General features: G+C 50.4%; 47 protein-coding genes and 1 pseudogene. 24 read left to right on the top strand and 24 right to left on the bottom strand.

Annotation, left to right across the window (positions count from 1 at the left end):
• Positions 1-11 precede the first annotated feature (11 nt).
• The gene (gene ribA, locus GF617_RS12060) at positions 12-602 is read right to left on the bottom strand and encodes a GTP cyclohydrolase II (protein ID WP_181619641.1); all 591 of its coding nucleotides are present in this window, start codon (positions 600-602) and stop codon (positions 12-14) included.
• A 196-nt stretch (positions 603-798) separates the two neighbouring features.
• Between ribA and pgpB the strand changes: the two genes are divergently transcribed.
• The 5 genes from pgpB to yciH all read left to right on the top strand — a co-directional run bounded on the left by pgpB (position 799) and on the right by yciH (position 4,448).
• The gene (gene pgpB, locus GF617_RS12065; RefSeq protein ID WP_203451739.1) at positions 799-1,566 is read left to right on the top strand and encodes a phosphatidylglycerophosphatase B; all 768 of its coding nucleotides are present in this window, start codon (positions 799-801) and stop codon (positions 1,564-1,566) included.
• A gap of 148 nt (positions 1,567-1,714) precedes the next feature.
• Positions 1,715-2,023, top strand: a complete 309-nt coding sequence (locus GF617_RS12070) for a LapA family protein (RefSeq protein ID WP_181619639.1) — start codon at positions 1,715-1,717, stop codon at positions 2,021-2,023.
• A 6-nt stretch (positions 2,024-2,029) separates the two neighbouring features.
• The gene (lapB, locus tag GF617_RS12075) at positions 2,030-3,199 is read left to right on the top strand and encodes a lipopolysaccharide assembly protein LapB (RefSeq protein ID WP_181619638.1); all 1,170 of its coding nucleotides are present in this window, start codon (positions 2,030-2,032) and stop codon (positions 3,197-3,199) included.
• Between the two features lie 185 nt (positions 3,200-3,384).
• Positions 3,385-4,122, top strand: a complete 738-nt coding sequence (gene pyrF, locus GF617_RS12080) for an orotidine-5'-phosphate decarboxylase (RefSeq protein ID WP_203451740.1) — start codon at positions 3,385-3,387, stop codon at positions 4,120-4,122.
• The gene (gene yciH / locus GF617_RS12085; RefSeq protein ID WP_181619636.1) at positions 4,122-4,448 is read left to right on the top strand and encodes a stress response translation initiation inhibitor YciH; all 327 of its coding nucleotides are present in this window, start codon (positions 4,122-4,124) and stop codon (positions 4,446-4,448) included. The genes pyrF and yciH overlap by 1 nt, the downstream gene beginning before the upstream one ends.
• A gap of 105 nt (positions 4,449-4,553) precedes the next feature.
• Here the strand turns inward: yciH and osmB are convergent, their stop codons facing one another.
• From osmB to GF617_RS12100, 3 genes are all read right to left on the bottom strand, one after another.
• Complete coding sequence (osmB, locus tag GF617_RS12090) at positions 4,554-4,772, bottom strand: osmotically-inducible lipoprotein OsmB (protein ID WP_181619635.1); 219 nt, start codon at positions 4,770-4,772, stop codon at positions 4,554-4,556.
• A gap of 255 nt (positions 4,773-5,027) precedes the next feature.
• Positions 5,028-5,780, bottom strand: a complete 753-nt coding sequence (locus tag GF617_RS12095) for a DNA-binding transcriptional regulator YciT (protein ID WP_181619634.1) — start codon at positions 5,778-5,780, stop codon at positions 5,028-5,030.
• A 44-nt stretch (positions 5,781-5,824) separates the two neighbouring features.
• On the bottom strand, positions 5,825-6,013 hold the full coding sequence (locus GF617_RS12100; protein ID WP_203451741.1) for a hypothetical protein: 189 nt from the start codon (positions 6,011-6,013) through the stop codon (positions 5,825-5,827).
• A 193-nt stretch (positions 6,014-6,206) separates the two neighbouring features.
• On the opposite strand from GF617_RS12100, the gene GF617_RS12105 reads away from it, so the two are divergent.
• Entirely contained in the window at positions 6,207-7,076 is an 870-nt protein-coding gene (locus tag GF617_RS12105) for a crotonase/enoyl-CoA hydratase family protein (RefSeq protein WP_203451742.1), read from the top strand.
• On the opposite strand, the gene pdeR is transcribed toward GF617_RS12105, so the two are convergent.
• The 10 genes from pdeR to pspF all read right to left on the bottom strand — a co-directional run bounded on the left by pdeR (position 7,073) and on the right by pspF (position 19,833).
• Positions 7,073-9,064 (bottom strand): cyclic di-GMP phosphodiesterase, encoded by a 1,992-nt coding sequence (pdeR, locus tag GF617_RS12110; RefSeq protein ID WP_203451743.1) that lies wholly within the window; start codon positions 9,062-9,064, stop codon positions 7,073-7,075. The two genes, GF617_RS12105 and pdeR, sit on opposite strands and share 4 nt — an antisense overlap.
• Positions 9,065-9,389: 325 nt before the next feature.
• Complete coding sequence (locus GF617_RS12115) at positions 9,390-11,324, bottom strand: exoribonuclease II (protein WP_181619630.1); 1,935 nt, start codon at positions 11,322-11,324, stop codon at positions 9,390-9,392.
• 88 nt (positions 11,325-11,412) lie between these two features.
• Entirely contained in the window at positions 11,413-12,420 is a 1,008-nt protein-coding gene (locus GF617_RS12120; protein ID WP_203451744.1) for a CMD domain-containing protein, read from the bottom strand.
• Between the two features lie 154 nt (positions 12,421-12,574).
• Positions 12,575-13,363, bottom strand: a complete 789-nt coding sequence (gene fabI, locus GF617_RS12125; protein ID WP_181619628.1) for an enoyl-ACP reductase FabI — start codon at positions 13,361-13,363, stop codon at positions 12,575-12,577.
• A 124-nt stretch (positions 13,364-13,487) separates the two neighbouring features.
• A complete protein-coding gene (gene sapF, locus GF617_RS12130) occupies positions 13,488-14,294 on the bottom strand; it encodes a putrescine export ABC transporter ATP-binding protein SapF (RefSeq protein ID WP_181619627.1) in 807 nt (268 codons plus the stop codon).
• A gap of 1 nt (position 14,295) precedes the next feature.
• Positions 14,296-15,288: a putrescine export ABC transporter ATP-binding protein SapD gene (gene sapD, locus GF617_RS12135; RefSeq protein WP_181619626.1), complete on the bottom strand. Its 993-nt coding sequence runs from the start codon at positions 15,286-15,288 to the stop codon at positions 14,296-14,298.
• Complete coding sequence (gene sapC, locus GF617_RS12140) at positions 15,288-16,178, bottom strand: putrescine export ABC transporter permease SapC (RefSeq protein WP_181619625.1); 891 nt, start codon at positions 16,176-16,178, stop codon at positions 15,288-15,290. Before sapC ends, sapD begins: the two co-directional genes overlap by 1 nt.
• A complete protein-coding gene (sapB, locus tag GF617_RS12145; protein ID WP_181619624.1) occupies positions 16,165-17,130 on the bottom strand; it encodes a putrescine export ABC transporter permease SapB in 966 nt (321 codons plus the stop codon). The genes sapC and sapB overlap by 14 nt, the downstream gene beginning before the upstream one ends.
• Entirely contained in the window at positions 17,127-18,767 is a 1,641-nt protein-coding gene (sapA, locus tag GF617_RS12150; RefSeq protein ID WP_181619623.1) for an ABC transporter substrate-binding protein SapA, read from the bottom strand. The genes sapB and sapA overlap by 4 nt, the downstream gene beginning before the upstream one ends.
• Before the next feature lie 88 nt (positions 18,768-18,855).
• Entirely contained in the window at positions 18,856-19,833 is a 978-nt protein-coding gene (gene pspF / locus GF617_RS12155; protein ID WP_181619622.1) for a phage shock protein operon transcriptional activator, read from the bottom strand.
• A gap of 166 nt (positions 19,834-19,999) precedes the next feature.
• Here pspF and pspA point away from each other — a divergent pair, with 166 nt between their 5' ends.
• The 10 genes from pspA (at position 20,000) to tyrR (ending at position 28,185) form a co-directional block, all read left to right on the top strand.
• Positions 20,000-20,668, top strand: coding sequence for a phage shock protein PspA (gene pspA / locus GF617_RS12160; protein WP_203451745.1), 669 nt, complete (start codon positions 20,000-20,002; stop codon positions 20,666-20,668).
• 54 nt (positions 20,669-20,722) lie between these two features.
• Entirely contained in the window at positions 20,723-20,947 is a 225-nt protein-coding gene (gene pspB / locus GF617_RS12165) for an envelope stress response membrane protein PspB (protein ID WP_181619620.1), read from the top strand.
• A complete protein-coding gene (pspC, locus tag GF617_RS12170; protein WP_181619619.1) occupies positions 20,947-21,306 on the top strand; it encodes an envelope stress response membrane protein PspC in 360 nt (119 codons plus the stop codon). The genes pspB and pspC overlap by 1 nt, the downstream gene beginning before the upstream one ends.
• A gap of 12 nt (positions 21,307-21,318) precedes the next feature.
• On the top strand, positions 21,319-21,537 hold the full coding sequence (gene pspD / locus GF617_RS12175; RefSeq protein ID WP_181619618.1) for a phage shock protein PspD: 219 nt from the start codon (positions 21,319-21,321) through the stop codon (positions 21,535-21,537).
• A gap of 115 nt (positions 21,538-21,652) precedes the next feature.
• Positions 21,653-23,050, top strand: a complete 1,398-nt coding sequence (locus GF617_RS12180) for a YcjX family protein (protein WP_203451746.1) — start codon at positions 21,653-21,655, stop codon at positions 23,048-23,050.
• Positions 23,047-24,096 carry a YcjF family protein gene (locus tag GF617_RS12185; protein WP_203451747.1) on the top strand — a complete coding sequence of 350 codons (1,050 nt, stop codon included), beginning with the start codon at positions 23,047-23,049 and terminating at the stop codon, positions 24,094-24,096. The genes GF617_RS12180 and GF617_RS12185 overlap by 4 nt, the downstream gene beginning before the upstream one ends.
• A 144-nt stretch (positions 24,097-24,240) precedes the next feature.
• Positions 24,241-24,942, top strand: coding sequence for a transcriptional regulator (locus GF617_RS12190; protein ID WP_203451748.1), 702 nt, complete (start codon positions 24,241-24,243; stop codon positions 24,940-24,942).
• 25 nt (positions 24,943-24,967) lie between these two features.
• Positions 24,968-25,888 (top strand): pyridoxal-phosphate dependent enzyme, encoded by a 921-nt coding sequence (locus tag GF617_RS12195; RefSeq protein WP_203451749.1) that lies wholly within the window; start codon positions 24,968-24,970, stop codon positions 25,886-25,888.
• The gene (locus GF617_RS12200; protein WP_203451750.1) at positions 25,885-26,547 is read left to right on the top strand and encodes an alanyl-tRNA editing protein; all 663 of its coding nucleotides are present in this window, start codon (positions 25,885-25,887) and stop codon (positions 26,545-26,547) included. Before GF617_RS12195 ends, GF617_RS12200 begins: the two co-directional genes overlap by 4 nt.
• 96 nt (positions 26,548-26,643) lie before the next feature.
• On the top strand, positions 26,644-28,185 hold the full coding sequence (gene tyrR, locus GF617_RS12205; protein ID WP_181619612.1) for a transcriptional regulator TyrR: 1,542 nt from the start codon (positions 26,644-26,646) through the stop codon (positions 28,183-28,185).
• Between the two features lie 38 nt (positions 28,186-28,223).
• On the opposite strand, the gene GF617_RS12210 is transcribed toward tyrR, so the two are convergent.
• Together GF617_RS12210 and tpx are read right to left on the bottom strand one after the other, a co-directional pair.
• Positions 28,224-29,432 carry an aldose 1-epimerase family protein gene (locus GF617_RS12210; protein ID WP_181619611.1) on the bottom strand — a complete coding sequence of 403 codons (1,209 nt, stop codon included), beginning with the start codon at positions 29,430-29,432 and terminating at the stop codon, positions 28,224-28,226.
• Positions 29,433-29,768: 336 nt separating this feature from the next.
• Positions 29,769-30,275, bottom strand: a complete 507-nt coding sequence (tpx, locus tag GF617_RS12215) for a thiol peroxidase (RefSeq protein ID WP_181619610.1) — start codon at positions 30,273-30,275, stop codon at positions 29,769-29,771.
• A gap of 104 nt (positions 30,276-30,379) precedes the next feature.
• Between tpx and ycjG the strand changes: the two genes are divergently transcribed.
• The gene (gene ycjG / locus GF617_RS12220; protein ID WP_181619609.1) at positions 30,380-31,345 is read left to right on the top strand and encodes an L-Ala-D/L-Glu epimerase; all 966 of its coding nucleotides are present in this window, start codon (positions 30,380-30,382) and stop codon (positions 31,343-31,345) included.
• Here the strand turns inward: ycjG and mpaA are convergent.
• The gene (gene mpaA, locus GF617_RS12225) at positions 31,336-32,049 is read right to left on the bottom strand and encodes a murein tripeptide amidase MpaA (protein WP_181619608.1); all 714 of its coding nucleotides are present in this window, start codon (positions 32,047-32,049) and stop codon (positions 31,336-31,338) included. The two genes, ycjG and mpaA, sit on opposite strands and share 10 nt — an antisense overlap.
• A 183-nt stretch (positions 32,050-32,232) precedes the next feature.
• On the opposite strand from mpaA, the gene GF617_RS12230 reads away from it, so the two are divergent.
• Positions 32,233-33,849, top strand: coding sequence for an ABC transporter substrate-binding protein (locus GF617_RS12230; RefSeq protein ID WP_203451751.1), 1,617 nt, complete (start codon positions 32,233-32,235; stop codon positions 33,847-33,849).
• A 202-nt stretch (positions 33,850-34,051) separates the two neighbouring features.
• On the opposite strand, the gene GF617_RS12235 is transcribed toward GF617_RS12230, so the two are convergent.
• From GF617_RS12235 to GF617_RS12245, 3 genes are all read right to left on the bottom strand, one after another.
• Positions 34,052-34,192, bottom strand: coding sequence for an Ecr family regulatory small membrane protein (locus tag GF617_RS12235; RefSeq protein WP_181619543.1), 141 nt, complete (start codon positions 34,190-34,192; stop codon positions 34,052-34,054).
• Between the two features lie 75 nt (positions 34,193-34,267).
• Positions 34,268-35,500: a sensor domain-containing diguanylate cyclase gene (locus tag GF617_RS12240; protein ID WP_203451752.1), complete on the bottom strand. Its 1,233-nt coding sequence runs from the start codon at positions 35,498-35,500 to the stop codon at positions 34,268-34,270.
• 92 nt (positions 35,501-35,592) lie between these two features.
• Positions 35,593-37,722, bottom strand: coding sequence for a bifunctional diguanylate cyclase/phosphodiesterase (locus tag GF617_RS12245; RefSeq protein WP_203451753.1), 2,130 nt, complete (start codon positions 37,720-37,722; stop codon positions 35,593-35,595).
• A gap of 458 nt (positions 37,723-38,180) precedes the next feature.
• Between GF617_RS12245 and GF617_RS12250 the strand changes: the two genes are divergently transcribed.
• Entirely contained in the window at positions 38,181-39,335 is a 1,155-nt protein-coding gene (locus GF617_RS12250; RefSeq protein ID WP_181619540.1) for a methyl-accepting chemotaxis protein, read from the top strand.
• A 37-nt stretch (positions 39,336-39,372) separates the two neighbouring features.
• Here the strand turns inward: GF617_RS12250 and GF617_RS12255 are convergent, their stop codons facing one another.
• Positions 39,373-40,509 (bottom strand): GGDEF domain-containing protein, encoded by a 1,137-nt coding sequence (locus GF617_RS12255; RefSeq protein WP_203451754.1) that lies wholly within the window; start codon positions 40,507-40,509, stop codon positions 39,373-39,375.
• Positions 40,510-40,705: 196 nt separating this feature from the next.
• On the opposite strand from GF617_RS12255, the gene zntB reads away from it, so the two are divergent.
• From zntB to dbpA, 3 genes and pseudogenes are all read left to right on the top strand, one after another.
• Entirely contained in the window at positions 40,706-41,689 is a 984-nt protein-coding gene (gene zntB, locus GF617_RS12260; RefSeq protein WP_203451755.1) for a zinc transporter ZntB, read from the top strand.
• A gap of 326 nt (positions 41,690-42,015) precedes the next feature.
• Positions 42,016-42,144 (top strand): annotated as a pseudogene (locus GF617_RS27405) (hypothetical protein); the annotation flags it as partial.
• 30 nt (positions 42,145-42,174) lie between these two features.
• Positions 42,175-43,548, top strand: coding sequence for an ATP-dependent RNA helicase DbpA (gene dbpA, locus GF617_RS12265; protein WP_181619537.1), 1,374 nt, complete (start codon positions 42,175-42,177; stop codon positions 43,546-43,548).
• Positions 43,549-43,592: 44 nt separating this feature from the next.
• Here the strand turns inward: dbpA and ttcA are convergent, their stop codons facing one another.
• Positions 43,593-44,528, bottom strand: a complete 936-nt coding sequence (gene ttcA, locus GF617_RS12270) for a tRNA 2-thiocytidine(32) synthetase TtcA (protein WP_181619536.1) — start codon at positions 44,526-44,528, stop codon at positions 43,593-43,595.
• A 260-nt stretch (positions 44,529-44,788) separates the two neighbouring features.
• Here ttcA and GF617_RS12275 point away from each other — a divergent pair, with 260 nt between their 5' ends.
• Positions 44,789-45,028, top strand: coding sequence for a transcription factor (locus GF617_RS12275; protein ID WP_203451756.1), 240 nt, complete (start codon positions 44,789-44,791; stop codon positions 45,026-45,028).
• Between the two features lie 62 nt (positions 45,029-45,090).
• Complete coding sequence (locus GF617_RS12280; protein WP_181619535.1) at positions 45,091-45,360, top strand: hypothetical protein; 270 nt, start codon at positions 45,091-45,093, stop codon at positions 45,358-45,360.
• Between the two features lie 189 nt (positions 45,361-45,549).
• Here the strand turns inward: GF617_RS12280 and GF617_RS12285 are convergent, their stop codons facing one another.
• Together GF617_RS12285 and ompC are read right to left on the bottom strand one after the other, a co-directional pair.
• A complete protein-coding gene (locus GF617_RS12285) occupies positions 45,550-45,762 on the bottom strand; it encodes a KTSC domain-containing protein (RefSeq protein ID WP_181619534.1) in 213 nt (70 codons plus the stop codon).
• A 200-nt stretch (positions 45,763-45,962) separates the two neighbouring features.
• Positions 45,963-47,078, bottom strand: a complete 1,116-nt coding sequence (gene ompC / locus GF617_RS12290; protein WP_203451757.1) for a porin OmpC — start codon at positions 47,076-47,078, stop codon at positions 45,963-45,965.
• Positions 47,079-47,287: the final 209 nt, after the last annotated feature.

Consider the following 47,287-nt stretch of genomic DNA (forward strand, 5'->3'; position numbering starts at 1 on the left):
ATAACATACCATTACTCGTTGAGCAGATGGCCCATTTTCGCGGCTTTCGTGTCGAGGTAGTGCGCATTTTTAGGGTTACGCCCCACAATCAGGGGGACGCGTTCGACGATATTGATCCCGGCTTCCGTCAGGATCTCCACTTTACGCGGGTTGTTCGTCAGCAGACGTACTTCATCGACACCCAGCAGCTTGAACATGTCCGCGCACAGAGTGAAGTCACGTTCATCCGCAGCAAAACCGAGTTGATGGTTCGCTTCGACCGTATCGTAGCCCTGGTCCTGGAGTGCATAAGCGCGAATTTTATTCAGCAGGCCAATGTTACGGCCTTCCTGTCGGTGATAGAGCAGTACACCACGGCCTTCTTCCGCAATATGGGAAAGCGCCGCTTCCAACTGAAAACCGCAATCACAACGGAGGCTGAACAGGGCGTCTCCGGTCAGGCACTCAGAATGGACGCGAGACAGTACGGATGTTTGCCCGGTGATATCGCCAAACACTAAGGCGACATGATCCTGCCCGGTTGCCAGTTCTTCAAATCCCACCATCAGGAAATCGCCCCATGGGGTTGGCAGTTTGGCTTCTGCCACACGTTTAAGCTGCATGTGATTCTCCAGATTATGCTGACACGTTCCGTGTCTTTCGCCTGTTTGGCTTTCTGTATTTGTTCATTTTGCCACAAGCTCAGCACGTTCGCCTAATCACCGCCATGCTATATGAACGTTAAACGCACAATCCGACATTTTCCTGCGTCAGGGAAAATCAGTTATGATTGCGATGCTTAGCAAACAAGGAAAAAACATGCTTTCAATTGCCCTTCGTACGGCAGCAGGCGCTGCTTTGTTGCTCATTATGCCTTTGGTCGCGTGGCTCTCTGGCTGGCTTTGGCAACCAGGGCAGAATGCCACATGGCTGAAAATGCTGTACTGGATTACAGAAACGGTCACTCAACCCTGGGGGATTATTACGCATGTTCTTTTGTGCGCCTGGTTCTTATGGTGCTTGCGTTTTCGTTTACGTCCCGCATTAATGCTTTTTGCGATCCTCGGCGGTGCTATCCTGGTCGGCCAGGGGATTAAATCCTGGGTGAAAGATCATGTACAAGAACCCCGACCATTCGTCGTATGGCTGGAAAAAACGCATCATATTTCAGTAGATGAGTTCTACAATTTAAAGCGTAAAGACCGTGGCGCTCTGGTGAAAGAGCAACTTGCGGAACAACACGATATTCCAAAATTTCTACGTAAACACTGGCAAAAAGAGACCGGATTCGCGTTTCCGTCAGGTCACACCATGTTTGCGGCAAGCTGGGCGTTACTGGGGGTAGGGTTGCTTTGGCCGCGTCGTCGCGCCGTAACGATTACAGTACTGCTAGTCTGGGCAACCGGTGTGATGGGAAGCCGTATGTTGTTGGGCATGCACTGGCCACGTGATTTAGTCGTGGCTACGTTGATCTCCTGGGTGCTGGTAACAGTTGCCACCTGGATTGCACAAAGGATCTGCGGGCCACTCACGCCGCCATCAGAAGAGCAGAAAGAAATCGCGGAAAGAGAACAACACGGTGTGTGACGGTTGAATTTCGATGTTTCGCCCATAAATCCATAGCTGGCGTGCTACTTTTTCCGTTTCGCGTCCGTCGCTAAAATGGTAGTTTATAAGGCTGATTGCGGTGAGTTGAACAGACTTTATTCGCTTAATCCACATAACGGGAAGTAATGTGAAATATTTACTCATTTTCTTACTGGTGTTGGCGATTTTTGTCATTTCTGTCACATTGGGTGCGCAAAACGATCAGCAGGTGACGTTTAATTATTTGCTGGCACAAGGCGAGTATCGGGTTTCAAGCCTGCTTGCGGTCTTGTTCGCGGCGGGTTTTGTCATCGGCTGGCTGGTTTGTGGGTTATTCTGGCTTAAAGTTCGTGTTTCGCTTGCGCGTGCCGATCGTAAAATTAAACGACTTGAACATCAAATTGCGCCCGCGACTGACATCCCGGAGAGTTCTGGTGTGCCGGTAGTCAAGGAATAATCGAATATGCTGGAGTTGTTGTTTCTGCTTTTGCCTGTAGCCGCAGCCTATGGCTGGTATATGGGCCGCAGAAGTGCGCAACAAACAAAACAGGATGAAGCCAACCGACTTTCCCGTGACTACGTTGCGGGGGTTAACTTCCTCCTGAGCAACCAACAGGACAAAGCGGTAGACCTGTTCCTCGACATGCTTAAAGAGGACACCGGAACCGTTGAAGCGCATCTCACCCTGGGAAACCTGTTCCGCTCGCGCGGTGAGGTTGACCGTGCCATCCGCATCCACCAGACCCTCATGGAAAGCGCGTCGTTGACGTACGATCAACGTTTGCTGGCCGTTCAGCAACTTGGGCGAGACTACATGGCGGCAGGGTTGTACGACCGTGCCGAAGACATGTTTGCGCAACTGGTTGATGAAACGGATTTTCGTATCAGTGCTCTGCAACAATTGCTGCAGATCTATCAGGCAACCAGTGACTGGCAGAAAGCTATTGATACAGCAGAACGTCTGGTGAAGCTCGGGAAAGACAAGCAACGCGTCGAGATTGCGCATTTCTATTGTGAGCTGGCTCTGCAACAAATGGGCAGCGATGATATGGACAAGGCCATGACATTGCTGAAAAAAGGTGCTGCTGCAGACCGTAATAGCGCTCGCGTCTCCATTATGATGGGGCGAGTGTTTATGGCAAAAGGCGAGTTTTCCAAAGCGGTAGAGAGCCTGCTGCGGGTTATCGATCAGGATAAAGAACTCGTCAGCGAAACGCTTGAAATGCTGCAAACCTGTTATCAGCAGCTTGATAAACAGGATGAATGGGTCGCCTTCTTGCGCCGTTGTGTAGAGGAAAATACCGGAGCAACCGCCGAGCTCATGCTGTCTGACATTGTTGAACAGCATGAGGGGAGTGATACCGCGCAGGTCTATATTACGCGGCAGCTACAGCGTCATCCGACGATGCGAGTGTTCCACAAGTTGATGGACTACCATCTGAACGATGCAGAAGAAGGGCGCGCCAAAGAGAGCCTGATGGTGCTGCGCGACATGGTAGGTGAACAGGTACGCAGTAAACCGCGCTACCGCTGCCAGAAATGTGGTTTTACCGCCTATACGCTGTACTGGCACTGTCCTTCGTGCCGTGCATGGTCCACAATCAAGCCGATTCGCGGCCTTGATGGCCAGTGATTTTTTAAAACACAGTATTTTAGTTACAACATACTAATAAAGATCATGAATTCAGTCAGCACTGTGCGGCAAGCAGCCTCGCAGGAAAGGAAATCGATTCTGTCAATTTTGAACGCTGGCAGGTAGAATGCTCGCCGTTTATCTGTTCCGCGCCGCTGAGCGCCCATAGACGAAAAGGGCTGGTCATGACGTTTGTTGCTTCCTCCACTTCCCGCGTAGTTACCGATTCACCGGTTGTTGTCGCACTCGATTATAATAACCGCGACAACGCACTTGCCTTTGTCGATGGTATCGATCCGCAAGACTGCCGCCTTAAAGTCGGCAAAGAGATGTTCACGCTGTTTGGACCTCAAATAGTGCGTGACCTGCAACAGCGCGGTTTTGAGATTTTTCTCGATCTGAAATTCCACGATATCCCGAATACCACTGCCCATGCAGTTGCGGCTGCGGCTGAGTTAGGGGTGTGGATGGTGAATGTTCATGCCTCTGGCGGGGCGCGCATGATGACTGCGGCGCGCGAAGCGCTTGTACCATTTGGCAAAGATGCGCCTTTACTCATTGCGGTGACCGTATTAACCAGTATGGATGAGAGCGATCTGCGCGATCTTGGTGTGACATCATCACCGGCAGACCATGCGGAGCGTCTTGCTCGTCTCACTCAAAATTGTGGTCTCGACGGGGTCGTCTGTTCTGCTCAGGAGGCGGTACGCTTCAAAACCAGTCTGGGGCAGACGTTCAAGCTTGTTACGCCGGGTATTCGCCCGGCGGGAAGTGACGTTGGCGACCAGCGACGTATCATGACGCCGGAGCAGGCGATGATTGCTGGTGTTGACTACATGGTCATCGGGCGTCCGGTTACACAATCTGCGAACCCAACCCAGACCCTTAAAGCCATTAACGCATCACTGAAAAAGGGGGCGTAATGAGTGACTCTACTAGTCGCCTGGTCTACTCCACTGACCTCGGACGCATAGATGAGCCTAAAGCGGCGGCTGAACGTCCAAAAGGCGATGGCATAGTTCGCATTCAGCGTCAGACCAGCGGTCGAAAGGGTAAAGGCGTTTGCCTCGTGACGGGTCTTGATCTGGATGATGCCGAATTGTCAAAACTCGCGGCTGAGCTGAAAAAGAAATGCGGCTGCGGAGGCGCAGTGAAAGATGGCATTATCGAAATTCAGGGCGATAAACGCGACGTAATTAAATCGTTACTTGAAGCCAAAGGAATGAAAGTCAAACTGGCCGGTGGATAAAATAAATGAGCCACGGTGAATGCCGTGGCTCTTTTCTTTGGCGCGTAAGTCAGACCTGGAATATACTCATCATTATCGTTATATCGGCGGAGGCCGTGATACTTATTATTTACCTACCTGGTGACCAATAATACCACCAACGGCAGCACCACCTAATGTACCGAGCGTACTGCCATCCGTTAACACTGCGCCACCGAGAGCACCAGCACCTGCACCTATTGCGGTGTTACGGTCACGCTTAGACCAGTGAGAACATGCACTCAAAGACATTGCCAAAGTGACGGCCAGAACAGTAGCGGCTAATTTTTTGCTGGTTAAAGACATAATACTTTCTCCTGAATTAACGATTCACGGAAAGAGATAGGTTTAAGTATAGACAAAACGAATACTTAAATTCCGTTTCCCGTGAAAGCTGGTTGCGCAGGTGTTACGTAATCACGCAGGTGATAGTCACTTCCTGTTATATCGCTAACATTAATTTTACGAGTTTAGGGCGAGTTAAACAGGTAAAAACTCTTAAAGGAAGGCTCGGAATTCTCTCAGAGAAGGGACGCCCGGGAGCCGGGCGTAGAGAGTGAGTTAGGTGGGATTTTTAACAATATCGACTAAGAGCCCAGCGTGTTGCAGCGCTTCGCGATGCTCCGCGCTCAAGCGTTCATCAGTAATTACCCGACTGAAGCGGGATATTGGTCCCATCATGTAAGGATGTACCACGCCAAACTTTGAACTGTCGGTGAGGATAATGGCTTCGCACTCTTTTTCCAGCACCGCATTCACCACATCTGAACGCATCATATCCCGGCCTGTGAATCCGGTATCTGCCTGCCAGCCATCGATGCCTATAAATGCCTTACTGAAATGCACCTGCTGAACATACTGGCGGGTCAGAGGGCCAACCATACTCTCGCTTTTCTTCTGATAAATTCCCCCGAGCAAAATCACTTCACAGCGAGTTTCTTTAAGCAGATGCGCGATATAGCTACTGACAGTAATGATAGTAATATCTTTTTGTTCAGCGAGTGTGCGAGCCAGCAGGGCGTTGCTGCTGCCATTCTCGATAAATACCGTCTCACCGTTATTCACTAAAGACGCGGCAAATTCAGCAAGTTCCCGTTTCAGTGAATAGTTGTTCATCATCCGTGTTTCAACGTCTTCGCTGTCAAGCGGTACAGCGTAACCATGTGCACGCCGCAGGTAACTCTGCTTTTCCAGAAGATTAAGATCCTGACGGATAGTCACTTCAGACACGCCCGTCGTTTTAGCAAGATCGACCACGCTCACACGTCCCTGATCGATAACCATTTGCAGAATAATTTGTTGTCGGGAATTCATAGCATCCATTTAAAAAAAGCTAAACGAGATCGGAAACGTCGTGCTCACACTTCCCAGGGGGCTTTAGGTTGAGCGCTATCGGGCGTGCTGCTATCTGCGCCGTTATTCTGGGCCAATAACTCGGATTTCAAAATCTCAAGATTACGAATCGCAGAGTGGTAATCGCCAGCAACCAGTATATCTAGCACGGTATCAATACGTTGTGCCACGGTTAGTGCATCAATAGAAGACATAATCTCACTCCTGGAGCGAAAAGTTAATATTTTCAATGATGCAGAAAATGGTCTCAAAAGAGAAGGGAAAAAATACACTTACGAAATCACATAAATGAAAGTGATAAATTTATCTACCCTCATGCAGTGATCTATATGTGTGGATTAGTCTAATTCTGCGCGCAAGGCGCTTTTTTATATGAGGAATTAGACTATGACAGTTATCAACCAAGCTACCTGCACATTGTTTACCGATACTGAACGTTTCACTCAACTCGCGGGTTACTACGAGGAGGAGCGCCGAACTGTCTGGATGATGTTACGGGCCCAGCCAAGGCCTTGCTTTAACCACGCATTGATTGAAGAGATCATGAACTTATCCTGGCTGGTACGACAATCGGGTTTTGCTGTTGATTTTTGGGTAACCGGTTCGCTTGTGCCCGATATGTACAATGCGGGAGGGGATTTGCAGTTCTTCGTAGAGTGCATTCAAAACGGCCGGAGGGAAGCACTACGCGCTTATGCGAGGGCCTGCGTTGACTGCGTACATGCCGCATCGCGGGGGTTTGATACCGGTGCTATTTCATTAGCCATGGTTGAAGGGAGTGCGCTAGGTGGCGGGTTTGAAGCTGCACTGGCGCATCATTTTGTTCTTGCTCAACGAGATTCCCGCCTGGGATTCCCGGAAATTGCTTTTAACTTGTTTCCTGGAATGGGGGGGTACTCACTTGTGGCTCGCAGGTCAGGGATGAAGATGGCTGAGGAGCTTATCTACAAAGGGGAGTCACACACGGCGGAATGGTATGAGCAACATGGTCTGGTGGATGTGTTGTTCGAGCCGGGGCAAAGCTATGTCGCGGTACGTACCTTCATAGACACTCTGCAACCGAAGATGAACGGCGTAAGGGCAATGCTTCGCGCTCGTACGCGGGTTTTGCAACTTCCTCGCAGTGAGTTGATGGATATCACGGAGGATTGGGTTGATGCGGCGTTTTGCTTAGAGCCAAAAGATATCGCCTATATGGAGCGCCTGGTCATGCTACAAAATCGCCACCAGGCTGCGGGACTGCGCAAAGCCAGCTAGCGCATTTTTCGTGATTGATAGCGCTTTAACCATCGCTCGAATGCGGCTGCGGGCATCGGTTTAGCAAAGAGAAATCCCTGCCGCTCGTTGACGCCATTCTTTGTCAGAAAGGCGTCTTCTTTTGCACTCTCGACACCTTCTGCAATGACCTGCAAATTCAGTGCCTGTGCGACGGCCACAATAGCGCGAACTAAAGATTGCGATATCGACTGCTTATGAATATCCCGGACAAATGACTGGTCTAGTTTAATGGCATCGATCGGGAAGCGGGCTAACTGGGATAGCGAAGAATAACCTGTGCCAAAATCATCCAGATGGATTTGAGCGCCTAACTGGCTAAACTGCTGTATCACCGAGAGCGCCAGCTCTTCGTTTTCTATCAGGCAACTTTCAGTCAGCTCAACATCGACAGGGCAATATTCAAAATTCAAATCCTTCAATGCCTGTTTTAAATCGCTAAAAATGGTCTGATCCGCTAACTGACGTGCTGAAACGTTAACCGCCACACGCAAGTTAATCCCCTTGTCACGCCATTTCGCGACCTGGCGAACCACATCAAGCATAACCCATCGCCCAAGTGGGACAATCAACCCTGACTCCTCGGCATAGGAAATAAACTCAAGCGGAGGAATCAAGCCACGCTCAGGTGACTGCCAACGGACCAACGCCTCTATACTTCTTACTTCACCCCGCCATGTCATTTTGGGCTGGTAGTGAATCAGGAGTTGATCGTTATCCAGCGCTTTACGCAGATTAGTGTCCAGCCAGAGGTATTCAAAAACACGCTGATTCATCTCTGGTGAGAAGACACAAAACTTTCCACGGCCTCCTTCTTTAGCCGTATACATTGCAGTATCTGCATTGCGGATCACACTTTCACGGTCATTACCGTGTTGTGGGGCAAGAGCAATACCCAAAGAGCAACCGGTATAAATCTCTATCAGACCAATACGGAAGGGTTGGCGCAGTCGTGTCAGAATGCGCGAGGCCATCGCTTCAAGCGTACTCTGGGAGGTGTCTGCGGCCAGCACGATAAATTCATCCCCGCCAAGGCGGGCCAGAATTTGGCCTTCATCCAGACAGCTAAGAATCGCCAACGCAACGGCCTGCAGTAGCTGATCGCCAAACATATGCCCGTAGGCATCGTTAACTTTTTTAAAGTTATCCAGATCGAGATAAACGACACCGACCTGTGCCTCACCACGCGAGTCGATAGCATTGCTGATCAATTCATGGATTGCATTTCGGTTGGGTAACCCGGTAATGGTGTCGGTATTGGCCAGTACGCGCAGACGCTCCTGGGCACGCCGTTCTTCCGTAATGTCTGTCCCTGAGCAGATAAGGAAAATTTCGTTTTTTCCGCTGCCGCTGTGAACAAATTTATTTCTGAACAGAAACAGCCGTTGTCCTTTGCGCGTTTTGATCCAACGTTCGACTTCGTAAGAGCTGCCATTGCGAAAAAAACCCGTAATATTGCGTTTTGACGCGGCGGCTTCACTCCGGCTCATAAACAGCTTAAACACGTTCTGTCCAATCACTTCTTGTTCTTTCAGACCGGTATACTCTTCGCTCAATCGGTTGAAGCGTTGAATATTGCCGTGTTGATCGAGAATAACGATGACAGAGTTAGCTTCAGAAACGACTTGTTCAGCGAAAGAAAGTCCCTGAACCAGATCGCGTGCAACGGATGGCGTGTCGTTCCAGGCCGAAGCCGTACCCGCCCACTCTTTTTTATTGATCTTCCGTCCGACCAAATGCACCGGGACATCAGCACCATACAGTGAGAGCGTCATTGTGATACTGGAGGTAATCACCGTGAGTTGCCGAACGCGGTCTGCTTGTTCTTCACTCAGTGCGATCACCTGAATAACATCGGCGCTTTCGCTGGTGGACAGGTGCAGAGCATTACTGTCAGCTGCCAGTCGCCACCAGGGACTGTGCGTACCCATGTAACGAAACAGCAAATTTTGCTCCAGATCGCCCATCATGTTTTCTCCTGCGGCTGCTCATTAGCGCGAAAATTATTCATTTGCAGTCGACTTTTCCGTAATAAAGCAGCGGCAAAACCGAAGTGAACTTATTGTTTTTTACCAGTTTTATTATATTAAAACGAGTTGAGACAAAAAGGATACTTACCGGATAAAAATTCACGTAACCGAATATGACGGCTCTCTTTTACTGTAGATAATTCTGGCGGGTTTGGGTGTATTGCGGCGGAAAATAGTAAGAAAAAATGATGAATTTGCGAGGGTGCTATAAAAGTTAAAAATGTCGGCTGCCCTAAGGTGAAACAACCGACATTTTAACAGGTTATCAGGCGACAGGGCGCGCGATAATGCTACGGGTTTCCATGCGTACTTCGGCGATATTTACATCAATCACGTCAGTGACTTTGTAAACTGTTTCACCTTTAATTTGTACAGTGCCCGTTTCCTGGCTGCAGGTGAGTTCATCACGCACAGCGTGCAGGAATGGCGCAGGGATAAAGGCAACAGCACCGTTGTCAACAAGACGAACACGCATACCACCGCGGCTGATATCGATAATTTCAGCCGCGAAACGGAAGTCAGTACCCGTTTTGTCATTCAGGAAACGAGCGTAAAGCCAGTCACCTACATCACGTTCAGCCATGCGGTTCAGGCGTCGACGTTCGGCCATTTGCAGAGTTGTGTCTTCCTGCGGACGTTCAATGGACTCACCTTTGATAATCGCTTTTAGCAAACGGTGGTTAACCATGTCGCCATATTTACGAATAGGGGAGGTCCAGGTCGCATACGCTTCCAGTCCAAGACCGAAATGTGGGCCCGGTTCGGTGCTGATCTCAGCAAAGGACTGGAAGCGACGAATGCGGCTATCCAGGAAACCAGAAGGCTGTGCATCCAGCTCACGTCGCAATGTGCAGAAACCGTTCAGTGTCAGTACTTCGGCTGGGTCAACATGCACATTATGCGTTTTTAACAGAGCCGCCAACGCTTCAGTGTTAGCCGGATCAAAGCCGGTATGCACGTTATAAATGCCGAAACCGAGTTTGTCGCGCAATACACGTGCGGCGCAAATGTTGGCAGAAATCATGGCTTCTTCAACGATGCGATTCGCAATACGGCGCGGTTCAGCGACGATATCCAGCACTTCGCCTTTTTCGCCTAATACAAAGCGATAATCCGGACGGTCCTTAAACACCAGAGCATGTGTTTTGCGCCATTCACCACGGTTCAGGCAGATGCGTTGCAGCAGATGAATTTGTGCCGCAATAGCGTCGCTTGCAGGTTTCCAGCTACCGGTGTTTTCCAGCCAGTCAGAAACATCGTCGTACGCCAGTTTTGCTTTCGACTCGATCGTAGCGGCAAAGAATTCGATATCGTCTTCGATCGTTCCGTCTGCGGCAATGGTCATGCGGCAGGCAAGTACAGGACGGATTTCGTTGGCGCGCAGTGAGCACAGATCGTCAGACAGTTCGCGGGGTAGCATTGGGATATTAAAGCCCGGGAGATAGTTGGTAAATGCACGCACTTTTGCAGCATTGTCCAGCTTACTTCCTTCTGCAATCCACGCTGTTGGGTCTGCAATCGCAACGGTCAGATGCAATTTGCCATCTGCCGCTTCTTCAGCAAACAAAGCATCATCCATATCTTCGGTGCTGGCGCTGTCGATCGTGACAAAATCCAGAGCAGTCAGGTCACGACGAGCCAAACCTTCGTCTAACATTTCGGTCGCAACGCCGTCTGGTGCTTCTTTTTCAAGGTTGTGGCGTGCCAGCGTCACCCACCAAGGGACGAAATGGTCGTCGCCGAAGGTGATGAATTGAGTGAGCTCTGCGTAGAAACCGCGATCGCCTTTCAGAGGATGACGGCGCATTTCTGCAACGGCCCAGTCACCTTCTTTAAAATCATAATCAACACCACGCGCAGCGCGGCAAGGAATGGCATCTTTCAACAGCGGGTGGTCCGGAACAATAGAAAGACGGTCATCTTTTTTATGCACCTTGCCGACAAAACGGGTCAGGAAAGGTTCGATCAGTTCTTCCGGCTCGGCGGACTCACGGTCCTTTTCGGTATGAATAACAGCCGTGATGCGGTCACCATGCATCACTTTCTTCATCTGTGGGGGTGGGATGAAGTAACTTTTCTGCGCATCAACTTCGAGGAAGCCAAAGCCTTTTTCCGTGGCTTTTACGACCCCTTCTGCACGCGGCGTCTGGGAATGCAATTGCTGTTTTAGCTGCGCTAGCAGCGGGTTGTCCTGAAGCATAGTGTTCTATTTTCGTAGCCATTGAGCGGCTCACAGTTTTACGCGATTCTCACTGCTACAGCAAGCGCTCTTTAGGTAATAAGTACGGTTATTCCCCTTTGCCAAGGGCGACCCTGAGACGATCGAGCCACCCGCAAAAAGCACTCCATGTCAGCAGGTTAATAACCTGAACCGGAGATAATCCATCATCGGTGAGCGGCGTGAATTGTGCGGCGCTGAACCGATCGGGAGAGCATGTCAGCAGGTTGATCGCACCAGGCAGCGCACTGTGGTCAACAGAGCCCTGTTCCGTGGGCTGAATACCGCCCGTCAGGATCAAGCCTGTCAGATCCAGGAGCCTGGATTCATGGCAGAGGACTGGAACCAGCACTTGCAACTCAGGCTCGTTTTGCCAGCGGGCGAGGGATTCAAGCTGTTGTGCACTGGCATAGCGCAACTCGACTACCGGCAGGATAGATTCCCAGGAGGTCAGTTGGTGACGGGTATCACCGATCAGCGCATGAGGTGGTATATGGTGTCCTGGCAACCAACGAACAGGATAGCCCAGCAGGGCCTGAAAAACGGCTACCACTCGGGCCTGAAAACCAATAAAGCCGATAATCTGATTGATCAGCACTATGTCGTCAGTGGTCAGGCCGACTTCATCCAGTTGTTGTTGCGCTTTCTTGTCAATCACATCGGGTGAGCTGGCAAGCTGGCGGGCATATTGCGTGATTTGGGCGAGGCGACGGTTGCTTTCTCGTGAGGAGTCTGGTCCAGGGAGCGGGGCGAGCAGGGCGGCATAATGGTTACAAAGCCGCTGAACGCCGCACGCCTGGGCAACGGTTAGCGCGGTGCTTAATCGGTCATAGGCGCTTAACGTATGCAGGCGGTTTACCGAAACCTGAGGCGGAAACAGAAGCTGGCACAAGGCTCTGGCAGGGGTAAACCAGCGCTCACAGGAGGCGACAATCTCATTGGGTAAGGCTAAATCGAGCAAAAAACGATCGTCGACGTTAGCGGCTTCAGGCACTAAAGGCAGAACATCTGCCTGTGAATGGTTCGACTGGGTTTCATGATACCAGTGGCCTTTGCCGGAAAAACGGCGCTGTTCCATGGGCGTTCCTTGATCTCAAATGGCGATCAATATCCTGGCGTAAGGCGAGTGATGGGAAAAATATTGTTAGGTGATAACAAATAGCAGAACGGAATAACGAAGAGATTGCACAGAGGAGAAAACTCTCTTCCCGAAAAGGGAAGAGAGTGACAACTTATTTAATTTCCAGCTCGTTCATTGCTGCGATGTTGAAACCGCCGTCGACGTGAACCACTTCGCCGGAGATACCCGCGGAAAGGTCAGAGCACAGGAATGCTGCGGAGTTACCCACATCTTCAATGGTAACAGTACGACGAATCGGGGTAACCGCTTCGCAGTGCGCCAGCATTTTACGGAAATCTTTGATACCAGATGCCGCCAGAGTACGGATTGGGCCAGCAGAGATACCGTTAACACGTACGCCTTCAGGACCCATCGCGTTCGCCATATAGCGCACGTTTGCTTCCAGTGAGGCTTTTGCCAGCCCCATAACGTTGTAGTTAGGAATGGCACGTTCTGCACCCAGGTAAGACAAGGTCAGCAGTGCAGAACCTGGGTTCAGCATGGTACGGCATGATTTTGCCATCGCAACGAAGCTGTAGGAGCTAATATCGTGAGCGATTTTAAAGCCTTCACGGGTTACCGCGTTCACGTAGTCACCGTCCAGCTGGTCGCCAGGAGCGAAGCCGATGGAGTGTACGAAACCATCAAATTTTGGCCATACGTTTGCCAGTTCGGCAAACATGGTATCGATGCTTTCGTCTTTAGCAACATCACATTCCAGAACAATGCTGGAACCCAGCTGCGCGGCAAACTCTTCAACACGGCCTTTCAGCTTGTCGTTCTGGTAGGTGAACGCCAGCTCAGCGCCTTCGCGATGCATAGCCTGTGCGATGCCGTATGCGATGGACAGTTTGCTGGCAACGCCGGTCACCAGAATGCGCTTACCGGAAAGAAAACCCATAGCTTTAATCCTTATATTCATTGTTGTGGCGATCGTCATCTCGTTGGGACAATCGTCGTTAAAACGCGGCGATAATATCACGTGTCGCGTGCATAGTTAATCCGACCACTTTTAGGCGGCGTAGTTATCGGTCTTTTCGCCACGCATCGGCGGTTAATGCTTCACCGAAATGCCCGGCAATCAGGCGCTTTGTCAGTTCATGAAGCGGAGAGGCCATTACATCGGCAGTGCTTCCGCGTTCAACCACCTCACCCTGATGCATGACCAGCACCTGATCGCTGATATGTTTCATCATGCCTAAATGCTGGGTCACATAGATATAAGAGATACCCTGTTTTTCCTGTAATTCCAGCATCAGGTTAATTAACTGCGAACGCATCGACATATCCAGTGAGGCCAGGGCTTCATCAGCAATAATCACTTTCGGCCTCAGGATAAGCGCGCGGGCCAGTCCCAGACGCTGCTTTTGCCCTGGCGCCAGCATATGCGGATAGTAACTGACGTGATCCGGCAGTAACCCGACCAAACGAAGCGTTTCGATGACCCGTTTACGGCGCTCTTCGGGCTCCAGTTCGGTATTCAGGCGCAATGGAAAATCCAGAATCTGTGAAATGCGCTGGCGAGGGTTAAGCGACGTCGAGGGATCCTGAAAGATCATTCGAATGCGCTGGCTTCGGAAGGAGTAATCACCAAATGTCAGGGGATGATCGTCAATCAGGACTTCCCCACCAGAAGGCTCTACCATGCCCGCGAGCATTTTCGCCAGCGTAGATTTTCCGGAGCCGTTCTCGCCAATTATCGCCAGCGTCTGTTTTTCACGCAGGGTAAAGCTCAGCGGCTTCACGGCTTCAACCGTCTGACGATGGAACAAACCGGTACGGTAGCGAAAGGTCTTACGCAGATTACGCACTTCCAGCAACGTTTCGACCATTTCACTCTCTCTCCATGTTCAGCGGGAAGTGGCAGGCATAAAGATGATTTTTGGCCCCCATTAACCGCGGTGTTTCAATACACTTGCGCTGGGCATAGGGGCAACGTGGCCCCAGGCGGCAACCAATCGGTAGTGACTCTAACAATGGGATTGCGCCAGGTAAGGTATTAAGACGACTTTTGTGCGGCATTGCACTACCAAAATCAGGAATCGCGCGGATCAATGCCTGGGTATATGGGTGATGTGGCGTAGTGACCAGCTCTTCACTGATGGCCGTTTCTACCGTCTGCCCGCAGTACATGACATCAATCTTGTCAGCCCATTTGCTCAACATCTGGAGGTCATGACTGATCAGCAAAATGGTGGTGTTGTTATTTTGATTCAGACGAGTCAACAGTCGGAAAATCTGCGCCTGAGTGGTCGGCTCCATCGCGTTTGTTGGCTCATCGGCAATCAGCAAACGTGGCTGGTTAGCCAGCGCAATGGCAATCATCACTTTCTGACATTCACCGTCGGTCAGTTCATACGGGAAGCTACGCATTGCATCTTTGTGATCTTTAATCCCGACACGGTGCAATAGCTCAATTGCCCGACGCTTACGCCAGCCAAAACGCTGCCACCAACGCCCCTTATATGTCCAGCCGGGGATATTTTGCATCAGCTGTTTCCCCACCCGCTCTGACGGGTCGAGACAGGATTGCGGCTCCTGAAAGATCATGGAGACATTGTGTCCCACCAGCTTGCGGCGTTCGCGCGGGGAGAGGCGTTGCAGGTCAATGTCATCAAAGCGCATACGATCTGCCGTCACGCGCCAGTTATCTTTCGCCACCCCGCAAATGGCTTTGGCGATCAGACTCTTTCCTGATCCTGATTCACCGACCAGACCGCGAATCTCACCCTCTGCAAGCGTGATACTGATCCGGTCAACAGCCTTAACCCAGCCTTCACTGGTTTTGAATTCGATGGTCAGATTGCGGATATCGAGTAACGGCATTATTCCACCCCCGCATTAATCGCCCGGCGAATTCCGTCGCCAAGCAGGTTGACCAACAACACGCTGACCATAATGGCGGCCCCGGGCAACATGACCGTCCAGGGGGCGACATAAATCAGTTCCAGTGCATCGCCGAGCATTGCACCCCATTCCGGAGACGGAAGTTGAGCACCAAGATCAAGAAAACCAAGTGCGGCAATGTCCAGAATCGCCATTGAGAGGGCGCGTGTAATTTCTGTCACCAGACCAGAGGCGATATTAGGCAGTACGGCAAACCACAGAATATTCATCGTCGTCGCGCCGTCCAGTCGGGCGGCAACAACATACTCTTTCTCAAGTTCATCATGCACCATGCTGTAAACCGAACGAACCATACGGGGCAGAATTGCCAGCCAGACGGCGAACATGGCGTGGGAAAGATGTGGCCCGGCAAACGCCACGACAATGATGGCCAGCAGCAGGGACGGGATTGAAAGCAGCGTATCCAGAATATGGTTCAGCACCGCCGAACGCAGGCCGCGAGTCGAACCGGCAAAGATGCCCAGTGCCAGTCCGCAAATTGTGGCCGCTAACGTCACCACAAATGCCCCGCCTACCGTAGGCGCAGCACCGCTCAGCAGGCGGCTCAGCACATCACGTCCGAGATCGTCTGTGCCTAAGAAGAAAGAGACCTCGCCGTAGCGGGACCAGGATGGCGGCAGTAACTGATAGCCAAGGAACTGCTGATCCAGACCGTAAGGTGCAAACCATGAACCGAAGACGCACAGCAATACCAGCCCGGCACAGCCGTAAAGGCCGATCATCGCTGTCGTGTCACCGTAGAATTTACGCCACACGGTGCGTAGCGCACCCGGCGTGCGCTTTTCGCTGTAAACGCTATCGTAAGGCATACCATTCCTTATGCTTCAGCGGGTTAGCCATCGCGCCCAGAATATCGGAGAGCACGTTAACAATAATGACCAGCGAACCAATGACCATGACACCCGCAGAGATAGCGGCATAGTCCTGCTGACGAATGGCATTGATCAACCAGCGTCCCAGTCCAGGCCAGCTAAAGACCATCTCAGTGATCATGGCCAGTGTCAGCATGGTTGAAAATTGCAGTCCAAGACGGGGGATCACTGGGGGTAGAGCATTGTGCAACACATGGCGGCGCAAAATTGTCAGGCGAGAGAGACCTCGCGTAGCAGCAGCTTTCACATAGTTCTGATCAAACACCTCAATGGTGCTGATTCGCATCAACCGAATCACTTCCGTTGTGGGGGCAACGGCAAGCGTCAGAACCGGCAACACCATATGGCGCAGTGCGCTAATGATCATCTCATGCCGCCAGACCGAGTCTGAGAGCCAGGCGTCGATGATCGCGAATCCGCTCACGGTCTTTACGGTATAGAGCAGGTCAAAACGGCCAGAAACTGGCAGCCAGCCTAGCGTTAGCGAGAAGAACAGCGTCAGCAACAGGGCCAGCCAAAAAACAGGAATCGAGAAGCCAAGCAGGGCAAGGGCGCTGATAAACTTATCCTGCCATTTATTGCGGTAAATCCCGGCCAGCATACCAACGGGAATACCGACCATCAGTGCGAACCCAAACGCCAGGATGCACAATTCCATGGTTGCCGGGAAAACCTCTTTCAGTTGTTCGGAGATGAGCTGTCCATTAATACTGGAGACGCCAAAATCCCAGTGCAGCACACCATTAAACCAAAACAGCCATGCGTCCCACAATGACGAGCCCTGAAGCGGGGCATGTGGGGTGAAATAACTTAGGCTGAAACCGATAAACGTCAGAAAAAAGAGCGTAATCAGCAGCAGCAGTAACCGACGCAAGGTAAAAATAATCACGGTTTTTTCACCTCTTGTTCTTTTTCGCGTGAAACGCCCGCAAAGGAGGCATTGCCGAACGGACTCAGAACAAGCCCTTTAATATCATAGCGATATGCCTGAAGGCGCAGAGAGGAGGCAAGCGGTAACACGGGTAATTCTTTCGCAAGAATGTTCTGCGCTTCATCGTAGGCATCGATACGCGAGGCCAGCTGTTGTGAAGAGAGTGCTTTTTGCAGCACTGCGTCGAACTCACGATTACACCAGTGAGCGTAGTTAGTCTGCGAGTTAATGGCTGCACAGCTCAGCAATGGACGGAAAAAGCTGTCCGGGTCATTACTGTCGGTGGCCCAGCCAGCCAGAGTTAAATCATGATTCATGTCCATCAGACGCGCTTCCTGGAAACGACCTTCAACAGGAACGATGATCACTTTCACGCCAACCTGCGCCATATCAGCCTGCAACAGTTCAGCGGTTTTCAGCGGGCTTGGGTTCCACGCCTGTGAACTGGTCGGAACCCAGAGCTGTAACGTGAGATTTTCCGCACCCAGAGCCTTGAGCTGTGCTCTGGCTTTCGCCGGATTGTATTCAGTGACTTTTGCTTCACTGTCATAGGCCCATGATGCGCGAGGTAAAATCGATGCAGCCGTTTCTGCTGTGCCGTAATAGATCGACTGCATCAGACGCTGATTATTGATCGCCAGCGCCAGTGCATGACGAACGGCTGGGTTATTCAGTGGCGGCTTATCGGTGTTAAACGCCAGATAAGCGATATTCATACCAGGGCGCAATGTCAGACGCAGGCGCGGATCGTCACGCAGGATGGTGAGCTGGCTTGCAGCAGGCCAGGCGAGAACATCACATTCGCCGGTCAGCAGTTTGGAGAGTCGGCCCGTTCCACCGGAGCCGAGATCAACCACAACTTGCGGCATCAACGGTGTGCCCCGCCAGAAATGTTCGTGGCGTTGCAGGCGAATATATTGCCCGGAACGGTACTCGGCCATCTGGAATGGGCCTGTGCCAACAGGTTGTCTGTCCAATAGCTCCTGGCGGTCTTGTTTGGTCAACTGCGCGGCATACTCAGCAGACATGACGGATGCATAGTGTGTTGCCAGATGCCACAGGAAAGAGGCGTCCGGGCGTGTCAGGCTGAACTCTACCGTCCGGTTATCCAGCTTGCGTACGCTTTTGACGGTGTCGGCAAATTGCAGGCTATCGAAATAGGGGAAGCTGCCCCCGTTGACGTTATGCCAGGGGTGGTTGCGATTAAAGATACGCTGGAAGGTAAAGACGACATCATCCGCATTAAGCTTACGGGTTGGGGTAAACCATGGCGTATGTTGAAAAGCAACGTCATCGCGCAGATGAAAACGGTAGGTTGCGCCGTTATCCAGCACCTCCCAGCTTTCGGCAAGCTCCGGGACCAGGCGATAAGTATAAGGATCGACATCCAGCAGACGGTCATAAAGCTGAGCCGCGAGGGTATCGACAATCAACCCGCTGCCCGCTTTTTGCGGGTTAAAGGTGTCTACTTGTCCGCTGACACAATAGACAAAACCGCTATCACGAATATCAGGAAGCGCAGCTCGTTCAGGCGCAGCGAAGGCCAGACTGCTGTACAGACCGAGTGCAAACAGGGACGATAAAACCAGACGCATAATTTTTAAGGTTTTTAGGTTCGATCTGCAAAGTGTATCGCACTTACACCTGCTTCGTAAAAATGTCTGCGGGTAAGTGCTGATAATGTCAGCGCATTTGATGCTTTTTGAGCAATGCCCTTAATTGATGGTAGGTCAGACCCAGCAGTTCAGCCGCCCGTTTTTGGTTAAATTTCGCCTGCTTCAGACTCTGTTCGAGTAACCGTTGTTCCTGATGGTGCTGAAACTGGCGCAAATCCAGTGGGAGTAAAGGGGCATCCGTTGGGGGTGCTGGCAACGTGCTGAGGCGGGTCGTGGGCTGGAAAGGATCAAGAATGATATTGTCCAGCTCCGTCTCACTGCTGCCATGCCGATAGACAGAACGTTCCACAACATTTTTCAGTTCACGAATGTTGCCAGGCCAGTGGTACGCCAGCAGGGTTTCGCTCGCATAGTCGCTGAAACCGGGAAAGAGCGGCAGCCCAAGTTCGCGGCACATCTGGATCGCAAATTGCTCCGCCAGCAGCATGATGTCACTGCGGCGTTCTCGCAGCGGCGGCAACTGCACGACATCAAAGGCCAGCCGGTCAAGAAGGTCAGCGCGAAATTTATCTTCAGCCACCATGTGCGGCAGATTGGCGTTGGTGGCACAAACCAGCCGGACGTTAACCTGCAAAGGCTGGCTTCCGCCCACACGCTCCAGCTCGCCGTACTCAATCACACGCAGCAGTTTTTCCTGCACCAGCATCGGGGCTGTCGCCAGTTCGTCCAGAAACAGCGTGCCGCCATCGGCGCGTTCAAAGCGACCCGGATGGCGTTTTTGTGCGCCGGTAAATGCGCCCGCTTCATGGCCGAAGAGTTCGGTATCGAGAAGATTTTCATTCAGCGCCGCGCAGTTGAGGGAAATAAACGGCCCTTGCCAGCGGGAAGATAAAAAGTGTAATCGGTTGGCGATAAGCTCTTTGCCCGTGCCACGTTCTCCGATAATCAATACCGGTTTGTTAAGGGGGGCCAGGCGGGAAACCTGCTCCAGTACTTCAATAAAGCTGTTGGCTTCACCCAGCAGATTATCTTTAAATTCGGCCATGGTTAAATTCACCATTCATTAGTGATATTCACCAGGTGAGAGTAGAGTGTTACTGTTCTAAAATCAAACAGAATTAGGTAAATCAAGAAGATAAAAAGTTGGCACGTAAATTGAATTATCTCTACAGCAGGGCATCGCCCGATAACAGAACTGTGAGGATTGAATTATGGGTATTTTTTCTCGTTTTGCCGACATCGTGAACGCCAACATCAACTCTCTGCTGGAGAAAGCGGAAGATCCGCAAAAGCTGGTGCGCCTGATGATTCAGGGAATGGAAGATACGCTGGTTGAAGTGCGCTCCACCTCTGCGCGGGCGCTGGCTGAGAAAAAACAGCTAACACGCCGCATTGAACTGGCTACTGCGCAACTCAACGAATGGCAGGAAAAAGCCGAGCTGGCGCTGCGCAAAGATAAAGAAGATCTGGCCCGCTCAGCATTGATTGAAAAACAGAAGCTCACGGATTTAGTCACCTCTCTGGAGCATGAAGTGACGCTGGTAGACGATACACTTTCACGCATGAAGAAAGAGATTGCGGAGCTTGAAAATAAACTCAGTGAAACCCGTGCACGCCAGCAGGCACTGACGTTACGACACCAGGCGGCAAATTCTTCACGCGATGTACGCCGTCAACTGGACAGCGGCAAGCTTGATGAAGCAATGGCCCGGTTCGAGTCTTTTGAACGCCGGATTGACCAGATGGAAGCCGAAGCGGAAAGTCACAGCTTTGGTAAGCAAAAAACGCTGGATCAACAATTCGCTGATCTGAAAGCAGATGATGCAATCAGTGAGCAACTGGCGCAGCTGAAAGCCAAAATGAAGCAAGATAACGAATAATAAAGTGTGCGGCATCTGAGTATGCCGCCGCGTACCGAAAGACAAGGAGTACACATGAGCGCGCTTTTTCTGGCTATTCCCCTGACCATCTTCGTGCTGTTTGTGCTGCCGATTTGGTTATGGTTGCACTACAGCAATCGTTCTTCACAAGGTGAGTTGTCTCAGAGTGAACAGCAGCGTCTGGCGCAGCTATCTGATGATGCGAAAAAAATGCGCGAACGCATTCAGGCGCTGGAAGCCATCCTGGACGCGGAGCATCCGAACTGGAGGGATCGTTAATGGCAGGACTGAATCTGAACAAAAAATTGTGGCGTATCCCACAGCAAGGCATGGTTCGCGGCGTCTGCGCCGGACTGGCCCACTATCTGGACGTGCCGGTGAAACTGGTGCGCGTTGTGACGGTACTGTCGATTTTCTTTGGTTTGGCGTTCATCACTCTGGTGGCCTACATCATTTTATCGTTCGTGCTTGATCCTATGCCTGATGCTGAACTGGCGGGAGAACGCGGACCAACCAGCAGTGATTTACTGAGTGCTGTTGATGCTGAACTGGCAGCCGGAGAGCGCCGTTTGCGCGAAATGGAACGCTATGTAACGTCTGATACGTTTACGTTGAGAAGTCGTTTCCGTCAGCTTTAAGAGAGGATATGAATGAATTATTCCTGGCAACAGGCGGGGCAGAGGGTTAAACCCGGCCTGAAAATAGCAGGTAAACTGGTCCTGCTGACTGCATTACGCTATGGCCCCGCAGGTGTTGCCGGCTGGGCGGTGAAGTCTGTTGCCCGCAAGCCGGTCAGGATGTTATTGGCTGTGGTGCTGGAGCCCATGCTCAGAAAACTGGCGGGTCGACTCTCTGGAAAACTGAAGTAACTTTCCTGTGGCACGCAACGGTGCGTGCCGATATTCACTAAGGTTTTATTCCTTTCACATAGCCCCCATGTCATATTTTTAAGAACACAAACGCCTTCAGGCAAAAAGGACGGCGATGAAGCGACTTAAAAACGAACTCAATTCTTTGGTCAACCGGGGTGTTGATCGTCACTTACGCCTGGCCGTTACGGGACTAAGCCGTAGCGGTAAAACGGCTTTTATCACTGCGATGGTTAATCAACTGCTTAATTTGCACGCCGGAGCGAGGCTGCCTCTGCTCAGTGCGGTGCGTGAAGAACGGCTGCTGGGTGTTAAACGCGTGCCACAGCGAGATTTTGGTATTCCGCGCTTCACCTATGATGAAGGATTAGCGCAACTGTACGGTTCGCCCCCTGCATGGCCGACACCCACACGCGGTGTAAGCGAGATCCGACTCGCACTTCGTTTTCGCTCCAATGACTCGCTGATGCGTCATTTTAAAGAAACCTCCACGCTCTACCTCGAAATTGTGGATTACCCCGGGGAATGGCTGCTGGATTTACCGATGCTGGCGCAGGATTACCTGAGCTGGTCGCGGCAAATGACCGGTTTGTTACAGTGTCACCGCGCGGAGTGGTCGGCAAAATGGCGTGAGCTGTGTGACGGCCTGGACCCGCTCGCACCTGCGGATGAAAACCGTCTGGCATTGATTGCTGAAGCCTGGACAGGGTATCTGCACCAATGCAAAGAGCAGGGGCTGCATTTTATCCAGCCGGGGCGCTTTGTCCTTCCGGGGGATTTGGCTGGAGCGCCGGTGTTGCAGTTTTTCCCGTGGCCGGGAGTGGATGCCACAGGAGAGTCGAAGCTGGCACAAGCGGGCAAACACACCAATGCCGGTATGCTTCGCGAGCGTTACAACTATTACTGCGAAAAAGTGGTGAAGGGTTTTTATAAAAATCACTTCCTGCGATTTGATCGTCAGATTGTGCTGGTGGATTGTCTCCAGCCACTCAACAGCGGGCCACAGGCGTTCAATGACATGCGTCTGGCACTGACGCAACTGATGCAAAGTTTTCACTATGGGCAACGGACCTTATTCCGCCGTCTGTTCTCGCCTGTTATCGACAAATTGCTGTTTGCTGCCACGAAAGCGGACCATGTGACCCTTGATCAGCACGCTAATATGGTGTCGTTGTTACAGCAATTGGTACAGGACGCCTGGCAAAATGCTGCCTTTGAAGGTATCAGCATGGATTGCCTGGGGTTGGCCTCGGTGCAAGCCACGCAGAGTGGGTTGATTGATCTGAATGGCGAGAAGATCCCGGCGTTGCGGGGAAACCGACTGAGCGATGGAGAGCCGCTCACTGTCTATCCTGGGGAAGTGCCTGCACGTTTGCCTGGTCAGGCATTCTGGCAAAACCAGGGCTTCCAGTTTGAGGCATTCCGCCCTCAGGCCATGAATGTTGACCAGCCGCTGCCGCATATTCGTCTTGATGCCGCGCTGGAGTTTTTGATTGGAGATAAACTGCGATGACGGAACCGTTGAAGCCACGGATTGATTTTTCCGGGCCGCTTGAGCCCGGGCAGAACGACGCGTTAAAAATGGCGAAAACGTTTAGTGGCCCGCAAGCCGAACATTTTGCACCTGTACTGAAGGAAGAGGAACTTGCGGACGAAGGGCAGGCTGAAGCCGCAGTTGAAGCCGCCTTGCGGCCTAAGCGCAGTCTCTGGCGCAGGATGGTCACCGCGGGGTTAGCACTCTTCGGCGTGAGTGTGGTGGGACAAGGTGTGCAGTGGGCTGCCACGGCCTGGCAAACCCAGGATTGGGTGGCGATGGGGGGGGGGGCCGCCGGGGCGCTGATGATTGGTGCTGGCGTAGGGTCCGTTGCCACAGAGTGGCGTCGGCTGTGGCGTCTGCGCCAGCGCGCGCAAGAGCGTGATGAAGCGCGCGACCTGTTGCACAGCCACGCCGCCGGTAAAGGCCGTGCATTTTGTGAAAAACTGGCGAGCCAGGCCGGGATAGACCAGTCGCATCCCGCGCTTCAGCGCTGGTACGCCGCCATCCATGAAACCCAAAATGACCGGGAAGTGGTGACATTATATTCCCATATGGTACAGCCCGTTCTGGACGCACAGGCCCGGCGGGAGATCAGCCGCTCGGCCGCAGAATCCACGCTGATGATTGCCGTCAGCACGCTTGCACTGGTTGATATGGCGTTTATTGCCTGGCGCAATTTACGTCTGATTAACCGCATTGCCACCCTGTACGGTATTGAACTGGGTTACTACAGCCGTCTGCGACTGTTTAAGCTTGTCCTGCTGAATATTGCCTTTGCGGGCGCGAGTGAACTGGTTCGCGAAGTCGGGATGGACTGGATGTCGCAGGATCTTGCGGCGCGTCTTTCCGCGCGAGCGGCACAAGGTATTGGTGCGGGGTTATTGACGGCGCGACTGGGGATTAAAGCAATGGAGCTTTGCCGGCCGCTGCCGTGGATCGACGGCGATAAGCCGCGACTGGGTGATTTTCGTCGCGAATTAGTCGGCCAACTCAAAGACACCCTAAACAAAAAAACACCGTAATTCCGCTATTCTGGCTCATCAACACTATGTTGATGAGTCAGCGCATTTTCCCCTATTGATAAACGATTTGTTGATCAACTAAGGCGCGCTATGCTAATTTACTTCAACATATTGTTTAAGTCACCTCAACATTAAGTAGACGTTATGGCAAGCATTCCGGAAGAACAACACCTGCAAGCATTACTTCAGGCACTGTCGGCCGCTATTCGTGTAATGGGCAGCGTGGTGTCACGCAATACAGAAATCGTGCTTCATGATTTACGCCATCTTGATTATTCCATTGCTGAGATTGCCAACGCTCATGTCACCGGGCGCAAGAAAGGGGACTCTGTCCTGGCTGGCATGCGCACTGACAGGGCGTTTATCGATGCGATGGAAAACAGGGATGAGCCTGTGACGTTATTACTGGATTACGTGACCTGGACGCGAGAAGGCAAACCCATGCGCAGCAGTACGGCGATCTATCGTGATGCGAAGGGAATGCCCTACGCCGCGCTTTGTATCAACGTCGACAACACTGGCATAGAGAACGCGTTGCAAACCTTGTTCACGTTGACCGGGGTGACACCTGAACAGGCTGTCCGCGCCGACACCCTACCGCAGACGGAAACCGCACCTGGCAATATCGAGGGGCTGATGCAGGACATAATTAAAACGACCACCGCGCTGGAGCCCGGCCATCGTCGTACTGATGTGAAACGCGCCAACATGATGGCGGTTAAGAGCATGCAGGAAAAAGGTATTTTCCTGATCAAGGGGGGCGTCGAGAAAGCGGCTGAAGCACTGGGTGTGACGCGTTACACCATCTATAACTACCTCGATGAACTCAAAAACTACAATAAGTAGCCCGTTACCTCAGGGATCAAAAATCATGTCGTTAAGCATTAATACTCCACTTCTTGAATCTCTTCCGTTGGGCCAGCGGAATAACACACGTGTATGGATGAAAATGGAGGCCATGCAACCGTCTGGCTCCTTCAAAATGCGCGGTGTCGGGCACGCCTGCGAATACTACGCCGCACAGGGGGCGCAGCGTTTTATCTCATCTTCTGGCGGTAATGCGGGGCTGGCAGTGGCTTATGCCGGGCGAAAACTGGGCATTCCTGCCCTCATCGTTGTGCCTGAAACGACGTCTGAACGCGCCCGCTATCTGCTGGGTCTGGAGGGGGCTGGGGTGAAGGTTCATGGGCAATCGTGGGCTGAAGCGCATGAGTTTGCCTTGTCCGTGTCGACCAAAGACGACGCCTTTATTCATCCATTTGATTCCCCTCTTTTGTGGGAAGGGCATGCGACCTTAATTGACGAGGTGGCCTCTGATGGCGTGAAGCCAGACGCAGTCATCTTGTCGGTTGGCGGCGGTGGTTTGCTTTCCGGTGTGTGTGAGGGACTACAGCGTAACGGACTGGGGCATATACCGGTATTTACCGCAGAAACAGAAGGAATGACATCGTTTAAGGCGGCGCATCAGGCGGGATATCCGGTCATGCTGCCCGCATTGACAGGGGTGGCAACATCCCTGGGCGCGCGGCAGGTGTGCCAGCGTGCCGTTGAGTGGTCCAGAGAAATGCGCATCGAACCCTGGACGGTCAGCGACCAGGAAGCTGTGGACGCATGCCTCTCCTTTGCTGACGACCACCGCACGTTGGTTGAACCCGCGTGCGGCGCAGCGCTTGCGCTGCTTTACACACAAAAATTACCACTGCACGAAATGAACGATGTCCTGGTTATTGTTTGCGGCGGGTCGACAACGACGCTTTCTGCACTCCAGCAATTTACGAAGAGCGAGAAATGACTGAAAGGGCCTATTACTACAGCGACGAATTGAGCATGCAGACTCAGGTGCTGAGCTGTACACCCGCAGATGATGGACGCTTTCGGGTTGTCCTGGCCGCGACACTTTTCCATCCACAGGGCGGCGGCCAGATGTCTGATACTGGGCGGATTGACACGGCAATCATGTTGCAGGCTGTTCAGGAGGAGGGGGATGTCATCCATTTCACGGAAAAGGCGGTTGAACCTGGCCCGGTAAGTATTCAGATTGACGGCAAGCGCCGAAGCCTCCATTCGCGTTATCACTCGGCAGGACATATTATCGCTTGTATTGGTGAGCAATACTGCTGGTTTGGCTACAAGGGTAACCATAAACCGGGTGAGGGCCGGATCGTATTTAAACCCGCCGATGTAACGCATCCCGTAACAGCAGACGATTTTTCTGCCGGCGCTAACGAGATTGTCAGTCGTCATCTTGCGCGGAGTTTGCGTGAAGAAGAGGGGCGACGAAAAGTGACATGGGGGACGCTCCCGGACTATGCCTGTGGAGGAACGCATGTCGTCAATACTGGTGATGTGGGCGAAATACTGATCACCAAAGTCAAAGCGAAAAAAGGCGAGCTCACCGTACAGTATGCTTTGCATGATCATCCCACCCACGGAACTGAAATAGTCCAATAAAGCACCAGGCTGTCAATATTTGTTGACAGCCATCTTCCCGATCACCGCATTCTGACTTATTATTTTAATGTTAATGGCTTAAACGGTGAATTTCCCATGCGTCTGGAAGTGTTTTGTGAAGACCGTCTCGGTCTGACCCGCGAGTTACTCGATCTGCTTGTTTTACGTAGCATTGATTTACGTGGCATTGAGATCGATCCTGTCGGGCGAATTTACCTCAATTTTGCCGAAATTGAATTTAATACCTTCAGCAGCCTGATGGCGGAGATCCGCCGTATCGCTGGCGTTACGGATGTCCGAACCATTCCGTGGATGCCTTCTGAACGTGAGCACCTGGCACTGAGTGCCTTGCTGGAAGCCATGCCTGAGCCGTTCTTGTCGCTGGATTTAAAAAGCAAAGTCGAGCGTGTGAATCAGGCGAGTTGCCAGTTATTTGCCCAAAGCCAGGATAAGCTCACTCACCATCATGCGATGCAGTTGATCCCCGGTTTTAATTTCCAGCGTTGGCTGGAAAGTAATCCGCAAGGAACGCACAGCGAGCATGTCGTGATTAATGGACAAAATTTCCTGATGGAAATTACGCCGGTTCACCTGAAAGGGGAAAATGAAACCAGAGTGCTGACCGGTGCGGTGATCATGCTGCGTTCGACGGTTCGCATGGGGCGTCAACTGCAAAACCTGTCCAGCCAGGATGTTGGAGCATTTAGCCAGATCATTGCCGTCAGTCCTAAAATGCGCCATGTGGTAGAGCAGGCACGTAAGCTCGCCAATCTGACGGCGCCTTTGTTGATTACCGGCGATACCGGTACGGGTAAAGATCTTTTGGCTCATGCAGTGCATTCAGCCAGCCCGCGAGCGGCAAAACCTTACCTGGCGCTTAACTGTGCCTCCATACCTGAAGACGCTGTTGAAAGCGAGTTGTTCGGCCATGCCCCTGAAGGGAAAAAAGGCTTTTTTGAACAGGCAAATGGCGGATCTGTCCTGTTGGATGAGATCGGTGAAATGTCGCCGCGCATGCAAGCAAAACTGCTGCGCTTCCTGAATGACGGGACGTTCCGTCGTGTTGGGGAAGATCATGAAGTTCATGTTGATGTACGTGTGATTTGTGCGACGCAGAAAAACCTGGTCGAGCTGGTGCAGAAAGGGGTATTCCGTGAGGATCTCTATTATCGCCTGAATGTGTTGACGCTTAATATTCCGCCACTGCGTGATTGCCCACAAGATGTCATGCCGCTGACAGAGCTATTTGTGGCGCGTTTCGCCGACGAACAAGGCGTGCCGCGGCCGAAACTGTCCGCCGACCTGGGCGTGGTACTGACGCGTTATGGCTGGCCGGGCAATATTCGTCAGCTTAAAAATGCCGTCTATCGCGCGTTGACGCAACTGGAAGGCTACGAGTTACGTCCACAGGATATTCTTCTGCCAGACTATGATGCCGGGACAGTATCAGTAGGTGAAGAGGCAATGGAAGGTTCGCTTGATGACATTACCAGCCGTTTCGAACGCTCGGTGTTGACGCAGCTTTATCGTAGCTATCCAAGCACCCGTAAGCTGGCGAAACGCCTTGGTGTGTCTCATACCGCGATTGCGAACAAGCTTCGCGAGTACGGGCTGAATCAGAAGAAGGGCGATGAATAAGAGTATAAAAGCCTCCGTGATGGAGGCTTTTTTTTGAATTATTCCGTCGCGATTGGAGTGGCGCTTTCCTCCACTTTCGTATTGCCCTGAATTTTTGCGATTCTGTTTTCTACCGCAGCAACCTGATCCTTGCCGGAAAGCAGGGTATAGGTCAGATCAAATTGAGTGCTGGCGCCGGGCTGAAGTTGTTTCACGCGTTTTTGTTCGCGTTCAATCGTCACCGGGTAGGCGTAACTGGTTCCCGGCTCAATTCCTGTAACATAGCCCTGTTTATGGGTGTCAGTATTTTTCCATAAGGTCAATACCGGAAGCTGGCGTGTATCGAACTGGATAGAAGCGCCTTTATCGCCAGCTTTATTCACCACTGCTGCAAGCGTTTCATGGTTTTCATCGGCAAGGGGTTTCATATTGAAGACCATCTCATCAAAGCCTTTGGTGGGGCCTGCATAGGTCTGCCAGGTATTCAGACCGGCTTTTGCATACTCATTGAATGGACTGATACTTGATATGGGGGCCAGGAAACGAGCGCCTTCTTCCAGAATGGGGGTCCCGAAGTTACTGTGATAAATGATCTGATAATCATGCGGGTAGTCCGCATGATTGGTCAAAACATCATGCAGGCTGAAACTGTTGCTACCCGGTACGTAACGCAGTTCCGTCATCGTCTGTAAATCGGCTTTCTTAAAGGTACTCTCTTTTATCAGACCACGGATTCGGATTTCATGTGGGGCGACGTCCGAAACCTCAACTTCTACCCGTGACGCTGGCGTGTTCCCGGCTTTACCATGCAGAGTGTAGATTTGTCCGTCCGCCGTAACAGGGTGGCCTGTCCATTCATATCCGCAACGGACCATCATTTCATTGAAACCTTCCAGCCAGCCTAAACCATTCCTGCTTTCGAGGTTTATAAAGGCCGGATTGACGACCTCTTTGACAGGGGAATCCCATCCCATCTTCGAGCCAAAGCCTTCAATTCGTAACAGATTCATTCCACGGCTTGGACTTAACGTGATAGTCAGGCCATCTTTGCTGCGAATGATGATGACTTTACTGCCTTCTTGTTTGCCGCCGTGAAGCACGTTCTGTTCAATGCTGAAATGTTTATCATTGACCTTCAGCTCTTCGCTTGAAATCTTCCAGTTTCCTTTCTCTATGCTGTCTTCAGCACTTGTCAGCACCCAGGTTTTAGCCGCAGCATGGCCGGAAATAAGCACCGCAAGTACCGTTAACGCCAATTTTATTTTCATTTTGCATCCTTTTTGCTGAAACGATTATGTTCTTTTCAAGGAAAATCTAATGATTCGTGGCATTGATAAATGTGATGTTCCTCACCTGATGAGGAAATGTGCATTTTTGGCATGAAATATGAGATTTAGATCTCTTAATATAGAAATAATTGCTGTGTTATTGCAGTGGGAATGTGATTTTTGATGATGATGGCTTTAACGATTCAGCTTTTAATGACTAAAAAACCCCGCCGTGGCGAGGTTCTGAGTATCCAGTCCGTCAGAATAATGACAAGAACCGTTCTAAATCCTTTTATTTCATAACTTTGCTAAGCTGTATAAAGCGTAGCGTTGTTATTACGCTTTCAGCACATCGAGTGCCGCAGTGTAATCTGGCTCGGTGGTGATTTCATTGACCAGCTCGCTGAATACGACGTTGTCGTTTTCATCAATGACCAGCACCGCACGCGCGGCCAGGCCTTTCAGCGCACCTTCAGAAATACCAACACCGTATTTTTCGAGGAAATCAGGGTTGCGCAGTGTTGACAGGGTAATGACGTTGCTCAGACCTTCTGCGCCGCAGAAGCGAGATTGTGCAAACGGCAGGTCAGCAGAAATACACAGGACAACGGTGTTGTCCATTTCAGTGGCCAGTTGATTGAATTTACGCACGGATGCGGCACATACACCGGTATCGATGCTTGGGAAAATGTTCAGGACTTTACGTTTGCCGGCGAACTGGCTCAACGTGACGTCAGACAGATCTTTAGCCACCAGAGTAAAAGCCTGAGCTTTGCTGCCAGACTGCGGAATGGAACCTGCAACAGCAACCGGGTTGCCCTGGAAATGAACGAGTTGTGACATAGATATCTTCCTGTTTACATATAGTTAACGTCGAGGCTAGTGTATGCCAACAGCGGATAACACGGCAAACCAATTTTTGTCTCACAGGTGGCAAGGAGTCAGTGATGAGAAGCGTAAAGGTCTATGAAGAAGCCTGGCCATTGCATACCCCCTTTGTGATTTCCCGCGGTAGCCGCAGCGAAGCGTGCGTTGTGGTGGTCGAAATAGAAGAAGAAGGGGTGAAGGGGGTGGGGGAATGTACTCCCTATCCTCGCTATGGAGAGAGTATTGCCTCGGTGATGGCGCAGATCATGACGTTAGTGCCGGAGCTGCAAAAGGGACTCACGCGTGAGGCACTGCAACAGCGGTTACCCGCAGGGGCGGCCCGTAATGCAATCGACTGTGCGCTATGGAGCCTTGAATCGGTTACACAACACCTCACTTTACCGACATTGCTGAGCGTCACGTTGCCAGAATCCGTCGTGACGGCGCAGACTGTGGTGATTGGTGAGCCGGAACAGATGGCCGCAAGTGCAAAAGCACTTTATGAGGCCGGTGCGACGCTATTGAAGGTAAAACTTGACGATCGCCTGATAAGCGAACGAATGGTTGCCATTCGCGCGGCAGTGCCGCAGGCAACTCTGATTGTTGATGCAAACGAGTCATGGCATAGCGAAGGGTTAGCCGCGCGCTGTCAGTTGCTGGCCGACCTGGGTGTCGCCATGTTAGAGCAGCCATTGCCCGCAAATGATGACGCGGCCCTGGAGAATTTTATCCATCCGCTGCCTGTTTGTGCGGATGAAAGCTGCCACACTCGCGAAAGCCTGGCAGGGCTTAAAGGTCGGTATGAGATGGTGAATATTAAGCTCGATAAATCAGGTGGGCTGACGGAAGCACTGGCATTGGCAAAAGAAGCGAAAGTTGAAGGTTTTTCGCTAATGCTGGGATGTATGCTGTGCACATCGCGTGCCATCAGTGCCGCGTTACCGCTCGTTAGCCAGGTGAGCTTTGCCGATCTTGATGGCCCGACGTGGCTGGCAGTTGATGTCTCACCCGCCCTGACGTTTACCACTGGCCTGCTTCATCTTTGAGGCTGCCAGCGCAGAAGCGCTGCCATGGCCTTGAGGTATTTTTCACTGGCTTCGTCAGATGAAATGGGTGGGAACTCAGCAGTAATGCAGTGCAGGCCGAGATCTGCACACCAGCTCCCAAATGAGCCGGGTGTCTCATAGCCCACGCTGGTCACCAGTGGAAGCGCGAATGCCTCCGCCAGCCATTGTCCCAGCGCGGTATGGCGAGGATCTTCAATGCAGGCGAGTGGGTCGTGGAAAGAGACAACCCAGGCAGGGTGGAGTCGATGAATGAGCTGGCACAGGGCCTGGGTTTCAGGCTCTGACCCCGGTATCTCTCCGGTCAGTAACACGACATCACGCGTTTCTGCTGAACTGTTCCAGCGATAGACGGTTTCACCCGCTCGCCAGTTTGCTGACGGGAAATTCCGGTTTAAGTCGATCCCCCTCGCATTTGCCCTGAGTCCAAGCTGACAGCCGTCCGGATTCACAGTCAATATCACGTGGTGACGACGTAACTCCGGGGTCAGGGTACGCAGTGCGCACGACAGCGTGACGATGGATGAATTCTCGTCGCCGTGTGTTCCCGCGATAATCAAGCCACTGTTGCGATCGGCTTCAGGAGCCGGAAACCATATTAGCGGTGCGCCTAAGAATGAACGGCCGTAGTGTTCCGTTCCTGGTGGAAATGCGCCGCGTTCTGTTCTTGGTCGGGTAAGTGACATAGGAAATCCTGATTAAGAGGTCGTCATTGGCAGTGTTGTGTAAAAATCGCTGTTAATCAAATAGTTTCCGTAACACTGGAATAATGTCAGATATCAACTTTCAGGGTTAAGATATTTGCATTTCTCTGATTCGAAACAAATAATTACCCATCTGTTTTTACCTGACATCTCAAAGGGGATCTCATGAAGCATCCTGTTTCGTTGCTCTGTTCTGCGCTGTGGCTGTGCGGGCTCTCTTCACTCTCTTATGCTGCTGATATACCAAAGGGTACTGTGTTGGCGCCAAAACAGGAGCTGGTGCGGCATATCAAGGATGAGCCTGCCTCACTTGATCCGGCAAAAGCGGTGGGACTGCCTGAAATTCAGGTCATCCGGGATCTCTTTGAAGGGTTAGTTAATCAGAATGAGAAAGGGGAATTAACACCGGGCGTGGCAACGCGCTGGCAGAGTAATGATAACCGTGTCTGGACTTTTGTTTTGCGTGACAACGCAAAATGGTCAGACGGTACTCCTGTGACGGCGCAAGATTTTGTGTACAGCTGGCAACGTCTTGTTGATCCGAAAACGACTTCGCCTTTTGCCTGGTTTGCAGCCCTTGCCGGCATCAATAATGCGCAAAACATTATTGATGGTAAAGCTGCGCCTGACACACTGGGCGTAACAGCGGTTGATGCTAAGACGCTGCGTGTCCAGCTGGATAAGCCGCTTCCGTGGTTTGCGAATCTGACAGCCAGCTTTGCGTTTTATCCCGTTCAAAAAGCGAATGTTGAAAGTGGTAAAGAGTGGACGCGGCCAGGCGCGCTGGTGGGCAATGGCGCTTATGTTTTGACGGATCGCGTGGTGAATGAAAAACTGGTTGTCGAACCGAACACGCATTACTGGGACAATGCCAAAACGGTACTGCAAAAAGTCACTTTTATCCCGATTAACCAGGAATCTTCAGCAACGAAGCGTTATCTGGCAGGTGACATTGATATCACCGAATCCTTCCCGAAAAATCTGTATCAGAAGTTACTCAAAGACATTCCAGGACAGGTGTATACGCCACCACAGTTGGGAACCTATTACTACGCATTTAACACGCAGAAGGGCCCGACAGCAGATCCTCGCGTGCGTCTGGCACTGAGCATGACTATCGATCGTCGCATCATGGCTGAGAAAGTGTTAGGTACAGGGGAGAAACCAGCATGGCACTTTACCCCTGACGTGACTGCCGGATTTACACCAGAAACGTCACAGATTGAGCAGATGTCGCAGCAGGAACTTAACGCGCAGGCGAAGATGCTCTTACAGGCAGCGGGTTATGGCCCACAGCGTCCACTGAAACTGAACTTGCTGTACAACACGTCTGAAAATCATCAGAAAATTGCTATTGCGGTAGCCTCAATGTGGAAGAAAAATCTGGGAGTGGACGTTAAACTGCAGAACCAGGAGTGGAAAACCTACATTGATAGTCGTAATACCGGGAATTTTGACGTGATTCGTGCGTCATGGGTAGGGGATTACAATGAACCCTCTACATTCCTGTCGTTATTGACCTCGACTCACAGCGGCAACATTTCACGTTTTAACGACCCGGCATACGATAAGATCATTAATCAGGCAACTCTGGAAACAACAGCGAAAGCGCGTAATGCTGATTACAACAAGGCTGAAAAACTTCTTGCTGAGAAGGCCCCTATTGCACCAATCTACCAGTACACCAATGGTCGTCTTATTAAACCGTGGGTGAAAGGATACCCAATTAATAATCCTGAGGATGTGGCTTACAGCCGTACCATGTATATCGAGAAGCACTAATATTTTTCGGTCAGTGCCTAAGCTAAATTAAGGTTATGGCCCGCTAGAATAAAAAAAGCCCGTCAGAGCACGGGCGAAATAAACAAATGATTCATTGATTCGTTGCCCACCGCTAGGCGGATAACGGCGTGTATTCTACGCACCTGTTGCAGGCGGTGATACCTGACAAATTCGGTAGGTGAAACAGTGAATTAAACATGCACTAAGGGGTTTCGATAGAAGGATAGATACAGTTTTCAAGGTATTCGACCAGATGCCAGATTTCACCGCTAAAAATAAACCAGTAGCCTAAAATAATAAGGCTTAAAATGATTAAGATGAGTATTATTTCTGTCTTTCCCATCACCTGATACTACCCACCTGAAGTCTGGTTCTTCGAGGTGGGCATTGTAACGGGGCTTTACTCAATACTCCAGTTTCATGCCGCCAGCACTTTATTGCGGCCGTTGTTCTTGGCACGATAAAGCGCATCATCAACGCGTTTAAACAGATCGTCGATACTCTCATCAGGGTTATGCCGGGCAACGCCTATGCTAACAGTAAAGCGGGGCAGTCCGGGGATCGTAATGCGAGCGACCGCGGCACGGATAGTTTCGGCAACCTGCATTGCGGTATCGAGTGATGTCTTTGGCAGTAAGATGACAAACTCTTCACCACCCCAGCGAAACACCACATCGTCTTCACGACAGCAGGACTCCAGTGTACGAGACAAGGAGATCAAAACCTCATCTCCCTTAAGGTGACCGAACACATCGTTGATGTTTTTGAAATGATCGGTGTCGACCAATAACAAGCTGAACTGCTGCTGGGTCGGGAGGTGTGAGAGGTTGGTTTGCTCTGTGATTAGGTAAAACTGTCGACGATTGAGCAGGCCTGTCATCGAATCACGCAATGCGGCGTGCTCCAGTTCCTGTTCAAGCCGCTTCTGCTCGGTAATATCGTGAATGATACAGAGCATGAGTTTGTCACCGTAAATCTCGATAGGGCCAGCGTAGGTTTGAACGTGGCGGGTGGTCCCATCAGCAAGACGATGAATAAAATTAAGCGGTTTATGCCCACCAGGAAGACGCGCGATTTCAGTCATTATTGGTAAAATATTGCGCCCAAGCGTGTTGATCTCCCACGTATGTTTACAACACATCTCATCATGGGAATAACCATAAAAATTAAGGGCTGCCACATTGGCATCAACAATTTGACCGTCTCTGGACGGGTCAATTAAGAGCATCGGGGCACTGTTAGTCAGGAAAAATCGGGCGTAGAAACCTTGTTTCTTACGCTGATAAGTGGCTGAACGAGTTGCCTTGAGGCCTGAAGGCGTTTGCAGAGTAATACCTTCAAACACAATGACATCACCATAAGGTTCAAACCAGGTCAGTGTCAGGCGGCAACTGAGCGTGCTCTCCTGCCGATCACGCAAGACGGTCCAGATTTCGACGATCTCTTGATCGGCTTTAAGGTCTGGTACATACATTGAAAGCACTGTTTGCGCATTTGCGGAATATATTCCAGCCCGCATTTCAATCAGCGTTTTATTCCGCATGACATCCGTTGCTGCGGTGTTCGCAAATAGGATCTGTTCTGAGACAGGTGAAATTAGCCACACTGGCGTCTTTATGAAATTCAGTGCATCGAAGCTATTTTGCGACATAGGAAATTCCTATTCATCGGCACAATGTGCCTGACGATCACGGCGGAATTGACTCGCGTGGGCTCCTTTGAAACATACTCTAGTTCACCACATCAGGCATGATTTTTTTGTGAAATAAATGAGGATTCCGTATGAACTTTACCGATTGGTATAATCTGTTTGTCGGAGTTCTTTTGTAACAGTAACCAGGGAACCTGTTCTGCTGGTAAAGGTCGAGAGAACAGGAAACCTTGCAGGTAATCACAACCCAGGCTGGCCAGGACTTCTTGCTGCGCTTCTGTTTCGATCCCCTCAGCGACGATTTTCATCTCCATTGTGCGCGCAATATTAATAATGGTTTCCACCAGCTTTCTGCTTTTCTCATTTTCCAGCATGGAGCTCACAAAACTTTTGTCGATTTTAAGCTCTTTTGCAGGAAGAACGTTGAGCATAAGCAGATTTGAATAACCCGTACCAAAATCATCTATTGAAACGGTTATTCCAGCCTGGTTAAACGCATTCAGCAATTCGATACTGCGGCCAAGATTCTTGAGGGCTGTGCTTTCAGTGACTTCAAGGATCAGGCGAGACGGAAGCAGATTATATTTTTGCAGCATGGAGGAGACAACAGTGAATATATCTTGTTGTTCAAACTGTATAGGCGATAAGTTGAATGACAATGTCCACTGACTGAAGCCTTGCTCCGTCCAGAAATGTAATTGCCGGCACGCGGCTTCAATCGCCCAGTTTCCGACAGGTATGATTAAACCGGTCTGTTCAAGAGACGGTAAAAACAAACTCGGCAGCAACACGCCTTGCTCCGGGTGTCGCCAGCGTAGAAGTGCTTCAAAACCGTGAATAGTATTCTGCTCAGCGAGGTAGGTTGGCTGATACCAAAGCTCAAATTGATCGCGCTCAAGCGCCTGAGATAGCTCCTGTAAGAAACTGGGTTCAGCAGGAACCGCTGTTGACATTTCAGGACGATAGATCGCCCAGCCGTTTCGACCTTCTTGTTTGACATGATTCATCGCCGCATCAGCTTTCAGCTTAAGCTCATGCAGCGTTTCGCCATGCTGCGGATACAGGCTGACGCCTGCGCTTAGCGTGGTATTTTGTGCATGACCGCAAATTGACAGTGGCCGACGCATGTCATCGAGCAACGTGGTGACCAGAGTATTAATTTTCTCATCATCACATTCCGGGACCAGCAAAATAAACTCATCACCACCTAACCTTGCCAGCGTCATTTCACGCGTCAGTCTGGCGGTAATTCTCTGTGCAACGCTAATTAACAGCTCATCGCCTACATGATGTCCCCAGGTATCGTTCACGCGTTTAAAATGGTCAATGTCGATGAAAACGACGGCAAATTGTTTCTTATTCAGCAGTGAACTGTGCAGACAATCCTGTAAGCGGATATCCATCTGATGCCGGTTAGCTAGGCCGGTAAGTGCGTCAAACCGGGCCTGTAGTTCCAGTTGCCGATTCAGCTGACGCAAATTATCGGTCAGCCTGACTGTGCGAAAATGGGAGTCCACCAGCGAAATAATTAACATGAGCCCAAGCAGACACAGGGTCGTGACTGAAACCCAAATCGAGAGCCCGAGTTCACTGATGCCACCTGGCATCGTGAGCGCCATATCGTGAAAATGAGCCGCACTCATTCCGGTATAATGCATGGCACAAATGGCCGTCCCCATCACAAGGGCAGCAGCAATGCGATTGATAAAGACACCTTTGCGCTTATCACGCAGATGAAATGCGAGCCAGAGTGCGACTCCAGAGGCAATAATCGCAATCACCACAGACAACAGCACAATACGCTGGTCCCAACTGATACTCCCGTGAAGCATCAGTGCAGCCATTCCTACGTAGTGCATCGACACCACTCCTGAACTCAGGATCAGCGTGGCCAGGATTAAACGAAACGGAGAAAGCGAATTGCCGGGGACCGCAATATTGATCGCCAGAGTGGATGTCAGCACGGCGATGCCGAGTGACCCTAGCGTGAGCCAGAGGTGATAACTCATGATCATCGGCATTTTCATAGACAGCATGCCAATGAAATGCATTGACCAGATGCCGATTCCCAGGGTCACGCCTCCGGCAATGCGCCAGAACATAGCGGCTTTGCGGCTAGTGAGGGGGATTTTTCCTGCACAGTCTAATGCCACAAAAGAGGCGATAAACGCCACCAGGAACGAGATGGCAATTAACACTGGGTCCCACGATACATTGAGCATTATGCAATCCCACGCCAAAGAAGGTTACAGAGTTCGCCTGCCTGGCATGTGATGTATCAGACAGGATCTCGCTCGTTCAGACAAGATTAGTTATTTATCGTGAAAAATGACCAGTCATATTATTTTTTTTATGCTCAAAAAAAAGAACAGGATATATTCTTGCATTAATCTATTAAGCATTGCTAAACAATAATGAAGATTCACAGCAATGTCCCTTAAATATGAGCGTGATTATATTAACCTGCATGAGTAAATGCTATCGCTTTGGTGCAGTAAAAACCAGAGGGGCGGGATGAAATTCACTACATTTCCGCTAATACCATCTTTTAAACCGACTTAAGTTAAACTTCAGGAATCAATGTTTGAAACAAAAAACCACACGTCGATCGTGGTGAAAAAGTCCAGGGTGGGTGCTATAACCCTAATGTTGACCAAAATATTAAATAGTGAGAGCTCTTATGCTAAGAAATATTAGTGTCCGAACGTTTATTATCTATTTTCTCCTGGGCGTATTTTTGTTATTAGATGTATTGGTGGCTTTTTTATCGAACAACGCAACGCTTTTTATTTCAGTGAATGTTGTTAATGTACTTGCAGCATTTTTACTTTGGTCCTATATGACCAAATATCTTGTGACCCCTATCAATACAGTGAAAAAAAGCATCGAAGAGGTGACGTCAGGCAATCTCGCGGTGTCTATCCCAGAATTTGGCAATAACTGTGCCGGTCGATTGATTCCGGGTATCAATAGTTTATCAAGCAATATCGCCACGTTAGTGCGTGAGATCCGCGCATCGTCTCAAACGGCGATGACATTGTCTGAACAACTGTCTGCGCGTAGTGCACAACTTTCAGTTAAGACTGAACAGCAATCCGCCTCGCTGATTCAAACGGCAGCCAGCATGGAACAGATGGCGGCCAGTACCAAAAATAACGCGGACAATACGCGTTTAGCCAGTGAACGGGCAAATGCGGCAACACTACAGGCTCGTAAAGGGGGGGAGTTGATGGGGCAAGTTGCTAACAACATGCAATCCATTACGGAGTGTGCGCAGCAAATGACGGAAATTATTACGCTTATTGATGGCATCGCTTTCCAGACAAACATTCTGGCGCTGAATGCGGCTGTTGAGGCAGCGAGAGCGGGCGATCACGGGAAAGGGTTCTCAGTGGTTGCCGGTGAGGTCAGAAACCTTGCTCATCGTAGTGCGGAAGCGGCAAAGAACATTAAAACGCTGATTGATGTGACCAGTAATAACGTGACTCAGGGCGTGACGGTTGTCTCCGAAGCAGAGAAAAACATGCATGAAATTGTGGAGGGCTCGGGGCAGGTGAGCAGACTGATGGACGACATCTCCACCACCACGACAGAGCAAGAGAAAGGGATCTCGCAAATTACGCAGGCTCTCTCAGAACTGGAACGCGTTACGCAGAGTAACGTTGCAATGGTTGAAGAACTCAACGGTTCGTCAGACGTTCTGCGCAATCAGGTGATTGAGCTACAGGCCAGGACGCGTAACTTCCGGCTTGATAGTGGTGTTCCGGCAGAGGTTTACCCGTCGATGCAGGCATCTCCTGTGGCGTTTTCGCATCGAACTGAACATTCATTCTGATTAAAAGCAAAAGCCTGGTTTGCCCAGGCTTTTGCTTTTATTGCACAGCAACCCAACGATTACGGCCTTGCTGTTTCGCCATATACAGCGCCTTATCTGCACGGGCAATGATGGATGGTGCGGTTTGTCCCGGTTGCCAGGTGGCCAGCCCCTGACTTACGGTGACTAAAGGATTGACGAGCGAAAGGACATGCGGAAGTGCCTGCGTGCGCAATGCCTGAGTGATGTTTTCTGCTGTATTGAGCAACATGTCGAGGGTTGCGTCGGGCAGTAACAGAACAAACTCTTCCCCACCAAAACGACCCACCACTCCTTTGCTTTCTTGTGTGGCGAACTCAAGTGTTTGTGCAATGGCAACCAGACACGCATCACCCTGCTGATGGCCATAATAGTCGTTATAAAGCTTGAAATGATCAACATCCAGCATGATCAGGCCAAAACCTGTACCGTCACGCTGATGGTTTAGAATCTCTTGATCATCCATCCTTGCTTCGAAGGATCGACGGTTGGCAAGGTCGGTTAACGGATCTTTGCTGGCCAATTGCCCTAATTGCTGAATCAGATCTGCATTTTCCTGCTCGCGGCGTAACGCCAAAAGAAACCAGCTATTGAGAATACGTCGGCCAGATTCAATCAGACCAGCCAGCAGTATCCATAATAATGCGTTCAGTACGGTGAGACTGGAGGGGTGAAATAGCGTCGTGACGAGAATGGTTAGCCATACAGGTACAATAAAGCTCAGTAACACCTTTGGGTCGAAATAAAGCGAGATAAGTGCAGTAAAAAGTAATAACGCGGCAAACGGAAAAATGATGCGGATATCTTCGCTGGCAATGAGTACATAAAAGCAGATTGCCCAGCAGAGGCTTAGGCCGACAACGCTCACTTTCGCCAATTTTCTTAGCCAGTTGGCATGTTGCAGCGGGGCCATCCGTAGGATGAAAAGTACGGCGACTGAGAGCGTCAGGTCGATAACCATCACCGACTCCAGCAAATCCTGAGGACTAAGTGGTGATGTCAGAGCGTCGAAGGTAGAGAAATAGCGACGTCCTAATATAAATAAGGAGAACAGGATGTTTACCCACAGGAACCAGGTCATGCTTGTTTTTATGGCAATTGAGCGCATTTCGGCCAGACGAAAATCGAATGCCGCACAGGGCTTTTTTATTGTCACCAGGTCACTCCGGGATACGTTTAGATCAAATTGGCAGCATTTCATTAACTCTAACGTTTTGCCTGCGCCTGTCCGCTGTAACCTTTATTGAAACGAACAATTTATGAGCGAATTCAGTATTATGCTGTACATAAATATTGCTTAACGTTGACCGAAAGCTAGACTGACAACGAAAGTAATGAAAAGTGGAGGCGCTGTGGAAGGCATTAAAGGCTCTGAAGTTAACGTTCCTGACGCGGTTTTTGCGTGGGTGTTTGACGGTCGTGGCGGAGCCAGACCACTTGAAGACAGTGATAGCATCGACAGTGAACACCCCTGTTGGCTGCATCTTAACTACACACATCCGGATAGCGCACAGTGGCTGGCTTCAACTCCCCTGTTACCGAACAGTGTTCGGGATGCGTTATCAGGAGACAGCCTGCGGCCACGAGTCAGTCGATTGGGCGACGGTACACTGATTACGTTACGCTGCATTAATGGTAGTACAGATGAACGCCCCGACCAGTTGGTCGCGATGCGCGTCTATATGGACGAGCGCATGATTGTCTCTACTCGCCAGAGAAAAGTTCTGGCGCTGGATGACGTGGTGAATGACTTGAAAGAGGGTACGGGGCCGGTCGACTGCGGTGGATGGCTTGTTGATGTCTGCGACGCACTGACCGACCACGCCAGTGAATTTATTGAAGAACTGCACGATAAAATTATCGACCTGGAAGACAATCTCCTCGACCAGCAAATTCCCCCCCGCGGCTTTCTGGCGCTGTTACGCAAACAGTTGATTGTGATGCGACGTTATATGACACCGCAGCGAGATGTCTATGCACGTCTGGCCAGTGAACGCCTCAACTGGATGAATGATGACCAGCGTCGGAGAATGCAGGATATTGCTGACAGGCTGGGACGCGGTCTTGATGAAATCGATTCCTGTATTGCCAGAACTGCCGTGATGGCGGATGAAATTGCCCAGGTGATGCAAGAATCACTGTCGAGAAGAACATACACAATGTCATTAATGGCGATGGTGTTTCTACCCAGCACATTTTTAACCGGGTTGTTTGGCGTTAACCTGGGGGGAATTCCGGGAGGGGGATATCAGTTTGGCTTTACGGCATTTTGCATCATGTTAGTGGTTTTGATTGGCGGTGTTGCATGGTGGTTGCATCGTAGTAAATGGTTGTAAATTTACGTTTTTTCATTTCTGATAACACCTTAAAACGCTATTTTGTTTGAGCGAAGTCAATAAACAACAGCCGTGTAAGGTGCACTATTACTCCCGCAGGTGAATGCAACGTCAAGCGATGGGCGTTGCGCTCCATATTGTCTTACTTCCTTTTTTGAATTACTGCATAGCACAATTGATTCGTACGACGCCGACTTAATAGTCGGCTTTTTTTTGCCTTCAGAATTTGAGCGTCTACCCTAAAAGGGGCATTCCCAATTATGGAGGGTAAAATGAATGCACTTTTCGCTCGACTAACCCTGCAAAAAAGTCTGTTGGCTTCGGTTCCTGCCGATCCCATACCGCTTCCCGATCCTGTACCTCGTCCTCAACCCATGCCAGACCCGCCGCCAGACGAAGAACCGATTAAAATGTCGCATCGGAACCCGAGATCTGCGAGGATACGCGCCTGCTGATTGTAAGCCTTTTGACCACGAGACAACATTGTGACCGCTTTTTCAACACTGAATGTTCTGCCTGCTGCCCAACTCGACAATTTGAATGAGCTGGGTTATCTCACTATGACCCCGGTACAAGCTGCCGCACTACCTGCCATTCTTGAAGGACGTGATGTACGCGTGCAGGCAAAAACGGGCAGTGGCAAAACGGCTGCATTTGGTCTTGGAATTTTGCAGCATATTGATGCGGGTCTGTTTCAGACGCAATCTCTGGTGTTGTGTCCGACGCGTGAGCTGGCCGAGCAGGTTGCAGGCGAACTGCGCCGCCTGGCACGTTTCCTGCCGAATACGAAAATTTTGACGCTTTGCGGAGGTCAGCCTTTTGGTGCACAGCGTGATTCGCTCCAGCATGCACCGCATATCATCGTGGCGACACCGGGACGTTTGCTTGATCACCTGCAAAAAGGAACGGTCTCGTTTGATGCATTGCAAACACTGGTCATGGATGAGGCTGACCGTATGCTGGATATGGGATTCAGCGACGCCATTGACGAAGTCATCCGCTTTGCTCCCGCAAATCGCCAGACGCTGTTGTTCTCTGCTACCTGGCCTGAAGCCATTGCAGCGATCAGTGGGCGCGTACAGCAAAATCCATTAACGATTGAAATTGATAGTGTGGATGCGCTGCCAGCCATTGAGCAACAGTTCTTCGAAACCACTCAGCAAGGTAAGATTTCTCTGCTGCAAAAGCTGCTCAGTCAGCATCAGCCTGCATCCTGCGTTGTGTTCTGTAATACCAGGAAAGATTGCCAGTCGGTCTGTGATGCCCTGAACGCAGCCGGGCAGAGTGCATTGTCTCTGCATGGCGATCTGGAGCAACGCGACCGCGACCAAACCCTTGTGCGCTTTGCGAATGGCAGTGCACGAGTACTGGTTGCAACTGATGTTGCAGCGCGTGGTCTGGATATCAAATCGCTTGAGCTGGTGGTCAATTTCGAACTGGCCTGGGATCCTGAGGTGCATGTTCACCGCATCGGGCGTACTGCACGTGCCGGGAACAGTGGCCTTGCGATCAGTTTCTGCGCACCGGAAGAAGCACAACGTGCCAATATTTTATCTGAAATGCTGCAACTCAAACTGAACTGGCTGAGCGCGCCGGGTAACGTAAGCGTTGTCCCGCTGGATGCCGAAATGGCAACGCTCTGTATTGATGGTGGCAAAAAGGCCAAGATGCGTCCCGGTGATGTTCTGGGGGCGCTGACAGGGGATGTTGGGCTGGATGGTGCAGACATCGGCAAGATCGCGGTACATCCTGCACATGTTTATGTTGCGGTTCGTCAGTCTGTGGCTCAGAAAGCCTGGAAACAATTGCAGAATGGTAAAATTAAAGGCAAGACCTGTCGGGTTCGGTTGCTGAAATAATCACAAAAAAGCGTCTCAGAACCTGTTTCTGAGACGCTCATTATCTACTTCACTTCGACGACGTTCAGACGCAGCTCATCGAGTTGCGCATCTTCTTCTTCCGGCTGCCAGCCAGCAGGTTGCATCGGGATCTCTTCACGATCAAATGCCAAATCGCCGCCATCTACCACGTCTGAATCATGGTTAATACCTTTGAAGTCGAACAGATCGATGTCTGCCAGATGGGAAGGCACAACGTTCTGCATGGCACTGAACATGGTTTCAATCCGGCCGGGGTAGCGTTTGTCCCAGTCACGCAGCATATCGCCAATCACCTGACGTTGCAGGTTTGGCTGGGAGCCACAGAGGTTGCAAGGAATGATTGGGAATCCTTTTGCCTCTGAAAAACGCTCAATGTCTTTTTCACGGCAGTAGGCCAGGGGACGGATTACGATATGTTTGCCATCATCACTCATCAACTTTGGCGGCATACCTTTCATTTTGCCGCCGTAGAACATATTCAGGAACAGTGTTTGCAGAATATCGTCCCGGTGATGCCCCAGCGCAATTTTGGTTGCGCCCAGTTCCGTTGCCGTACGATAAAGAATGCCGCGGCGCAGGCGTGAACACAGGGAGCAGGTTGTTTTCCCCTCTGGGATCTTGTCTTTAACAATACCGTAGGTATTTTCCTCAACGATTTTGTATTCAACACCCAGTTTTTCCAGATACTCCGGAAGAATATGTGCCGGGAAACCCGGTTGTTTTTGATCGAGATTTACCGCCACCAGCGAAAAGTTCACGGGTGCGCTTTGCTGCAGATTTCGCAGGATCTCCAGCATGGTATAACTGTCTTTGCCCCCTGAAAGGCAGACCATAATGCGATCACCTTCTTCAATCATATTGAAGTCAGCAATAGCTTCGCCGACGTTACGGCGCAGTCGCTTTTGCAGTTTATTCAGGTTGTATTGTTCTTTTTTTGTAACTTCTTGATTTTGCGACATTTAATAATAACTCAATTCGTTCGTGGCTAAAGCAACGCATCTATCCAGCCAATAAAAAGGCTTCGATGGCAGGATTGTAGCAAGAAATCATGGCGATCACGCGAAAGTGTGTCGTGTATGGTACGGATTGCTGCGATGATTACCAGCATGATTTTTAGCTGACGTTCTCACAAAATGGGCTGAAGCGTCAGGTGGGAGAGATGAGGGGCTAGCTATCTTTGGCCTGAAGATGCGGTATACTTCCGAGAGGAAAAATGATGATGAAAAAAAACGACGTTTTTTCAGCAATTAAGCATGCACTTAGCGTTGCCAATAAAGGCGATCAAACAGTCACGGTCCAGTTGCAAATTATAAAATATTACAGTGAGCTGAAGGGATTAAGTGCCAGAGAATTTGTTGAGGAGGTGGGATTGAAACCTTCGCTTGTTACGCTGTTTACTGACTCAATGAAACTTGCGCGCAAGCTGACCGAAACAGGGATGAATAAAGATAAACTATGACCGTACAAGCCCATTTATCAGGGCAGTAATCGCTATTTTTAATGTTGATTGGGGGTAAAAATATGAGTGATTTTTATAGTGAAATTGACGATCCAGATATGGTGGAGATTATCGCGGAACAATTTTATTTGTACATGCAAACCAGAGATGAACAAGTTGTTTCAAGCGATTTTTTAATCACGAGTGGGCAAAGCGCACAGGAGGTTGCAGAGCAAATGGTTGACGTTATTACGAATCCTGAATTCCCCAAATACCGGGAGATCTCGCACGATGCGGGCCAGGGGCGGATGCTAAATGGTTTTCCTCTTTTCACCTTGTCAGCTGAAAAATAGAATGTGAATTTTCCCTCTGAAGAGGGATTTAATTGCCTTCAATGTGGTTGAGTAAAGTGCCGAGGTGTCCAACGATGTTACCTACATCAAAAATTAATGCCATCCACATAAACGCTAAAACAGTGAGTACAACCAAAGAGATGCGGCTAAACAATGTATATACCCTTACGAAAGCGATGGCTATAAGATTCAGTGTACTTTGACCTCTTTAAACTTACCCTTAACAACGCCATCATAAAATCGACCTTTCGATACTACGATCAAAAAATCCCGAAAAATGCGAGCTGGGACACGCTGATACTGAAATGTCGTATGGTTACGAAACCTGATTTCGAGTGTTGCACTCTGCTCATCGTAGGCAATTGATGTGATGCGTGATGATGTTACCGGGTGATGGTTCATGTTGAATCTCCCTGACGACCGAAACGGGGAATTCATCATCTACTATGACGCGTTGTGACGCAATATGCAGCTTGCTTTTTATCTGAGTCACATGAAGGACATACGTAAAAGATCGACTTTATTATGGCCAGGAAGAGTGGTAAATAAAGCAGTTTATCGCGTTAAAATAAATCGCCCGCGATAACTCGCGGGCGAATGTATCAGAATTGATACACCAGACCTAACGCAACAATATCGTCAGTACCGATGCCGTTGTTTTTATAGAATTGGTCATTTTCATCCAGCAGGTTGATTTTGTAATCAACATAGGTCGACATGTTTTTGTTGAAATAATAGCTTGCGCCTACTTCAGCATATTTAACCAGATCCTGATCGCCCTGACCATTACCCAGGTCTTTGCCTTTGGATTGCAGATACGACACGACTGGACGCAGGCCGAAATCGAACTGGTATTGCGCAGTCACTTCGACGTTTTGTGTTTTATTCGCAACCGCATCAGACTGATTACCGTACGGCGTCATATTGCGCGTTTCTGAATACATTGCTGCCAGATAAACATTATTAGCATCATATTTCAGACCTGCAGTCCAGGCAGCGGCTTTGTCACCGCCAGCGCTGGTATTATTCACCTGGTTATTAGAGCGGTCAGAAGAGGTGTATGCTGCGCCAGCACTGATTCCCATGCCGAAATCATAGGTTGTGGAGATACCGAACCCGTCGCCGTTCTCATGGCGCGTATCACGACCATTACTGTTGTTGGTTCCTTCCTGGTTATTGTCGGAGTTCTCATTTTTTCCCTGATATTGCAGGGCAAAATTCAGGCCATTCACCAGACCGTAGAAGTCTGTATTACGATAGGTTGCCACACCGTTTGCACGGCCAGTCATGAAGTTGTCCGCTTTGGTGTAAGAGTCACCACCAAACTCGGGTAACATATCGGTCCAGCCTTCCACGTCGTACATCACGCCATAATTACGACCATAATCGAATGAACCATAGTCGCCCACTTTTACCCCCGCAAATGCCAGACGGGTCCAGGACTGATTATCTGAATTTTCGGTGTTATTGGCTTGAATATTATATTCCCATTGAGCATAACCGCTCATCAGGCTGTTAATCTGGGTTTCACCTTTGAAGCCCAGACGCATATAGGTCTGATCACCGTCGGCACTTTTATCATCGGAAAAATAGTGCAGGCCATCGACTTTGCCGTACAAATCTAATTTGTTGCCATCTTTGTTGTAAATTTCAGCAGCATTTACTGCGCCAGCGACTAAAAGAGCGGGAATCATTAGGGCCAGTACTTTTCTTTGCATTGTGATTATTCCTTTGCAATCGTTTTTATTTAATTACTGAATGAACTTTCCGATCTGGAAAGATGTCACATGCTAAATCACTCCTGCTCAGGAGTAATAAAATAGAATTGTTACGCTTTAAGTGAAAGCTAAGGAAGGTGCGAATAAGCAGGTCATTTCTTCCCAAGCTGACTCGCTGATTAAAATTTCGCGGATCTGGGCCGATTTTT

The sequence above is a fragment of the Lelliottia sp. RWM.1 genome (assembly GCF_016859735.1).
Taxonomy (GTDB): Bacteria; Pseudomonadota; Gammaproteobacteria; order Enterobacterales; family Enterobacteriaceae; genus Enterobacter.

Coding starts and splice junctions, on each gene's coding strand:
- ribA (WP_181619641.1), bottom strand. CDS start 602: ATGCAGCTTAAACGTGTGGCAGAAGCCAAACTGCCAACCCCATGGGGC.
- pgpB (WP_203451739.1), top strand. CDS start 799: ATGCTTTCAATTGCCCTTCGTACGGCAGCAGGCGCTGCTTTGTTGCTC.
- lapB (WP_181619638.1), top strand. CDS start 2,030: ATGCTGGAGTTGTTGTTTCTGCTTTTGCCTGTAGCCGCAGCCTATGGC.
- pyrF (WP_203451740.1), top strand. CDS start 3,385: ATGACGTTTGTTGCTTCCTCCACTTCCCGCGTAGTTACCGATTCACCG.
- yciH (WP_181619636.1), top strand. CDS start 4,122: ATGAGTGACTCTACTAGTCGCCTGGTCTACTCCACTGACCTCGGACGC.
- osmB (WP_181619635.1), bottom strand. CDS start 4,772: ATGTCTTTAACCAGCAAAAAATTAGCCGCTACTGTTCTGGCCGTCACT.
- GF617_RS12095 (WP_181619634.1), bottom strand. CDS start 5,780: ATGAATTCCCGACAACAAATTATTCTGCAAATGGTTATCGATCAGGGA.
- GF617_RS12100 (WP_203451741.1), bottom strand. CDS start 6,013: ATGTCTTCTATTGATGCACTAACCGTGGCACAACGTATTGATACCGTG.
- GF617_RS12105 (WP_203451742.1), top strand. CDS start 6,207: ATGACAGTTATCAACCAAGCTACCTGCACATTGTTTACCGATACTGAA.
- pdeR (WP_203451743.1), bottom strand. CDS start 9,064: ATGATGGGCGATCTGGAGCAAAATTTGCTGTTTCGTTACATGGGTACG.
- GF617_RS12115 (WP_181619630.1), bottom strand. CDS start 11,324: ATGCTTCAGGACAACCCGCTGCTAGCGCAGCTAAAACAGCAATTGCAT.
- GF617_RS12120 (WP_203451744.1), bottom strand. CDS start 12,420: ATGGAACAGCGCCGTTTTTCCGGCAAAGGCCACTGGTATCATGAAACC.
- fabI (WP_181619628.1), bottom strand. CDS start 13,363: ATGGGTTTTCTTTCCGGTAAGCGCATTCTGGTGACCGGCGTTGCCAGC.
- sapF (WP_181619627.1), bottom strand. CDS start 14,294: ATGGTCGAAACGTTGCTGGAAGTGCGTAATCTGCGTAAGACCTTTCGC.
- sapD (WP_181619626.1), bottom strand. CDS start 15,288: ATGCCGTTACTCGATATCCGCAATCTGACCATCGAATTCAAAACCAGT.
- sapC (WP_181619625.1), bottom strand. CDS start 16,178: ATGCCTTACGATAGCGTTTACAGCGAAAAGCGCACGCCGGGTGCGCTA.
- sapA (WP_181619623.1), bottom strand. CDS start 18,767: ATGCGTCTGGTTTTATCGTCCCTGTTTGCACTCGGTCTGTACAGCAGT.
- pspF (WP_181619622.1), bottom strand. CDS start 19,833: ATGGCCGAATTTAAAGATAATCTGCTGGGTGAAGCCAACAGCTTTATT.
- pspA (WP_203451745.1), top strand. CDS start 20,000: ATGGGTATTTTTTCTCGTTTTGCCGACATCGTGAACGCCAACATCAAC.
- pspB (WP_181619620.1), top strand. CDS start 20,723: ATGAGCGCGCTTTTTCTGGCTATTCCCCTGACCATCTTCGTGCTGTTT.
- pspC (WP_181619619.1), top strand. CDS start 20,947: ATGGCAGGACTGAATCTGAACAAAAAATTGTGGCGTATCCCACAGCAA.
- pspD (WP_181619618.1), top strand. CDS start 21,319: ATGAATTATTCCTGGCAACAGGCGGGGCAGAGGGTTAAACCCGGCCTG.
- GF617_RS12180 (WP_203451746.1), top strand. CDS start 21,653: ATGAAGCGACTTAAAAACGAACTCAATTCTTTGGTCAACCGGGGTGTT.
- GF617_RS12185 (WP_203451747.1), top strand. CDS start 23,047: ATGACGGAACCGTTGAAGCCACGGATTGATTTTTCCGGGCCGCTTGAG.
- GF617_RS12190 (WP_203451748.1), top strand. CDS start 24,241: ATGGCAAGCATTCCGGAAGAACAACACCTGCAAGCATTACTTCAGGCA.
- GF617_RS12195 (WP_203451749.1), top strand. CDS start 24,968: ATGTCGTTAAGCATTAATACTCCACTTCTTGAATCTCTTCCGTTGGGC.
- GF617_RS12200 (WP_203451750.1), top strand. CDS start 25,885: ATGACTGAAAGGGCCTATTACTACAGCGACGAATTGAGCATGCAGACT.
- tyrR (WP_181619612.1), top strand. CDS start 26,644: ATGCGTCTGGAAGTGTTTTGTGAAGACCGTCTCGGTCTGACCCGCGAG.
- GF617_RS12210 (WP_181619611.1), bottom strand. CDS start 29,432: ATGAAAATAAAATTGGCGTTAACGGTACTTGCGGTGCTTATTTCCGGC.
- tpx (WP_181619610.1), bottom strand. CDS start 30,275: ATGTCACAACTCGTTCATTTCCAGGGCAACCCGGTTGCTGTTGCAGGT.
- ycjG (WP_181619609.1), top strand. CDS start 30,380: ATGAGAAGCGTAAAGGTCTATGAAGAAGCCTGGCCATTGCATACCCCC.
- mpaA (WP_181619608.1), bottom strand. CDS start 32,049: ATGTCACTTACCCGACCAAGAACAGAACGCGGCGCATTTCCACCAGGA.
- GF617_RS12230 (WP_203451751.1), top strand. CDS start 32,233: ATGAAGCATCCTGTTTCGTTGCTCTGTTCTGCGCTGTGGCTGTGCGGG.
- GF617_RS12235 (WP_181619543.1), bottom strand. CDS start 34,192: ATGGGAAAGACAGAAATAATACTCATCTTAATCATTTTAAGCCTTATT.
- GF617_RS12240 (WP_203451752.1), bottom strand. CDS start 35,500: ATGTCGCAAAATAGCTTCGATGCACTGAATTTCATAAAGACGCCAGTG.
- GF617_RS12245 (WP_203451753.1), bottom strand. CDS start 37,722: ATGCTCAATGTATCGTGGGACCCAGTGTTAATTGCCATCTCGTTCCTG.
- GF617_RS12250 (WP_181619540.1), top strand. CDS start 38,181: ATGCTAAGAAATATTAGTGTCCGAACGTTTATTATCTATTTTCTCCTG.
- ttcA (WP_181619536.1), bottom strand. CDS start 44,528: ATGTCGCAAAATCAAGAAGTTACAAAAAAAGAACAATACAACCTGAAT.
- GF617_RS12275 (WP_203451756.1), top strand. CDS start 44,789: ATGAAAAAAAACGACGTTTTTTCAGCAATTAAGCATGCACTTAGCGTT.
- GF617_RS12280 (WP_181619535.1), top strand. CDS start 45,091: ATGAGTGATTTTTATAGTGAAATTGACGATCCAGATATGGTGGAGATT.
- GF617_RS12285 (WP_181619534.1), bottom strand. CDS start 45,762: ATGAACCATCACCCGGTAACATCATCACGCATCACATCAATTGCCTAC.
- ompC (WP_203451757.1), bottom strand. CDS start 47,078: ATGCAAAGAAAAGTACTGGCCCTAATGATTCCCGCTCTTTTAGTCGCT.